The sequence below is a fragment of the Rhodopirellula bahusiensis genome (genome assembly GCF_002727185.1).
Classification (GTDB): domain Bacteria; phylum Planctomycetota; class Planctomycetia; order Pirellulales; family Pirellulaceae; genus Rhodopirellula; species Rhodopirellula bahusiensis.
Window position 1 is genome coordinate 115,344 of the sequence record NZ_NIZW01000019.1, and the last position, 49,646, is coordinate 164,989.

Genomic DNA, 49,646 nt, shown 5'->3' on the forward strand with positions numbered 1-49,646 from the left:
CAGTCGCGGGACATTGAAGTCAGGGGTTTCTGGATAGAAATTTGTAAAGTCGCAGGTTCGGTCGTTTGGATTGGTTAATCCTGGAAGATCCCATCCGAAACCTTCGAAACGCGGGTCTCTTGCAATTGTGCGAAGTTTGTAAATGTTTATGTCAAAAAATCTCCTCGCTCAATTTCTTCATTTCTCGCCACTAAATTCCCCGGAGAACCACGGAAGAACGCACTCATGGTCGAATCGACGAGCGAAGCTACTACTTCTACGAGCTCTAAGCGGACCTGCCAGACGTTTCAAGGTGGAAGGGACTCCAAGCCGTTGGAATGTCAATCAGCAACACTGAGCGCCGCAAGGGCGATGAGATCTCGGTTCGATACTACATCGTTAGTAAGATGCTGCCTAGTGAAGACTTCGCCAGCGCGGTTCGTGGGCATTGGGGAACTGAAAACAGTTGCCACTGGCAACTTATGTGATCTTCGGCGAAGGCCAATATCGAATCCGCAAGGGGCATGGCGATGAGAACTTCTACACGATGCGGCGAACCGCATTGGGTCTATTGAAACAAGAGAAAACAGCCAAGTGTGGAGCAAAGAACAAACGCCTCACTGCGGGTTCGGGCGACGGCTACATGGAAAGAGTCGTTCTCAGCACGTGATTCGCCGTGCAATCGCCCTGACAATGTAATGAAGTCACTGGAGATTATGTAGCCTTCGTGAATTTGCTGAGTATTTCATTAGCTTCATCGACTAATTCCGAATGTTTATCTCTCGCAATTTCTTTCAGATCTTCGGTCAAAAACGCGTACAGCTCTGGACGCTCAACGCTACCATGGCACAAATAGCTGATCAGTCGTGACAAGCAAGCTGATTTTGAGTTCTTACTCAATGAGTGTGAGAGAAACGACTCGATTGATTCAAGCCAAAACTCTAGTCGCTTTAGCATCTCTGGTGTCGCGAGGCCGTTTCTTCGTATCGGACTCAGTTCCGCGATGCCAAGAAGTCTCAGTGTTTGGCACATTACTATCATGGAGCTAATCAGATCGCGGTCAATGGCTGACGGTTGGGACAGGTTTCGGTATTCGGAGATTGCCGCCTGCATGAATTCTGCAAACGATTCTTCATTGCAGCCTTTGAACGGTCTGAGCGTTTCTGCGAGACTCGGTTGTACTCCATTCTCCAATAGAGTGATCCCGCTATGATGCTGCAGGACTGCAAGATTTGAACTCATTTGAATTAACTTCCCTCAATTCAGGTATTCTATGATTGCCCGAGGGTCGATTCCGCCGGTGATAAGTATTTCCTTTGCTCGAAGGACATTCTTAACGTCAATTCCGCGGCCGTGTCTCTTAACGTGCTGGAGCACGTTTGAGTGAGAGACGACTCCCGATCCCGTCTCAAGCAGTTTTTTGATGTCAATTTTTACCAGGCCTGCGCCACTTTTGTAAAAAGCAGCACCGCTTTCTTCAAGTGACGCTGAAATATACTTTGTCGGATAGCCTTGTATGTGATCAGTGATCGTTCCGCCAACTCCTTTCGGTAGGATCCGCTGGCCAGCTGCGTACCTCGCAAGGTCGTCTGCGTCTAGTGCTCGATAGCAATTGTTGTGCACCAGGATACCAGAGTTACCGACCTGGTAGACGTGCTCGCAATCGACTTCGATATTGTAAACATCGGTAGGCTGGTAATGGAAGGCTCGAGAAACAAGTTGCAAGGGGCCATCATTGCTATGGACTTGTTCGTCGATTTCGAGTTCACCGAGCGGTACCCATTCCAGCCGGTCCAGTGACCAGACAGGGTGGATGCTTGTGCCATTGAGGATGGTTCCGTCGCTGAAGGTGGCTTCGACGAGATTGGTTGCCCCGCGTGTGACGAAGCGTCCGGTGACCAGGTTGCCGTGGCCGTCAGAGAGTGGCGGGCAAGGTTCAATGGAACGGATGGTTGCCCAGCCGGCAACATTCAGTTCTTCAAGCTGCAGGTGAAGGCGCGCACCCGTCTGGAAGCCTTGCTCCTCGATCCACGTTAGCGGGCGAAGAAGCTCGACCTCGACCCTTGCTCCATCTTCACGCTCGATCTCGGCGGAAAGCAGCCGCCACGTTGATTCGTGTGCGTCGGGAATCCGATTCTCGGCACCGAAGGCTTCTGGGTTCTTGGTGTCGATCCGAGAGCCGAGTGGAACTTCTTCGATCGGGACGACAATCGCAGACTCAGCCTGAGGGGCCTCCCATTCAATTCCAAGGTCGTAACTGAACGACTCGCTGGCGTTGGTCGCATAGGCCATCTCGAGATTTGATTTTGCGACGGGCAACGCAGACAGATGGACCTTCGTACCGGCGACAAAGCAGCCGCCGAGCTTCAGGAAGTCCGGGCCGTTGAGTTTCTTTAAGGCCGCACCTCCGGCGGCTCCCAACGCGGGTGCGAAGTTGAGACCGATCATGGCAACGTTGCCAGCGATCTGCCAGCCGGTCATGTTGCCACCGTTGGTCGCTAGGTTGTTGGCTTGCTGGATGCCTTGGCCCACTGCCGCCACCGTGTCCACAAACGAGTAGACGCGGGCTGCCGCGAGGCCAACTTTTGCAATTGCACTGGCACAAGCCGGTGCCGAGGCGCCTCCTGACAAAACGCCGACGCCGATTTGGACAACCACGCCCGCAACGGCGCCCTCTACATATCCAACCGTGTAAGCGAACTCATGGCCTTCGATTGCCCCGAGGTTTGGAATGGAAAGGTCGTATCCATAAACGACCAGTCCTTCGAACGGGTTGATTACGTCGAGGAAGCCATCAATCTGGCCGTTCACGTAGCTTTGGTACGATTCGATCGCATCAATGATGACGGGTTCGTAGTAGTCCCAGGCCCCTCCGGGATCGCCTGTTGCCAAGTACAGCTCATTGATAAACGCAGTCCCAGTGTCCTGGATCCAGGTTGTCAGGTCATTGACGCTATTTACTAGCTGGGCACCGACGGAGAATTGCCATGAGGTGGCAAGCTGTGGCACGTAGTCTTCGGTAGACAGTTGTAATGTGACACTGAATGGTGTGCCGGTGTTGTCGTATCCAGAGTACGTGTTGCTTGCGTACCGATCGCCATTGGTGCCGCTGAAGGTCACTTGGCCCGATTTGTTATCGAGTGAGTATGAACCGTCAAGTTTGCCACCTGAGCTTTGCCAGTTGCCTCCGCTGGCCTTGCCTTCGGAGTATTCGTAAATGCCGGTGTTGCTCCAGCCGTAGGAGATATCGGTCGAATAGGACTGCTTGGTGTCTCCTGTGAATGACTTCATTGACACATGTGGATTGGTGTAGCCGTCAAAGGCACCTCCGTTCGGATCGCCACCGCCATACCCCTGATCAAAGTTCCATCCACTACCGGATCCTCCTCCGCCGTAGCCGCCATATCCACCGCTCGAGTTCGGGTCATAGACGCCGACCCCCGTGGTTTTGTGTTGGACGTCGATTTTGTGCGAGTATGAACCTTCATTGTGCCATGTGCCGCCTCCGTAACCGCCGGAACCACCGCCACCATAACCCCCATAGCCACCATAACCCCCGTAGCCACCATAACCGCTGCTCCCGGCCGTCGATCCTTTGTCGGCGTACTTGTCATCGCGATCGAAGTCGCGGAACACTTCTCTTTCGATCGCTACTTCGACCTTCGACGAACCGGCGGTCTGGGTTTCAATGCGGGTATCGAATGTGTGCGATACGTCGGTTTCAGAGTACTTGTGGTAGTCTCCATTGCTGGATCCATAGTAATAGTTGCTAAACTCCTGGATATCGTCTTTGCGGTCGTATTCGCCGGTGTGCTTGTTGTCGACATACACCTTATGAACGACAGTCGAGTTGTATTTTGTGACGGGCGTCGGGCCCGAGTTGTCGACGCTACGGAAATGGGTGACTGTGCGGACATCCTTGTTGTCATCGTGGTTCTTATCCGCGCCGTATTTGTCGCTGGTGTTGATGTCCGAGACGGTCTGCTTAGTGGTTGTTTCGTCGAACTTGGTGGTGGTTGATTTACTACCGGCATCGGTGACCCAGCCATCCGTCCGTTCCTTCACCGAATTGTTCGTTACGACGGTGGTCGAATCCACGACGCGGTTGTTTGCCGTGTAAGTAGTAACACGGTGCGTCGTGGTTTTGTCATCTTCCGTCCGGATCGTCCCTTTTTCCGAGAACTCAGTGTCGGTAGTGGCTTTGGTGTCGGTCTCACCGTTGGCTTTGTGTGTGACAGCGAGAACCACATCTGTGCCGTACTTCGTAATCGTACCGACGTCTGTCGAGTCGTTTTTGGTTACAGTCTGCGTGAACGTTCCGCCGCTGACATTGCCCGAGGTCGTTTCATAACCTGTGGTGGAGCGTTTTTCGGTTTCCGTTTGCTTGCCTTCGCTGTGGTAAGTCTGTGTCCCCACCTTCGCATTGTACGTGTGGACACCGGCCTTGATGTCGTGTTTGCGTGTCAGGTCAACACTGAAGTTGGATTTGCCTTTGTCGGATTTGATCTCACTGATCGCGTAAGCGAAGCCGCTGATCGTCCGATTGGTTTTGCTCTCTTGGTACTTGTCCCAGGTTCCCTTGCCACCACCGTTGGCGGTGGTGTAAAGGTGCCCCGATTTGTCACCTCCGTATCCACCTCCATAACCGCCTCCGTATCCACCTGACGATCCGTCAAGCGAGGTCGTTGTCCAGTCGCGGTCGAGTGTCGACGTGATCGAACCATCAGAGGTGGTGTTGTTGTGGCCCTCGGAGGTGATGATGGCATGGCCTTGAGTTTTGGCATCGCCGTTGGTGGTTGATATGGTTGAATCGTCCCAAGTGACGACTGAGGTTTCATTGCGTTTGTCGCGGACGACCACTTTGCTATATCCATCACTTCCCACGATCGAACGAGTCGAGTTGAAGCCGGACCAGGTTGTGGTTACATCGGATGTGTCGTCGACATCCGTGACTGACTTGATTGTGTGGCTGGTGGCGTTGTCGGTGGTCGTCTGCGTGTATTTTCCGTCAACCTTTGTGTGACCCAGAGAAGAGCCTTTGCTTTCTGATCGGCTGTCAAGTTTGTCAGTCAGCGTCGAGCCATCCGCGTAACGATTGAATTGTGAGTTGCTTATCGTCTCGAATTTTCCACCGCCGTCATCGTTGTTGATTGTGACGACTTTCCAGTCGTATTGGACGTTTTGACCGGTTGGTCCCGCTGGTGATCCGCCGTAGCCTCCGTAACCACCGTAGCCTCCATAGCCCGATGAGCCGCCACCATAGCCACCTCCGTATCCACCTGTGGTGGAGTCATCTCGTGTCAGCGTTGACTTCGAGTGATCGCCCCAAGTGAAATTGCCGCTTACTTTCAGTTTGTCCGTTCGGTCTTCCGTGGTTGTGCCATTGATTGTCGACACAAAATAGTTGGATGACGCAGTTCCGGTCCCGGTAGACTTCTCGTTTCCATCGGTCTTGGTGTGAGTGAGCATCCCTTTGGTGTCGCTGTACTTGTAGTCGAAGCTTTCGCCATTGTATTCAGACGAATTCTCTGCAAGCGTTACCGTGGATGTTTCGTCGTACTTATTGGTTGACACCGTGTTCGGCGTGATACCTGACACCAGGACAGATGAGGTAAATGTTGACGCGGTAAAAGTGCCCGACTGGTTGAGAATTGCCTCGGATTTGCCATCCTGCGTTTGATCGATATGGCTTTTGGTGTGCCCATAGTCTGCAACATCCATGGTCGTATTGCGTTTTGAGTTGTCGACGACCTTTCCGCCTTCGTTGTAGCTTTCAACCTCCTTCGAGTACGAAGTGTTGTCGCGATAGCCTTCGACGTGACTCGTCGACCACTGTTTGTATTTGACGTCGGTCAGGTCGCGGTTGGACTTCGATTTGTAGGTGACCGTCTCTTTGAATTGTGGCGTGCTAGATCCGTCTATTGTTGCGACGGTGTATCGGATCTTGGTTCCGTTCCCCGAGTCCTTTGTCTTGTCGCTGTATTTGCCTGATTCGTTGCGTTTTGACTTGGCGTATGTTTCAGTCGTGCTGTCAGCGAACAACTCGTAAGTGCTTTCGGTGTGGAAATCGTACTTTCCGTCACTGCTACGGACGCTCTTCGAATCCGCTTTGGAATTGTTCGTCCGAGTCCAACCGCCGGTCGTCGATGCTTCGCTAACTTCCTGATGACGTTTTGTTGTGACGGTTTCTTTCGATGTGCCTTCTCCATCACTCTCTGATGTCTCGTACGCGGTATGAACTCCGTTCAAGACTAAGTCATGGGTCGTTGCTTTGGATTTCGAAGAGTCTTTGCCTTCGAGGTGCTTCACTTCCGACGCAGTGGACCATGTGAGCCCGTGACTGGTGGGGGTTACCGTCTTCGACTTCATTGTGTTGTCGTAGACATAAGTCGAGTCGTTCTTGTCCTTTGACTTCGAATCTGATTGGCTCGTTGAACTTGTTGCTCCAGAAACGTTAGTTTGTTCCTGTTCGAGGCTGTATGTCCAAAGAGAACCAGTCGAGGCAGTAAGGGTGTGGTTTTTGCCTGACTGCGTCACAACCGTTCCCGAGAACGTTTGCGGAGTTCCCTTTGTCGCGTCGATGTCGTATCCGGGAGCTTGGCGAGCGTCGGTCGACTTGCTGGTGACAGTGATGTCAGAGTTAGATTTGGTCAGGCCGTCGTCGGTCGACTCAGACTTGGAAAATGAGTCGGTCGTCTTGTTAGCGTAAAGATTAGTCTCGGCAATCGAGAAGAGCTCATAGGTGCCGTCGAAATCGCTGTGTCCTTTCGACTCCGTTTTTTGCCACGTTTTCAAATTCGTTGTACCGCGATTGATGTCGGTGACTGTGCCTTCATCGTCCCTGGACCATTTACGGTCTCCCTTTTCCGAATTGTCGAAATAGGAGTGGGCGGTCTTGGTTGTCGTTGCTCCTACTGTCTTGCTGGTTTGAGAATCGGATGCATTGGTGATGAATTTCCCATCGCGATCATCGACAAAGTTTGACTTTGAATGCGTTTCGCGAGTGACTCCAGGGCTTAGGACTTCGGTCCCGTCAATCGTGCTGACCGTTTCTGACTGCGATAGATTCGTGCCAGAGTCTTTGGATGTTGAGTCGCTTGACTTTTCTATGACGGTTGCGGAGCCGATCGAGACAGTTGTTTTTTCTTGATCAAGTCCCGTAGACGTTCCGTTGCCTTTCCAACTGGTTAACGATTTGGAGTCAGATACTCGAACGAGGCCGGCGGTTCGTGTGTCCTGGGTATGAGAGGACTTATCAAGTGAGCCGCTAAGGGTATACGTCCCAGCTGTGTCAAGCACGACCGACTCGAAACCGCTTTTCCCAATTTGCGAATCGTCTTTCCAATCGTGTTTAGCGACGTTCTTCCAAACGTTCGTCTCGTCTCTTTTTGACTCGTTTTCAATGTCCGTAGTCGAGTAGAAGTTTGTTTGGATATCTTGGGTGTTTGATTTTCCGTCGGTGGTCGTGTGGCTAACAGTTGTGCCATCGGTTGTCTCATCGAAAACGTCCCAAGCTTTGGTGTGCCCGTCTGAATTCGACTTTGTTTCAACTGTCGTGGCTTTTGACTTCGAATTTGTGACTGAATTGAAGGTTGAGTGGCTCGTCGAGTTTGTGACGGTGCCGGAAGTGCGAGTGTCAACACGCGTAAAATCGGAGGTGGACGTGCTTGTGCTTTTGTCCTTGCCAAAGCGATCGAGTTTGCTGTAATCGTTCGATGTGAAGACTCCGCCGATGGTGGATTGGCTGCCGTTGGCTGATCCAATGTAGAAGGTTTGGCCGTTCGACGTGTCATTGCCGTCCTTCTCAATCGTTTCGGTCACGCCAGACGCAGGAGTTGAGACGCTCGTGCTCTTTCCGTGGGATTTCGTGTCGTACTTTGTGTTTCCGGAGCTCGTGTTGATATAGCTCTCGCCTTTGTCGACATCCCATGAGCCGTCGGTCTGTAGTGTGCCGGTGCTCCAGCCTTTCGTATTCCAGGAAGTGGTGCCGTTGTCGTACTGGTTTTCGCTTACAGTTGCGTACGACGTTTCAGTTGGGGTCGATGATGAGTGCGTTGCTTGGGATTTTGAGTAGCCAGTATGCATGCCGCCGCCGATGGAGCTGAAGCTCATAGAGCTTGCGCCGGTCGTGGTGAATGTTTGCGCGACGCGCGAGTGAGTTCCGCTGGTCAGCTGATCTTGATTGCTGACGCCGGATGAACTGCTCGTGTAGCTGCTTGTCATCGAGGAGACACTACCTGCCTCGCTCTTGTCGTCAATTTTGGTGTTGCTGATGGAGCTGGTGGTCCATGTTGAGTCCGATTCAAGGGTTGTGCCGAAGGTCGCCTTGAAATCGTCATGCTTGTCACCAAAGCGACGGTCGCCAACCGATGTTCGAACCAATGTGGTGGTGGTGAGCGAAGGAGAGCTTCCCGTTGTCTTTGATACAGCATCAAGCCCGACGATTGCCTTGTCTATTGTCTGCACCCATTCAGTGCGAGCCACAGTGATGTCGTCGGTGCGTTCGAAACGGTAGTCGGCCAAGCTTTCGCCATCGACTACAGAGTATTCGTCAATATGCCGTTCGCCATCCAACGAGAAATCTGTCTGAACAAACGCGGCGTCTGTGATGCTGTTGTCCAGGAATTTATTCTCGGTAACTCCACCAGTTGCCGTTGAGCGTGTGTAGATTTCGGAGTCGACGTCTGTGTCGTAGAGGTCGATGTCGAGGTCGTAGTAGAAGTCCTCGTCGAATGTCGTAGTTCCATCTACATCGATGCGGTCAATATCCGAATCGTATTCCCAGTTGAGGTAACTGTCGTCCGTCGTCTGGATTGTCTCCGTACCGCCCCAGATCGGCGTGGTCGTCGTTGTCCAGATTAGTGAGTCAACATAGCCGTCTAGGTCATAGTCGTAATCTTCATCCTTTGTGACGGCATCGAAAGCGTCAACTATGCGCGTACCATTAACGGAAAGTCGGAAGTTGTCTTCCTGTTCTTCGTCGCCGTTGCGGTGTTCTGTGCCGCTTCCAAAGCCGTTGGTGAAGGTGTCGCTGAACGCCCAGTCCAGCTCAGAAAATGCTTCTCGGGTTTCCAGTAAATGGTAAGTGGCGTTGTCGAGTGAGACATCGCCGTTTGCGGTAAATTGGTATCGATATTCACCCGAGATATCAGACTGGTTTGTGGTGCCATCCGCGTCCGTCCATGCAGCCGATCCATCATAGCTATATACGAACAGCTCGCTGTAGGTCCAAGTGTCTACCGTCGGGTAGTCAACATCTATGACCCAGGTCCAGTGGTCGTCGATTTGATAGGATTGGCCATTGGCGGAAATGGTGACAACTGAGTTGTCTGGGTCCGCTAAGTTCTGGTCCGTAGCGTTGAGGTGCGGCTGGAAACGACGGTTCGCACTGAATGACTCTCTGGCAAAGCCATCCAGTGCGACGATTGGTTCGTAACCACCTTCGAAAGTGGACTCTTGCGCTTGGTCCGTCGTTTCGATTGTTGGTCTCAAACTCCCGACTATCCCCATCGGGATACCTTCCGCATCCATCACCTTCCGCTCTTCAAGCCGTTCACCGACGACCCGAGCGGCTGGTCGCTTTTGCTTGACTTCGCGATAGGTCAAGCGGAAACCGAGTTTTGCCAGAACCAAACGCCACGACGATGGAGTTGATTTCATTATTGACCATTTCGAAGATTGGACAGGAAAGCCGGCGCAAAGCCCCGTAACTAGCTGGACGGGGAGCGTACCACCCTTAGATTTGAGCGGCAAATGTATTTTGCGGCAAAATCCAAAGTCTTTTTCGCGCTGTCGCTTTCTATTTGTCCAGCCTTGCCTAGTTTTCCAGGGTGCCTGTGCAGGCGTGCAGGCGAGGCGGCGGTTTGGCGGCAATGCGTCTCGCTCTTCTGGGTCACGTCTAAACGAAGATCGTCTGCCTCTAGCTTTCGATCAGCAGTGCCATTTTTGAAAATTTGCTCAGTGAGTCTCTTACGACCTCGTCTGCGATGGCGCGGCAGATATCTGCGTCGGTCACAGGTTCTCCGTTCTGGTGAGCGATCAGCAGTCCCTGGTCCATGAGTTCACAGACCTCGGTGACGAGGTGCTCGACGGTGATTGTGCCGTCAAGCTTTAGAAGCAATCGCTTTTCGATGTCCGACAGATTGACAGTCTCATGTCGCAAGTTTGTTACAAATCCTATTTGCCCAGCCATCGTCCGTGCTAAGTCTGTTGCTCGCGGCTGCTCAGGAGGGGTTGGCGAATACTGTGCAGGCTCGATTGATAGTTCTACGTGGCCTGTGGCATAGCAGCGCAATAGTGATTTGCCAAGCCGGTCGGCTTCTGAGCTGGAGCCGGTCGTATCGACAATTGAAGCCTGCTCGGCGATCAGTGATCTCGCAATCGCTACCAGTCGTCCAAACGAAATGTAGTTTGGCCAGATTGTTCCTAGGTGCGCCAGTGCCGCCTTGACGATAGGGTCAGTGGTTTTTGTGACTGATGCCCCCGACTCGAACGTTGCCGGGCTGTTGTCGCTCAGGCTGCGAATGGGCTCGGCAGGCTTTGTGTTCGAGCAAATGTGGAGCTCGCGAAGACGAGCTGGAGAAAGACCTCTGTCGATGGACACGCTATCCCTGCAGACAAGGGTTTGGCGAAACATGCGGTTGCGGACAAAGTCCATGTATTGTTCTTTTTCAACAATGTTTTCAGACAAATTGTTCAGCATGGATGCGACGCTCGGTGAAAAATTCTCGATTGCCATAACCGAGAAGTCCGCTTCGCCTAAGTACTGCAGCCCGGCCTTCTCTATTCGTTCGGCAAATTCTGAGAAGTAGATTGGCTCATTCACCTCCTCAAGATGCTCGTGGATCAGGTAGTAGTCCTCCTTGTCTTGCAGTTGCTCAAGTTCTGTGTTTAGGAGCATGCCATATGGGTTTCCATCGACCGGTACTGATTCCGCCAAGAAATTGAGAAGTGCTCTGGCTTTTCTGACTTGATCCTCCGGTTTGCCCGGCTTTCGAGTGTGATAGCTCATGATGTCGCGGATCATCCCCCGCATTCGCCAGCCAGGAAAAGTGTTGTAGCTGATATAGCCGATGCCTAGCGGAGTCAGTAGCTGTCCGCAGGTTTCTAAAAGTGCGGTCTGGGCGTCGTTTGGAATCCACGAAAATACACCGTGAGCGATGATGTAGTCGAAATCTTTCAGGTCTGAAGGGATCGATCTTACGTCGCAATGGACGAGTCTTGCATTTGATAGATTTGCTTCTTTGGCAATTTTTTGACCTGCACTAATTTGAGCGTTGGATAGGTCGATTCCAACGAACTCGCTGTTTCTGAAACGATCGGCCATTGGCAAGAGGTTTCCACCTGATGCACACCCGATTTCGAGGACTCTACAGCTTGCAATGGAAGGGGATTCAATGCCGTATAGCTTCGCGATAGTAGCCAGGCGTTCGGGATGGCTCTGGCGGAAAGGAAAGCTTTTGTATGGAACTCGGTCGTAGGGGGTTGCTGTTTCTGGTGCTGGGGCGTCGGTTTGTTCGAGAGGTTGCATTGTGTGGTTGCTTGGCTTGGGGGTAAAGGGCCAGGATGGGATACCAGGAAACATCAGGGCTCGCTTGTCGGCGAGTACAAACTAGTTCAGTTCACTTTTTCGATTCATTTCCAGTTCTCTAGAAGTATATCGTGGATGCGGCATGCGTTTTTGAGGTGGCGAGCAAGCCCGTTGCCGACTTTCGGGTTGCCGTTGTAGACAGTGTCGCCGACCGGTACTAGCGGCGATGAGAACTGATGCTCGATGTAATCACCTTCTGGTAGGAAATACGGTGAGTATACAAAGGGGGGCTCTATTCTGCTGTTGCCAAGCGAGTCTCGGTTGTTGATGAGCTCTAATAATTCGACGGTTCTTTCGTCCGTTGATCGTTCAGGGTGCAAGAGCCTGCGCACTTCGGAGAGCGTTGTTGGTGACGTTACGTTCTTTTTGAAGAATATGTGTTCAGGGGGTGTCAAGCAAATGAAAACGAGGGCCTCGTTAAAGGGAGCCTGGAGATTGCCGGGCCAAATGTAGAATTTTGCATCGTCGTTGTGGTGATGGCACCAACTAACTAATTCTTCGAAAATAGCAAATGGGATTCCGGTTATTTTGAGATTCGGGACAGCAATTGGTTGCCCTTGGACTAATGGTCGCAGATACCGGCCATGCCATATTGTTGCTATCTCAAGCTTGCTAGGTAAGTTGTGTGACGGAAGGCCGAACTTTCTAAAGCCTTGGTCGTAGTTGAGAGTGTTTTCAGCAATGAATGTTGGTCCAAGTTCGTTTGCAGATGAGTGGCTGATGCTCTGTTGTATTAGCCGGCCACCGGTCGCATCGAACGTGATGTCCCAGCTAGCTTGGCTTTCTCGCAGTATTTCGTCGCATTCACCGAAGAAGAATTCGACTCCAAGACACTTTGACGAAAGCAGCATTAGAGTTTCATAAATGTTCAGTGGCACGCCAATCATTCCATTTGTGCCAACTCGCGAAATTAGTGTCGAAACGGTTGGGTCGATTAAGCCATTGAGCGTCTCCATCGGGATGTAGGTTAGCCATTTTCTTCCGTAAGGTTCTTTTATGTGCGGCGAAGACGTTCGGTTTTCTATGACCAGTATGCGAGCACGGCTTCCGAAGCTGATCTTCAAGCTGTTCGCGAGCGTTAGACCAACGCAGCCACCTCCTATGATGCAGACGTTTAGGTCGGGCTCTAACTCGTCGGTTGGTTCGAGATCCTGGGGCGTCCGCGCACGCGTTGAATCAAACAGGACAGCTGCCTCGCTTCCTCTGGTAACGAATTGCATCGAATTGAAGAGGGTTGTGGGGCCTGTTGTCCCGATCAGCTCAGACAGTAGGTTGTATGGATTGCGCTGTTTGCATATTGCACTCCCGGGATGGTGATTGTTGGCCTTGTCGGCTTTTTTAGTAGGTGACCAAAGGTGGCTCGGCGTTGAGAATTTCGCTTCGAAAAGGCTGGAATATAGCCATCCGGGAATGGCGTCGCCTGCAGTTGGCCGTTCATTCCTGATTGCGGAAAGGCAGGCATCAATAAAGCCGTGTTTGTCCGATAGGGGCAAGTTCTGGACGCATCTTCGGGCTTTTTCTCTGCAGTCTATCTGGCTGGGGGCGACCTTCAGGATCTTAGAATACGACGATTTGGCGTTTGAAAATTGCTTCTGTCCTAGGAGGGCATCTGCTAGGCGTCTTGTGTGCTCAATTGAATATTGCATTTCGGTGTTTGTCATTCGGCTTGCATGAATCGTCAAGGCAAGATGCGTTCGCTATGGGAGTTGGTTTTTTAGGCAAATGGCGGTCTGCCCGCGGTAGAGAGGTGCCTTGGAAAGGGTGAGCGGAACGAAGCAAGCGAAGTCTCAGGGCTGAAAGGGCGAGTGAATCGCGATCATTGCAGCGAGTCAGGCGGCCTCGGCATTGGGACAGGTGATTACGTGTCGTTTGGGCCGCCCGTTGCTGAGTGGGGCGGTTCATTTGGGGAGCAGTTCGGCCAATTTGAGCTCATTTCATCAACGGGGCGGTTTCGGCGATGCAGTGTGATCCTGGTAGGCCTTCGTGCCTCAATCGTAGCGAGTTTTTTGGCTGGACACGCATCGGGTGCCTCGCAGAGTGGGAGCGTTTGGGTGCGGCTGGCAATCTCATTGGCCGCGGAGGCTAGAAATTTCCCGGGAAATTTCGTCGGAGGGGGTAGGCGCAGTGTGCGCTAGAGGGGTAGAGTATTGAGCAGCCTTTTCGGGTGGTGTCGCGCCTACCTGGGGATTCGGTGTTTTGTTTTGGGCTATTTTGATGATTTCGTCTTCTAGGTTCTTGCCTTGTCTACTTGGCTTCTTGCTTGGCTTTGGCGGAATGGATTTCTGCCTTTCGAATGAGGGTGACCAGCAAAAGGAGTTGGTTTCGCAAGCCGACGTCGAGAAAGCACTGGCGAGAAAGTCGGTCCCCGAGTTTTCTGGAGCCTTTGGGCGATTGAAAATTTGTATTGCTATGGCAGAGCACCTTCGGTTGAATGATGGCGAGCTGGTGCAGATGAAGAACCTTCTTTCCGGGCTGCACGTGACCAATGAAGATCTTGAGTTGGTTAATCTTCAAGGTGCAATGAATGCAAGTGAAAAAGAGGCCGAACTCCGGTTGCAAAGCCTGCGCAGCCTGATGCAGGTGCGATTCGAGGAGGCAGATGAGGAATTGGCTTCCTTGCTAGGAGAGCGGCGGCGCCGCGAGGTCGTAGGGGTTCAGGCGTACCTTCTTGGATGCGCCATCTTGACCGATCGTGTGCTTGTCGAAGCAATAGAGATTGAGCCCGAACAGCTTGTTGAAATTCGCAAATCTCGGTCCGCGCACCAGAACCGTTGGAAGGAGATCGATGACAGTGATTTTGTCTCGATGACACTTGAGTTGGAAACGTGGGAACGTGAAGTTAGAAAAGTGCTCGCTCCACTTCAACGCAACAGGTTTGACTCACTGGTTTCGATAGGTCGTACTTTGCTACACCCGAAAAACAAAGAAGATAAAGCGGTTTCTCACTGAACGTAGCTCTGTTACTTGAGTTCTGTTGTGGTGTTCACGACTGGCACCTGCCAGTTTTCTTTCTGGAAAGTTATTGAGGCTTTCGATGTCAAGAAGTGTTTTGTTGCTTGTGTTTGCTTTCAGCGTTGTTGCACCATCTCTCGTTTCGGCGGAGGACCCTGGTTCGGTGGAGGGGTTTCCTTCTGGCGTGGTCTACAACTATGATCCAAACGGCGATTCGTTCGTAAGTGTTGATGACCCAAACGCTGTAATCAACCATTTGAACATTGGCGGTCCTTATGACCCTCTGCTCGATGTTAATTTCGATTTTACGAATTCGGCTCTCGATGCACTGATTGTTATCAACGCGTTGGGTCGAAATCCTTGGCAGAACAATACGACGGACCCAGACGATAAGTACGACGTGGATAACTCTGGGTATGCGTCAGCGCTCGATGCACTCCGCATTATTAACGAATTGAATCGCCGTTCGTCGGAGCCAACGCCCCTGCTGTTTAAAGAGGTTGATGCTGATGCTCCTGACTATTACGATGTGGACGGAAACGAAATCTTAGAGTCGGCTGATGCGACAGCAGTAATTGCGCACTTAAACACTCTTTAGGTAGCTTTCGTTAGAAATTTGTTGCAATCAGAGATTGGTTGCGAGTGTACCGTTGAGCATCGCGCCGCTGTGTCGTTGTTCAGCGGTATTTGCTTGGCGGATTGCTGTTGGAGGCAACTTGATATCGCATGATGCGAAAAGCTGGTGGGTTCTGCGATTTGCTGGATCTACCTGATGCACGGGAACTATTTTTACGTTTCCCTCGTCGTAGTGCAGGTGTATAATCAAAGTGGCGGTGGTCAGGGACGCCCGTTGATGGTGCAGTAACTGTGGGTCATACGAGAGACACGCAAATGTTCAGTATCAGCTTGGTAACTCGGCCAAAAACCTCAGGGGTTTAAGATGACAAATGGTATGCGAGCTAGGCGGCTTTCGATAGAAGGTTTAGAGTCGAGGGAGTTGTTAGCTGCCTATGTAATTGAGAGTGGTGCGGACACATCGCTGGGGCAAGCGTTGGTAAGCGCAATCGAGCTTTCAAACTCAACTCAAGAAGCTGATACAATTACGCTCCCCCAGGGCTTTGTTGATATTCCAGAAGGAGCTCCTGCTATTAGTGGTGAGCTTTCGATTTTCGGCAGCGGGCCGGGGACGCAAATTGGCGGTTCAGCAGGTCATCGCATCTTCAGTGTCCTTTCAGGATCGAGTTTAAGTCTATCTCAAATGCATTTGATTGGTGGGGAAGTGCAACAGGGAGGCGCGTTGCTCAATGCGGGGGAGCTGCAGTTGCGAGACGTGTCGATCGTTGGTGGCTCTGCAGAGCGAGGTGGTGCGATCTTTAACAGTGGGCACCTAGTGATTAGTAACGCAGCGATCGCTAACTCGATTGCGGTTGAGGGTGGTGCAATCTACAACACTGGCTCAGTTCTGGGAGACCAGGTTGCGTTCGTTGGCAATCGTGCTTCGGGAGGGCAAGGTGGTGGTGCTGTCAATAATCAAGGGCTACTGGATCTAACAGATTCGGTCCTCGTCGAAAACGAAAGCATTTATTTTGGGGGTGCAATTTCGACAGCTGGGGTCGTCCGGCTTAGCTCAACTGCGGTTACCAGCAATGTCTCGGAGTTTGGTTCGGGAATCGCCATCTTAGGGGGGCAGTATTCAGGCCAAGTATCGACTGCTGGCGAGTCGATCATTGCAGGCAACAGTGCTGGTGAGCTTGGCGTCAATGACATCGCACAGTTCGATGTTGGCTCAGCCGGAGCCTTGTTGTCGCCGCTACTTTCTGCGGAAGGCAGTGTCGAGGCAGCTGATGCCGCAATCAATGAATTGTATCAAACCCTTGATTTGCCAAAGTTCAGCGAATTGACCGATTTAAGAGGGGCAAACTTTGAGGCACAGCGGGACCAAAACGGAGAATTCCAGGTTGTCTCTCGAGTTGGCAGTACGTCTGGTGTCGCTTTGGTGGAAGAACGATACTTGTTGATATCGTTGCCTGTTGAATCGGTGGGGACATTGCTACCGTCTATGTCAGCGCGTGCTCCTTCTTGGGACCGGATCGTAGCTAGCCAGGCCGGATCGAACGATTTGTCGTTTTCCTACGATGGTAATGCGATCGTTTTCGAACTTTCTGAGCTAGGGAGTTCCCCAAACACTAAGTATGAATGGGCGGATTTGGTCGTTCAGTCAGTGAATTCGTCTGCTGGCAGTAGTGTGCTGGTAAATAATTTTGACACAGTTGGCGTTCAGTCAACAACACTTCGCTATCTTCCATCTGCAGGTTTTTCTGGTAGCGATTTGTTGACTGTCACCGCTGTGGATGCGGAGGGCCTGGAGCGTACTGGCACGATCGATGTCGAGGTTTTTGACGACATCACCGGCAAGCTGCAAGTTGTCGCCAATGAATCGTCAGATGGGACATTAGATGTTCAGTTAGAGGTTCCTGGCAACGGGGTAAGTCAGCAGGTGCGGACCTTCTCTCTTGTCGTCTCTTACGACACTGAGGTTATGCGATTCAACGATGTAGCTGCCGTTTCTCCAGCATATCGTTCATTGTCGTCGGTTGAGCGTATTTACGATCGAGCGGGACAGGTTGTTGGTGTGGAGTTGTCCGGATTTACAACAAATGACCCCACCGAAATAATAGCAACGTTGCAACTCCAAAGAATTGCACAAGGCAACGCAATGATTGAGGTGCGGCCCGAGTTTGGCTGGAGTTTTGTTGAGGGCGTCACACCGCTCAGTCCGAAGGTCGTCGATGTTGAGTACGATCGTTTTCGGCCATACGATGTCAACCGAGACGGTGAGGTCACTGCTGTCGATGCGCTTCAGATTATCAATGCACTCAATTCACAGAATTCACCTTCTTTGTCGCTCGACGTGAGTGGTGACGCGGATGTCACTTCGCTCGATGCCTTGCAGGTTATAAATTACCTGAATGCCTTTGGGCCTAGCGGAGAGCCGCTGGTCAGAGCACAAGTTAGCCATACCACTGATCTCTTTTCCAAAGATGACGAAGATGAACGAGATCAGGATGGGCGAATCGGTAGTTTACTGTTCTAAAGAGCCGCTCAGGAATAACTTCCTGGTTCAGCGAAAGCGAATTGTCTTGTAGTTGTATTTAGAGAAAGCTTCGTTGGCCTTGATGAAGTGGCCGCAGATGAAGTGCTCGCTAGCTTGGAGCGTCTGGCTTGTGGTCGCGAGTTGCCGCAGTCCTTCTTCCGGTTCAATGCTTCCGGCCGTAACCACTTCGTAAAATGTCGCGTTCAGTCCAACGAACGCATGAAGCAAAGTCCCACGTCCGTCGGCGGGCGAAGACGTTTCACTCCGGGGTAGGCCTTGGTCGCGTCAGAGCGGCCGTCAACGCTGCCAACGATGATTGTCCTGAGATCCGGCGAATGCCCTTCTCTGCCTCGAGCAATGCTTGAGAAAGACAGCGGCTCGCTTGGTTGCTCTCATCTCGGAACCGCGTTGTGCGACCAAGCTTGCGACGTGTGTTCAAGAACGAGTTCTCGATTGCGTTGGTGCTCAACAGGGAACGGTGAAGCGTGTTGGGAACGTTTAGGCGATGTAGCGAGAGCAGGTTATCTCCGGCTCCGCGCAGGCTCCGATAGCCAGCCAGAGTGTCGCGTTGAGGACGAGCAAAATTTGATGCACGAAATGTGCACGTTTCCCGGTGAATTCCTGGCAACCGGACGGGATTCCTGGAATCCGAATTCGCCTGAAACCCAGTGAAAACGTTGGTTTTTGTGTCGAACGGCTCGACTGGGGGTGCAGGGAATTCGTGACCAACGCCTCCAGCCACGCAGTTGGAGCTATCCACGAAAGCAGCGTGGAGGTGCTAAGAATCTTCGTGTGGTGACAGATTCCATCAAAAATCGCCAAGTGTCCACCGCGGAAAACACTGGCTTTTTCGATGGCGTGATGCACTGAAAAGTGCACGGAATGGGTGTGAAACGGTGCCATTCCGTGCATTTCCTGGAACCGGAATCTGCGTGGAACCCCGTGAAAATGACGTTTTCAGGTCGCGTGACAGGCATTGACATCGTGGAGGTCACAGATTCGAGTTCTATATCGCCTACTCCCAAAAACCCCGCAAAGCGTAGTGGTTTGTGGGGTTTTTTCGTGTCTGCATCGTTTTCAGCGTCGTCGTCTGTTTGGTCTGAAAGAGGCTGTCTGGTCTGTCCTGGACTGATATCAGGTGCAACCAGTGGTGCAACTATTCGTGGTTCTTCCGTCGGATGGAACGGTTGAACAAGGCTCTGTTGGAGCAATCGTAGATCCAGCGGAGTGACAGCGTGGCCTTGCTGACGCGGCGGGTTGTGACAATGTCGCTGTCACAATCCTTTGAGACGTCTTGGCTGAATGCGGTGCTGACTGAGGGAGTGTCCGGTGGGAACCGGACCTACGGCTACGGGCGGACTGATGGTGGCGACTCGTCCGTTGCGAACCGATTGGGCGGCTCGACGGCCAACTGGACGCTAACGCGTGGCGGCGGATGTTGGTTGGCCTTGCTGACGCGGCGGGTTGTGAAGATCGTCGCCGTCACAGTCCCCTGTGACGTCCTGGCTGGTTGCTGTGCTGACTGAGGGAGTGTCTGGTGGGAATCGGAACCTACCGTCACGGTCCGTCTGCGGGGGCGTTCTTGGGCAAGACCAGGGTGATGTTGTGCCTTGCCTTTTCGTAGCGTTCGCCCGCTTCTTCGCCGGGCGTTGAGAACTCGACACTGCTTCGCAACGTCAGGTCCCCCATTGATGGTCGTTGCAATTCGATGCGACCCGATGCATCGGTCTTGATGTTCTTCCGATATCCATTTGCACCGCGAACGAAGACCATGCGGTCCGCGACTGGTTCACCTTGCCAAAGCAGAGTGAACTCGAACTGATCGCCCTCGTCATGCGGCACCAGATCCAGGTCCATTTGTTCGGCGCGACCGAGTTCGTGCATGGCGTCGTGGGAGGCGACGGACAGGGCCCGCGCATAGTAGTGCAAGAGCACCTTGGTTTGACCGTATGCGTAGACGCCGAACTTGCCGTACGCGTCCACGCTGTACTCCTCCGCGGACGGCAACTCCGTTCGCATCCAGCGGTCGTCACCTTGCTTGACTTCTTCCGCGAGAATCGAAGTTGGGTTGGGGGTTTCAATGGTCCGAATCCAAACATCGCTCTTACCCAAAAAGTGGTCCATGTACGAACCATCTCCTGGACGAGGTGCTTCCTCGAAGTAAATATTGGTACCGGCGCTGGAGGCTGGTTCTCGATCGACCGAGATCCAGAGGTAGTGGGCGTTGGCTGGCAAAGCGATGCAAAGACAAGCGACCGCTACCAAGCCACAAGAAAAGATTCGGTTCAAGAGTTTCTCCAAGGTGCAAATTCTGAGGTTGAGCAAGCTGACTGGCCCACTCATTCTACATGGCAGACCCATGCGTTTCGCGACGGATTGAAGTCGACAAACGTGACCGCTTTTGGGCGTCGCCTGCATGTGGTCGCCAATGTCGCAACCAAGTGGATGCGAATGGCTGAGGGCTCCACATCGTTGAAGATCGTTGAAGGAACGGAACCTCCGTCGTATCGTCGTCCGGACCAAATAAACGCTATACAGACCAACTGCCGAAACCATCAAAATACTTACGAGAACGACCTCTGAATTGTCAGGTATAGACGGGCACCGTCGAGCGTGACGATTCGGCTATAACCAAATATTCACCTCCCGTGGCCGGTTTGGTATTCGAGATTTAGTCAGAATGCTCGTCGATTTCCGTCGACTGCTTCACCGAGCCACACATCAATCAGGATGACGAGTTTTGCCTCAGCACTACGACATCATCGGTGACGTCCATGGTCATGCGGATGAACTGGTTCGATTGCTGTTGGAACTGGGGTATCAAAGACACGGCCAAGGGTTTCGGCACGCGGATCGGATGGTGCTTTTCGTTGGGGACCTGATCGATCGTGGACCCTCGATCTCGGACGTGATCCGGATCGCTCGTTCGATGGTTGATGCGGGGGATGCTCGTGTGGTGATGGGGAACCACGAGTTCAATGCGATCGCATTTCATACCGCCGTTCCAGGAACTGAGAACCAGTGGTATCGCGAGCACTCTGAGAAGAATCGCAAGCAGCACCAAGCCACTTTGGATCAATTGCCGACGCGAGAATTGGTTGATGCGGTCGCTTGGTTTCGAACTCTGCCGGTGGCGCTGGAACTTGACGGTTTGCGCGTGGTGCACGCGGCTTGGATCGAGGCTGGAATTGGCGTGATCAGTTCCTCTTTGGACAAGTTCGGTCAGTTCACACCTGCGTTTTTGACAGAGGCATTGAGAACGGGAAGTGGGTTGCACACTGCTGTGGAGGACGTGCTGAAGGGACCGGAATTGACGCTGCCAGCTGGGCACAAAATCGTGGACAAATCCGGACATGTGCGAAACACGGTTCGGATGAAGTGGTACGAGCCGCCTGCGGGGCGGACCTACCGTGGCTATCATTTCGGCTCGGACGACGTGCCTGACTTGGCAATCGACCCCTCCACTGTCGAAGGATTGGTCGGTTACCCCGTCGATGCTCCACCGGTGTTGGTGGGTCACTATTGGTTGACGGGCACGCCTGTTCCGTTGTCGGTCAACGTGGCTTGCACCGATTACAGCGTGGCCAAGAATGGCAAATTGGTGGCGTATCGCTGGGACGGCGAAACCGCCCTGTCAGCACAGAAGTTTCATTGGGTTGGAAAGGGATGACCGATGCTGGATTGGATCAAGGTGGCCGGTAAGCTGGCGTATGATCGTCCGACACGAGAGCGACTGCTGGGATACCGGCCGGTGGTGATTTGCTTGATTCAGTCGCTCGAACGGGATGCTTTTCTATTGGTCCAGCCAACCGCAGGTCGTGGAGCTTGGATGCCGCCGCAAGAAGGCATCGCCCAGAACACCTCGGTTGAAGAGGCGACGTCACAGTGCTTGGACGTTGAGCTTGGTGTCAGTCGAAAGCAGATGCATTTTCGACGTTCGGTTTGGTTGGGACGCAAAGCGATCCCCGAGCGACAAGGCAGTCGCGATGTCGAGTTCTCGATCCGGCCGATGCAAGGCAAGGCGTACTATGGATCGCTGAGCAAAGTCGCCGAAGACACGCCGATCACACGCAATCCTGCGGAAGTTGCTGGCCATCAGTGGATGACCATCGATCAAATTCGCGATCGGATGTCGGAGAATTCAGATCGCAAACAGGAGTTGTTGCGAGTGTTGTTCGTGAAGCTGGTGGGGACGGAGCTTTAGGGGACGCTTGTTGGCTGGGTCCGTTCTATGACAGCGAACTCTATGAACCGATTTGGGAGCGGACGCAAACCCTTGGCACTCGCCGAATTGAGCTTGCCTGTTCGGAGCTCGAAGGTCGCTATCAGATCGCATTGAAGTGAGTCGCGGGCGGCCTTGTTAACGTGGCTGGTTGGGAACAATGTTGCCGTCACAGTCCGCTGTGACGTCTCGGTTGGTTGGGGCATTGGACCATTTTCTAACCTTCCATCATTTGACCTTTGGGTCGAAACCGCGGTGGGGTGGTTAGAAAATGAGGTGTTTGGTTCCTGGCTAAGGGCGACGAGGACAGTTAGGTGAGAATGTCTCGGATGACGTGTCCGTGGACGTCGGTGAGGCGGAAGTAGCGGCCTTGGAAGCGGTAGGTGAGACGTTCGTGGTCGATGCCCAACAAATGCAACATCGTGGCGTGCAGGTCGTGCACATGAACGGGGTTCTCGGTGATGTTGTAGCAAACCTCGTCGGTCGCTCCGTACGACATCCCTGGTTTGACGCCGGCTCCCGCCATCCACAGCGAGAAGCAACGTGGATGGTGATCGCGACCGTAGGTCTCTGCGTTCAACGTGCCTTGGCAATATGAGGTGCGTCCGAACTCGCCTCCCCAAACGACGAGTGTGTCTTCCATGAGACCGCGTTGCTTCAAGTCGTTCACCAACGCCGTTGTCGCTTGATCGACGTCGCGACACTGGCCGGGCAATTGCTTCGGCAGCGTGAAGTGTTGATCCCATCCCATGTGGAAAAGCTGAATGAATCGCACGTCGCGTTCTGCCAAACGACGCGCCAGCAGGCAGTTATAGGCGTACGTTCCACGTTTCGTCACATCGGGACCGTAAGCATCCAGAACATGCTGGGGCTCGTCCGAAAAGTCGGTCAGGTCAGGCACCGAGGTTTGCATTCGGTACGCCAATTCGTATTGCTGAATTCGCGAATGGATCTCGGGATCACCGAACTCATCCAGCTTCTCTTGGTTGAGTTGCTGCAGGTCGTCGAGCATCCGTCGCCGGGCCTTGGCATCAAAGCCATCTGGGTTACTCAGGTACAGCACCGGATCCCCGACGCTCATCAGTTTGACGCCGGCATAGGTGGACGGCAGGAACCCGCTTCCCCACAGTCGATCGTAGAGCGGTTGGCAGTTGGGACGCCCCGTGCCACGCGACACCATCGAAATGAAGGTGGGCAGGTTCTCGTTGATCGTGCCCAGGCCATAGTGCAGCCACGATCCCACGCTGGGCCGGCCGGGCAATTGGTTCCCGCTTTGGAAAAAGGTCATCGCGGGGTCGTGGTTGATCGCCTCGGTGTGCATCGAGCGAATCAAACACATGTCATCGGCCAGCGTTGAAATCTTTGGAATCAGCTCGCTGCCGAGTTCCAAACCCGCTTCCCCGTGCTTGGCGAATTTGTACCGCGAACCGGCCATCGGAAACGACTTTTGCCCCGCGGTCATCCCCGTCACTCGCTGATTCATGTCAACGAAATCAGCCAGTTCCTTGCCCTCGTGTTGCTGCAAGGCCGGTTTGTAGTCGAACAACTCTTGCTGGGACGGAGCACCGCTTTGGAACAAGTAGATGACTCGTTTGGCCTTGGGCGGCGTGTGGTATTCCTTCATCACCCCGTTGGGCTGAGGGAAGTCCGGTTGCGGAACGTTGCTTGGCGCGGGCGCGTTGGTTTCCGCCGTCGCCGAGCGTCCCATCATGGACGCCAGTGCGGCCATGCCGACTCCCGATGCCGACCGGCCAAAGAAATGACGGCGAGTCAGCATCATGCGATGCTCGTCAGTGATGTCATTGGGTTTCATGGCACGTTCTCTATTCAACGGTGATGAATTCGTCGGTGTTCAAGATCAGGTGGGTCACGGCAGTCATCGCCGCCAACTCCGTCGCATCGAGTTGTTTGTCGGGTTTCGATTCCCCAACGGCCAGCAGTTTCTCGGCGGCTTCCGGATCAGCGCGGTAGTGATCTCGGAAGTAGGACAAGCTGCGTGACATCACTTTCAAGGTCGTTGATGAAGGCCGTTTGGCGATCGCCCAGAAAGCGAGTTGCGAGAGTCGTTCATCGTCGGTGGCATCGAGTTGCAAGGCACGTTGAGCCAGGTTGCGGGCGGCTTCCACAAACGTCGGATCGTTCATCAATACCAAAGCCTGAAGCGGCGTGTTGGTGCGTCGAACGCGGACGTTGCAAACCTCACGACCACTGGCGTCGAAGATCGTTTGACGCGGCGGATTGACGGCTCGTTTCCAGTACGTGTACATGCTTTTGCGATACAGGCTGTCGCCCTGATCGGGCTTGTATCGCGTGCCGGCATTGGCAGCCACACTTTCCCACAACCCGCTCGGTTGATAGGGCTTCACCGAAGGCCCGCCGACTTTATCGTTGGCAATTCCCGCCACTTGCAAGGCAAGGTCGCGGATCACGAACCCATCGGCGCGATAGCGAGGCCCGCGGCTGATCAGTCGATTTTCAGGGTCGGGGTCGTTGAGCCCGTGGCTCCGCTTGGACGATTGATTGAACGCCGCACTGGTCACGATCAAACGATGCATCGCTTGGACATCCCAGCCGGATTCGATGAACTCCACGGCCAACCAATCGAGCAATTCGCGATGGCTGGGCATCTCGCTTTGCAAGCCAAAGTCCTCGGCGGTTTTGACGATGCCGGCCCCGAAGTGACTTTGCCAAATCCGATTGACGGTGACTCGAGCGGTCAGCGGGTTTTCACGAGAGACCATCCAGCGTGCCAGTTCCAAACGATCCTCCGGTTGGCGTGCGTCCGAGGAAGGCAGCAGGGCCGAGGGAACACCTCGCGGCAACGGATCGTCTTTCACCGGTTGATCGTATTGGCCGCGATTCAAAAGGTAGGCCGGTTGCGGATCCGACTTGCGTTCTTTCATCACCATCACCGGAACACGGGGACCCGTCTTCTGCATCAACGCGTCATCGGCGGCGGAGAATTGTTGTTGGGCGGCCTTCAGTGGCGGGTCAATTTTGCGGTAGTGGGCCAGCAATTGTTTGCGATCAGCTTTCGTCCGATCTCCAGTGGGCTTCAGCAGGATGTCCTTCAGCTTTTGATTCAGTCCAGTCACCCGCTTGGGCAAATCCGTAGCCGACGTGGAGCGTTCGATTTGGAGTTTGCCGATGACGTGATTCGCGAACGAACTGTCGAATCGAAGCGTGAGCTTGGTGGGTTGCTCGGCGTCGGACTGGATCGGTTCTTGCAACAGGAACGTGATGTCAACGGGTTGCTCTTCGACGTTCGGTCCAAAGACAGCCCAACCCGATTTGGGATCCTCATCGATTGCGTTCGACGCGGGGTATTTGTCTTGTGCAAAGGAAGCTGAGACGGATTGCACCGTTTGGATTTGGTCGCCGACGTGAATCTTAAAATCGGTCAACACAAAGTTGCCGTTCACGCTGGGGGCCAACTTGCGAGGTGCACCGAAACGCTTGTCCGGCAAAGCGGTCACCTTGAACATGCTCGTGCCGGAAAGATCGCCTGGGATCACGAATTCATAGGCAACGTTGTTGGCGTTTTTTCCTTCGGTGGGTTGAAAGACAACCGTGTGTTCGGATTCCTTTTCCAGTTTCCCTTCACCGGTCAGTTGCATCTCATCGAGAGTGACTTTCTGCCATTTCATGTCGAGGGATGTTTGCAGCAGCTGTTGGGTTTCGGCAGCCCATTGGTCCATCCGTTGATGAATTTCCGACTCCGCGTCCTGGATCGCTTGTTCGGCCCGCTCCACCGCCGCGAGTTCTTGTGGGGGTGCTGTTGCCAGCGGCGAAGCGAATTTCATCGTGGGGTTAGCGATCACGCCTTTGCCGATTCCACGCTCGCCGATGTTATTGAAGTAACCGTAGAACTGGTAGAACTCGCGTTGCGAGACGGGATCGTATTTGTGGTCGTGACAACGCGTGCATCCAAGAGTCAAACCAAGCCAAACGGTTCCGGTTGTTTCCACGCGATCGATCACGTTCTCGACCAAGAACTCTTCTGCCAACGCACCGCCTTCGCTGTTTTGACGGTGGTTCCGATTGAACGCGGTGGCGAGTCGTTGCTCGTCCGTCGCGTTGGGGAGCATGTCACCCGCAAGCTGCTCGACCGTGAACTGGTCGAACGGCATGTTGTTGTGGAACGCTTGGATCACCCAGTCACGCCAGGGCCAATTGCTGCGCTCGGGGTCGTTTTGATAGCCGTCGGTGTCGGCATAACGAGCGGCGTCCATCCACAGCAATGCTTGACGTTCGGCATAGTCCCAAGTCGACATCAATTCATTGACTGCCTCTTCGAAGGCTTGTTCACTTGGGTCGGCCAGGTATCTGTCTTGCAGATCAGGGCTGGGTAGCTGCCCCGTCAAAGTCAGTGAAACGCGTCGGAGGCGGGTAGCGGGATCCGCGTCGGGTGAGGGTGTGAGTTCATTGGAGAGCAGCTTCTTTGCAATGAAGGCATCGATGGGGTTCATCGACCAGCGATCGATGACGTCCTTGGGCCATCCCGATTCGGTCACGGCTGCCGTGGGAACCTTCGGCCGGGTTGGTGGTTCGAACGCCCAGTGTCCTTCGTAGGGGGCACCTTGAGCGACCCATTGTTCGAGGACTTGTTTTTCTTCTTCGCTGAGCGACCGGTTGCTGTCCGGTGGCGGCATCATGTCTGACTCGTCCTCGCTGCGAATGCGGGCGATCAGTTCGCTGGCCTCCAGATCGCCGGGCACGACGCCGGCGTAGCCTCCCAGGTCAGCGACCAAGTTCTCTTGGCTATCGAGCCGGAACTCGGAATCTTGATTGTCCGCGTCGGGGCCGTGACAGTGAAAACAACGATCGGAAAGGATCGGTCTGACTTGACTGCTGAAGTCCACCGTCTCGATCTCATCGGCATTCGCCTGCAACGAGCCTGGCAGAACGTCGCAAGACGCCAGAGCAGCGACCGCAACGCCAGCCAGATAGAATGATCGAAAGGCATCGAAACGGAAATTCAGCATAAAAAACCTCGCAACGAGACGCGTGCACGTCAGAAAAACACCGATTGTGATCGGTGGTTGTCCTGCATACTCCCGCTGACGCAGGAACCTGCCTGCCTTTTCTTCGTTTTTTTCCGATTTCGACCGGCAAGTTCGTTCGACAGCGGGAGTTTGTCGGTGGCGTGACAGCATCAGGCGGCCCGCAGGTAGGCTCGATCGATCTCCAATCTTCCCCTCAGTTGAACCCAATCGATGATGGACGAAGGTCGCTTCTTATCACTGTTCCTCAAGCACGAGCGAGAACTCGCCAGCATCGCTCGCGCGTTTCTGCCGGATTGGAACGCGGTCGACGATGTGCTTCAGGAAGCCAGTTTGGTGATGTGGAGAAAGATTCATCAACTGGAATCGGACGACGAGTTTCTGCCTTGGTCCAAAGTCATCTTGCGTTTCGAGATTTTGAAAGCGAGGCGTCGGCATGCTCGCCAGAATTGGGTGCTCAGCGAAGAGTTGATCTCCAAATTGATGGATGAATCCGCCGAGGACGAAGCGGCGATGCGGCAGGCACAGCAATCCGCGATCCAGCATTGTCTGCGGTCGTTCAGCGAAGACCATCAAAAGCTGTTGCTGGCTCCTCACACCTCGCGAGGTGGCGTGTTGGCTTTGGCGGAAGCGGGCGGGCATTCCGCGAATAGTTTGTACAAGCGGATCGGACGTCTCCGCGTGAAGTTGCACGACTGTGTGGTGCAACGACTTTCCTCGGCCGATTTCGATCTCCCTCTCTGAACTCTCTTCTCATGAACGAACAACCGATCCATGACTTGATCGAGAAGTACTTTCTTGGCGAGTTGAACGAAAACGAGCAAGCCGAACTTCGGTTGGCATTGGAAGCAGAGCGAAGCTACCGAGACCGGTTTCGCCGCGCCGCGGCAATTGATGCGCAGTTGCGACACTACTGGAACGAAGACATCGGCGAGGATGAAAATTCGCGACCGTTCTTGCCAAGTGAAGCGAGATCTCGCCTGTCGAGCTCCATCGAATCTGAGACGATTGAACCACGGTCGCTTGTCACTGCATCTCCTCAAACTATCGATGCCCGATGGCGGACGATCGCTGCTGCGGCCAGTTTGCTTGCTGTGGTTGGCGTGTTGTCCTCTGGCGTTTGGAAAGCGTCGCCCGAGCCCACCGTGGCTCAATCGCAGCCGGAGTTGACAACGGCACCGCAGTCCGTTGACGACGAGCCAGTCACGCAGAACTCGTCCGAGGTGGCTTGGTTGGTGACGGGGTACAACCACCGGTTCAACGATGGTTTGTCGCCTCTGGACAACTCCTTTGAAAAGGGCGATTACGAACTCACCGACGGTTCCATCACGCTTCGTTTTGACAGTGGGGTCGATGTGTCGATCGAGGCACCGGCGCGGTTCACCGTGGTCGATTCACTGCGGATGAAGATGGACGCCGGGCGAGCCCGCGCGATCGTTCCCGAGACCGGCCATGGCTTTGTGATTCAGACACCGACGGCGGATGTCGAAGACCTGGGTACCGAGTTCGGTGTCTATGTCAGCGAAGAACAAGACGTGGAGTTGCACGTTTTTGCCGGCGAGGTCAACGTGCACACCGCCAACCTGCCTTCGCGGCGGATCCAGGAGGACACCGCTGTGCACTTGACCTCGGTGGGCACCAAGCATCTTTCGTCGACGGATGATGTCGCGTTCACAACTCGCAGCAAAATCGGATACCAGCGTTGGCTCGCCGACAGCACGGCGCGGCGTGAAGATCCTTCGACGCTGTTGTACTTTGATTTTGAGCCGGACGCGGACGCTCCCACGTTGCTTCGCGATCGGAGTCAATCCGGGTTGGACATTGATGGGCAAATCCAAGGTTGCATCTGGGCGACAGGCCGCTGGCCGAACAAAGGAGCCTTGTTGCTGGAACGTGCGGGTGATCGTGTGGAATTGGATGTCCCTGGGACCTTTGATGCACTGACGATCTCGGGATGGGTTCAGGTCAATCGTTTTGATCAAGCGTTGCAGGCGTTTTTCAACACGCGAGACTGGCAATCCGGTGAGCATCACTGGAACATCCAAAGGAACGGTGGGATGAGCGTTGGTGTGTCGCATGCCTACACGATTCACTCGGCGCAAAAGAAAGTTCCTCTGGGACGATGGACGCATTTGGTGGCATCGATTGACGCTCAAAAGCAAGAGGCCACGTACTACATCGATGGCGAACTCGCGCAGCAAAGGCAATGGGAAAACACGACGTCGCTTGCCTTTGGCCCGTGCACCATTGGTGCTTTCGGAACAACGGTCGCGGATCCGGTTGCTGTGAATTCAGATGAACAGGCAAGTGCGGGCGAGTCATCCCTTCATGTCGAATCGGTCCGCTACAACCGAGAACTGCGAGGCCGGATCGACGAACTGGCTATCTTCGCTGGAGCTTTCTCCGCCGAGCAAGTCAAAGAGCTTTATGAGGCCGGCAACGGGTTTGATTGACCTGGCTCGACCATCCGTGACGCGGTCGTTGCCAAAACGACTTGGGAAGCGAGTAGACTTTCGGTTTTGAATCGAAGTCCCACCTCGTATCCCCACTGGAAATGACCATGAATCGATCGCTCTCTGGTCGAAGCAATCTGTTCTCCGTTTTGGCTTGCCTTCCTTTGCTTTGGATGGCTGGAATCATCTCGGCCACTTCGGTCGCATCCGGCGATGGTCCTGATCTACCGGTCGTGGATTTGTCGCAGCAAACAGAACGCCAGGTCGTCATCGCTGCGGGAACGGAAGATGTCTATCAAGGCCACCCGACGACGTTGAGGTTGCCGAAGAGCGACACGATCTATTGTGTTTGGTGTGTCAATCACGGTGGCTCCGCCGGCCCGATGGCCAAGAGCGAGGATGGTGGACTGACGTGGTCGCGACTGGACGATCAGTTGCCGCCCAATTTTTCCAAGCATCAGAATTGTCCGAGCATCTATCGGATTGCGGATCCCGAGGGGAAGCCACGATTGTGGGTGTTCTCGGCGGCGCTCAATCAGCGTGGCGGTCCGGGAATGCCGAGCATCATGAGCGAAGATGATGGGAAGACTTGGACGGAGATGCCGCCACTTGGTTTTCCATGTGTGATGACGTTCAGTAGCGTGGTGACACTGAAAGATGGCCGAACGTTGGGGCTGTATCACAAAGGACCGGACGGCAAAGACCGAGCGCCGTTGACGGTGTTGCAAACCATCACGGCGGACGGCGGGTTCACTTGGTCTGAGCCGCGAGTTGTCGCGGAGGTGGAAGGGAAGAATCCCTGCGAGCCGTTTGTGTTTCGTTCGCCCGACGGCGAAGAGTTGTGCTGCCTTATGCGAGAGAACACGCACCGCGGTCGCAGTTTGATGATGTTCTCCCGCGACGAGGGGCAGACCTGGAGCACACCCGTTGATACGCCATGGGGATTGTCGGGCGATCGGCACATCGGCGTGGCGTTGCCGGACGGTCGCTGGGTGTTCGCGTTTCGCGATCAGGCTCCTGGCAGCCCGACGCTTGGGCACTTCGTGGCTTGGGTGGGAACCTATGAGGACATTCGCGAGAATCGGCCCGGGCAATATCGTATCAAGCTCTTGCACAGTCACGCGAAGAACGTTCGCGATTGTGGTTATCCTGGCGTCGAGTTGTTGCCCGATGGAACGATCGTGGCGACCACCTACATCAAGTATCGCCCCGGCCCAGAAAAACACTCGGTTGTGACCACTCGCTTTCGCATCGAAGAAACCGATGCGTTGCTTCGCGACGTCGAGTGATCGGGTCTTAACTTTTCGTTCGCCTCAACAATCAAAGTGGCTCTGCGTGGGATCCGCGGCTAACACGCCGTGCGGCTGATTGATTTGAGGGCTGGCTGACGTCACGGCAGGACTGGCTTGCGCCGCTTGGAACGGTAGGTGTTGAGTCGCAGATGAATTGGAGCCTTGCGGCAGTGATGCTGGTTTGGGGCGGAGTTGGAAGAGTGCGCGTTCCAATCCGCGGTCGCAATATCGATTGAGAGATCGATCTGTTCCCTATATGCGATCGAAGGTGCTTTCATGCACCTTGTGTTTTCGACATGGTATTGAGATCCATGGCAGGTAAAACAGGTTGATATATTTGCGAGCTATGTGCCCGATTCACACATGGGCATCGCTACCCGGCCATCATCTTGGCAGTTGTAGCGTGATACCTCTTTCAATCACAAAGAATAAGACATGCGAAAGATTGACCAAACCTGGCGTGGGACTGTTGGAGTCGCTGTGACCATGACACTACTTTTCACTGGATGCGGGGACTCACGTCCTGAGGGGATGCCGGATACCTACCCTGCGTCGATCACGATCACTCAGGCTGGCGCTCCACTCGCCGACGCCACCGTTGTGCTCTATCCAGAAGACTCGACTTTGACTCGATGGCCAGTTGGCGGAACCACCGACGAGCAGGGAACCGCGACCTTGATGACATCAACTCAATACGAGGGGGCACCTGCAGGGAAATTCAAAGTGATTGTTAGCAAGAGTGTCACTGAGGGCGATCCCTACCCGAAGCATCCTGGTCAAGGAGCGACTCGCGAAGAAATCAACGATTACGATCGCGCACTGAAAACGGGGAAGTTTGAAGTCTTCAAGGTTGTCGCAGAAGAATATCGAACCGCAGGAACAACACCATTGTCAGTGGAAGTGGCCAGTTCGGGCGACAATATGTTCAGCGAAGATCTGGGCGACGCAGTCAAAGAGATCGACGTTCAAGCAAGTGCGACGTCCAAAGGCGATGAATCTTACGTTCCAATGGACGGCACCGCAGAATAGAAGAGTTCTCTTCGCCGATGAATTCCAGCTCAATACCCCATGATCTGTTGGGGTATTGGGCAATGTCGTGCCTGCGATTCGCTTCCAGCGGGCCATTGAATTCGTCAGTCGCATGGCATTGGCATCGAGTCTCGACGTCGCAAAGCCGCGGCTAAGCAGAAAGGCAGGAGTGATCAGGTTTGATCACCCGCGTCGTTTGGGGGGCAGCCCCAGTTTCGGGCGGGAACCGTGGCCAACGCCAATCAGCTCACATACCTGAAGACACATGCGTATCTGCTTGATGCCAAGCGGCTCTTTGTTGCTTCGGACATCTTGGCTGAACCGCCAGTCCGCAGACGCTAAGACTGGCATGTGTTCCGACAGATATCTACCGGCTTCGATATGACTCAATACTCGCCGGGTAGCTCGGCACCTCGGTGAGTTCCGAGTGCACCCCAGACACCATAGGGGCTTTCGCCAGCGAGTGGCTGAGATTGTGTCAGGTCTCCACTGTCGATCGAATCGGAGATGAACCTTACCGACCCATCTAACAGCGCCCCGTGAACACCACCGGTGTGATAGCTGTTGGGTGTGAAGATTGCGGCCCAGTACCCTGTCGGACTGTCCCAGCAACTTGGGCCGTTGGGCGGAACAACAGTGTGAAAGCCGTTCCATGGCGTTCCTGTTTGGAAGAAGTTTCCACGCCAGGAGTCGCATGGGTCCAGGTAGAAGTTCCGGTTTTCCGGATCGACGACGCTGGTGACACATACGTCGGGATGAATCACAGGTTGGGCACCATCGGGGTCGAGCAGAGCACCGTTGTAGCCTGAACTCCCTTTCACCTCCAAGGAGTAGTTGCCGGAGCCAGCACTGGCCGATTCGCTGAATGCCAACGTGTTGCTTGTTCCGTCGAGAATGTCACGGAACTTGACCCAAGATTCCAGGTGGAAAGGACCTCGGTGACGTGCCTGAACGTATTTGTTGTTGATGTAGTTGGGGTGGTGCCAAGCAGCATCGAGCTTCAGCATGCCGTCGCCCATGTTGAACATATAGTTGATCCGAGCATTGTTTGCATAAGGCGCCGGTTGAGACGAATTCGGAGATGACGGGCAAAGCACACCCGGCAAAATGGATTCGTATTCTGGTCCATTGAACATCCGGCTGAACGAAGACGTCGACGCGGCGAGACGCTGCTGGATTGTTTCGTAGCGAGATTGCTGCTCGATGTATGGCAGCAAAGCAACTGTTATACCTGGATAGTAGCGAGCAACGTTCTGCCCTTCTGGTAGGACCCCAGTGGAGGGGAACGTGTTGAAGCTGGAGTGGTAGTTGTGCAGTGCCAAGCTCATTTGTTTCAAACGGTTGCTGCATTGCATTCGTCTGGCCGCTTCACGCGCTGACTGCACCGCGGGCAAGAGAAGCCCCACCAAGACACCAATGATTGCGATGACAACCAGCAGTTCCACCAGGGTGAATCCGCGGGAACGATTGACCTGTAATGACATCTTAATACTCTCACTTCTTCGGACATCGTGAATACTAGAACGCCTTGTGGGGGTCGGCATTCAACGAGTTCGCACTTTACCACGCATGCTAGAGGCCGCTGCGCTCGGTTTTTTTTCGCGTCCGTTGATGCTGCTTGAGGGGAATCAATTTGCCATAAGAGTGAATTTTGCTTCCGGATTTTTCGATGTTCGGTCCAAATATAGTTTTGCGACAAAGGTCGACAGGCAAAGTTTTTAGGCAAGTTAGTGTGAACGAATGGGGGAAACATAGTGGGCCGTTTGGGTGTTCGCACCGGTTGCGTGTGGGAACCGGGGCTAACAGGCTGTTGATTTAATGAGCCGTACCGCGTTAGCGGCGGTTAGTCAAACGCCAACCGGGGCTAACGCCGAATGGCTAATTGTTGTCATTCGGTATACGACTAAATTAACAGGCTGCTAATGCCATTCGGCTTACTCACCTGAAGACTCCTGCACGCCTACTTATGGTGTGGAGTGGCAGTGATAGCTTGTGGGTGTCGGCTGGGTTGCTGGGGAGGGGGTGTGGTGCCTGGCGGGGCATCGGCTCGCGTGGCGGTCGCGTTGCTTCTTCATCGAAGACAGGCGAGACGCGAGTTGGGAACCAGCATGGGTGTCTCTGGCGTGGAGCGAAGGCCGGCCGGACTTTGCCGGGCAGCGACGTGAGACACCGGTTCAAACAGTTGGTTTGCCTGTTTGGGTTTCCTCGGCTGACGCTTTCGGAAGTCGCTCAGGATTTGAATTCGGCGATCACACTGCTGAGAGATTGCTTGGCGTCGCCGAACAGCATTCTGGTGTTCTCGCCAAAGAACAGAGGGTTGTCGACGCCGGAGAACCCGGACGCCATCGATCGCTTCAGCACGAACACGGTTCTTGCGTGGTCGACATTGATGATCGGCATGCCGTAGATGGGGCTGTTCTCATCCTCACGTGCCGCTGGGTTCACGACGTCGTTGGCTCCGATCACGATCGCCACATCAATGTTCTCGATCCGTGGGTTGATCTCGTCCATTTCAATCAACTGATCGTAAGGCACATTCGCTTCGGCAAGCAGAACGTTCATGTGCCCGGGCATCCGTCCAGCCACGGGGTGAATGGCGTAACTGACGTCGGCTCCGTTGGCTTCGAGCAATTCCCCTAGTTCGCGAACGACGTGTTGGGCCTGCGCGACCGCCATGCCGTAGCCTGGAACCATCACGACTGAAGAAGCTGCTTCGAGAATCAGGTAGGCGTCGTCGGCGGTGATTGGTTTGACTTCGCCTTCGACTTTGGTGGCTTTGGTTGTTGCTGCGAATCCGGAGAACAGCACGTTGCTGAGCGATCGATTCATCGCTTTGCACATGATATTGGTCAGGATCAGACCCGCAGCGCCAACCAGCGATCCGGCAACGATCAGGATCGTGTTGTTGATTGCGAAACCAGCGGCACAGGCGGCGAGTCCCGAGTAGCTGTTCAGCAGTGAAATCACGACGGGCATGTCGGCTCCACCGATCGGAATGACCGCCATCACACCCAGCAAGATCGACAGTCCGATCACGACGAAGATCAGTGGGAATGTGTAGGCAGGGTTCACGACCATCGCTATCGAACATGCCAACAGGACGAGCAGCAGCAAAACATTGACGACACGTTGACCCGCGAAGGTCATTGCTCCACTGCTGATCGTTTCAGACAGCTTTGCCCATGCGACCAGCGATCCTGAAAATGTCACGCCACCAATCAAAACCGAGAGAAGGACCGTGATCAACGTGAAGGCCGAAGACTCCTGACCATACAGCGCGGCCCAACCGACCAGCAGACTCGCGATGCCGCCCGAACCATTGAACAACGCAACCATTTCGGGCATGCCCGTCATGGCGACACGTCGTGCCGCGATTGCTCCGACGACTGCGCCCAAAATTGCTGCGCCAGCCAGGTAGCGATAGTCCAGGATTTCCTTGGATGTGAGCGTGATCAGGACGGCCATCAGCATCCCGACCGACGACAGCAAATTGCCTCGCACGGCGGTTGCTGGGGAGCTCATGAGTTTGAGCCCAAAGACAAACAAGATGGCAGCGAGGATGTAAACCGAACCCAGAACTTCAATGCTCATGAGTCACCTCCCGATGGACTGTCTTTTTTCTTGAACATGCTCAGCATGCGATCGGTCACCATGTAGCCGCCGACGACATTGACAGTGGCGAAGAACACCGCCAGTGCTCCCAGCCAAGTCGACCAAGGGCCCAAGTCAGCTCCGGCGGCAATGATTGCTCCGACGACGGTGATGCCGGAGATCGCATTGGCACCCGACATCAAGGGCGTGTGCAAGGTCGCGGGAACTTTGGCGATCAGCTCAAAGCCCAAGAAAACGGACAGCATCAGAATGAAGGCGAGTAGCACGGCTTCCATGGGAACCCCTGGTTGAAGGATCAAGTGCGGTCTAGGAATGAAGCTTGGCGATGGTTTCGTTCACGATTTCGCCACCACGCGTGATGACGGCGGCCTGAACGATTTCGTCCTCGGGGGCAAACGCGAATTGCTTGGTTTCGGCGTCCCAGAATTCGTCGATCAAGGCGGTCAAGTTGTTCGAGTACATTTCGCTGGCATTGCGACTCACCTCGGACGGCAAGTTACCTTGGCCAATGATTTTGACGCCTTCGACATCGACGATCTCATTCAGTACCGAACCTTCGACGTTGCCGCCTGTTTCCACCGCCATGTCGACGACAACGCTGCCCGGTTGCATCGCTAGCAGCATGTCGCGTGTGACGATGCGAGGTGCTGGGCGTCCAAACAACTGAGCGGTTGTGATGACCACATCCGATGCCGCAATGACTTTCTTTTGGCCTTCCTTTTGAAGTTCAATTTGTTCGGGCGTGAGTGCTTTGGCGTACCCTTGTTCCGTTTGTCCCACTTCGCCCAAATCGATCTCTACGAACTTGGCACCGAGGGAACGAACTTGTTCGGCGACCACGGGACGAGTGTCGAAGGCGTCGACGCGAGCCCCCAGGCGTTTGGCGGTCGCGATCGCTTGCAGTCCGGCAACACCCGCACCGATCACGAACACCCGAGCGGGCCGAATGGTTCCCGAGGGCGTCATCATCATCGGGAAAATCTTCTTGCTGTGATAAGCGGCCTGGATCACCGTGACATAGCCCGCCAGGTTGGCTTGCGAGGACAAGGCGTCCATCTTTTGTGCACGAGTGGATCGCGGGATCATTTCCATCGAGACCGACGTCACGCCACACTTGGCCATTTCGCCTATCAGTTCTTTTTCGTTGAACGGGTCGAGAAAACTGATGTGGATGCCTTCGCGACGGAGCGACGAAACCTCTTCGATCTCGGGCCGTCGGACTCGCAGCACAATGTCCGAGCTTGATAGAACGGACGTCCGGTCGGTTTGGAGGACGGCGCCGGCTTCCGTGTAAGCGTCGTCGGTGAACCCTGATTGAATTCCCGCTCCGGTTTCGATCTCGACTGAAAAACCAGACTGAATCAGCTTCTTGACGCTTGCGGGGACGAGCGCCACTCTGGCTTCGCCGGGCCAACGTTCGCGGGGGACGCCAATCTGCATCACTTCGCTCCTGGAGTTTTGAATCAACCGGTGTTTAGAGCTCGTCAATTCACTCCGTCCCGACTCGCCTTTCCACCCCATGGTAACCATCCGAGACACACCCGTGCGGCGCGGCGAAGCCGGAAGCGAATTGGAAAGCAAGCATGATCAGTCGCGGGCAACACAGTCGATGTTGCGGTGGTTTGTTAACACGCCGCTGTTCTGCTTGGCTGTGAAGCAAAAATCATCAAACAGACGAAGTCGCATTGGGCACTGCAGGCGAGGTTTGGATGTGCTCTTGGCAAAATCCGAGCCCAATCCATCGGGATGCTTTGCGACGCAGGAATGGGGCGGCGATCGGCAACACCCACTTCAGATACCACGGCGGCGAAAATGGTTGGCCGTCGTTTTGGCTTCGCCCAAAAAGCTGATGGTGAGCGAGCCTTTGCAAGCGTTGCATCCTTTGCGTTGGAGGACTCCTGCGGTTTTGAACCGAAGCGAGTTCCGCCTCCGTCAATTTTCCGGCCAGCAATGGTTTCGACAACAAGTTGGCCGCGGCGACCGCGTCTTGGATCGCCAAATTGATGCCCACGCCGCCAACGGGAGACATCGCGTGAGCCGAGTCGCCGATGAATAACAAGCCTGGTTCGTACCACGTTCGCATGTGATTGATTTGAACCGAAAGCAATTTGACATCGTTCCAATCGCTCAGCGATCCAGTGACGTCCTTCAGGACTGGGCACACCGACGCAACAGTGCCGCGGAAGGCTTCGAGTCCCATGGCTCGGATCGAATCGAACCCGCCTTTGCGTATCACCATGGCGATTTGGTAGTGGTCACGTCGCGGGATGGTGATCAGCATGTTGCCGTTTTTCAGCCAACCAAGAGTGTGCCCGCGATCGCCTTCGGGACGAGCGAGTTGGAACCAAAGAGCATCGATGGGAATGCCAACTTCGTCGACGGCATGATCCGTGCATTGCCGAATCGTTGAGCCGCGACCATCGCAAGCAACCACGAGGTCGGCGTGGATGTCGTAGGTTTCTTCGTCTGATTCACAACGCAGACCACGCACTCGCCCGCCATCGCGAATCACGTCCACCGCCTTCGTGCTCATTCGTAGGTCAAAGCCCGGGTATTGGGCCGCCTTCTCGGCCATGAAGTTCAGCAAGTCCCACTGCGGGACGAAGCCCATGAAGGGACACTTCGTATCAAGATCCGAAAAGTCTGGGCCGTCAAAGGTTTGGCCGTTGATGTTGACTTTGAGCTTGTTTGCTCGGAAGTCCATCAGCGGAAGGAACTCGTCGAGCAGACCAAGTTCGTGCAAGTTCTGCATGGTCGAAGGGTGGATCGTGTCGCCGCGAAAATCACGAAGGAAGTCGGCATGTTTCTCAATCACGGTCACGGACACACCGGCGCGGGCGAGCAGGAAACCCAGAAACATTCCCGCGGGGCCGCCACCTGCGATCAAGCATGTTGTGCGTTCAGTCATTGTCTACCTGGAAATGATCGCACTCGCAAAGCAATGTGAATTGGGTCTATTCACCGTAATCCGCCGCAGCCGGTGCGGTCGTTTTTGTCGCGACCGGTTTGGATTTCACCCAAGCGGCAGCCTCTTGAAATGTTGTGACCCACACCGAATCGTCGTTCTGCAGGAATCGCAGGATCTCTTTGTGGTCGTCGGCGCTGATAGCCAAGTGGTCGCCACCCACGCCGTGGAACATGATCACGAGCCAGCCTTGTTTCTCTCGCGCGTTGGTCACTTGGTCGAGTTGATACGCCAGGTCGCGTTCGTGGCCCGCGACCGTTTTCACTTCAAATAGATCAGTGTCGCCTTGGCTGGGGATTTCGATTCCAAACTGGGTGCCTCGCGCGGCGAAGAACCGCTCTTTGACCAATGGAACATAGCTGTGTTTGTCTTCGCCGATCGATGTGTTCCCGCAAGGGTAGGCAAACGTGGCGAGCTCGCTTTGGACGCCATTACTGATCAAGTTCGCTAGGTTTTCATCGAGTTCTTTCGCCATGCGAGCGTCGTCGTAGTCTTCTGAAGCGTTGCCCGGTTTCACCCAATCGTTCTTCCGAGCGCAAGGGTGATTGATGGTGTGCCCCGCCAACTCGTGGCCCTCGTCGCGAATCTGGTCCAGGTCTTCCTGCGACCAACGATAGGTAACGCCTCCGGGGCAAAAGAAGGTTCCTTTCATTTTCGCCGCTTTCAATTGCGGCAAGGCATGAGCGATCTGACTTGGTATCCCGTCGTCATAGGTCAGCGTGACGCAATATGTCTTGCCGTCAGGCCAGTACCCTTCCTCCGCAACCGTTGTCGTTGAAGCGGCGATCGATGCGGCGAGGAACAAAAGACAGTTGAGTTTGGACTTGAAAAACATGAAGTGTTTGGAGCCCGTTCGGGTGAGTTGGCCAGAATCAAAGCCGCTTGGTGACGGCATCCGCAGCAAGCCTGCGACACACCGATCGTAATGCGGACTCGACCAAAAGTCGATCAATTCGCGTCGCACTGCTATCGGAGTGCATTGGTATCGATCGACCCGCAACGGCTAGAATGCTTTTCAGGCGAGCCTGCATGGCAAGCCCGTTTGCTTCGCACCCTGCCGGCAGATGAGTCAAACTTATAGCGTAAGAGTAACTGATGAATCGATACTTCCCTGCTCTGCTTGTGGTGCTTTTCGCCTGCGGTTTTGTCTCCGCTCCCTCCGCATTCGCATCTGAGCTGATGGACGCAATTCATGAACAAGACTCAGCTCAAGTCCGGACGCTGATCGCGGCTGGCGCAAATGTCAATGAAGTGGATGGTGATGGATATTTTCCGCTGTACTACTCGATCGTGTATGAGTCACCGGAGCTCACGCGAATGCTGTTGAAGGCGGGCGCGAAGGTCGATCAGAAGGAGCCCGAGTATGGGATGCCCATGATTGCTCACGCTTCTGCCATCGGGAACTTGAAGGTTGTTCAAGTGTTGCTTCAGTTCAAAGCCAATCCGAAAGCCAAGGACAAGTTCGGGGGAACGGCGATCGAAGAGGCTGCGTACAACGGATTCAAAGAGATTGCTGATTTGTTGATCCATCATGGTGCTCAAACAAAATATCCGGCGCACGTGGCAGCTGGACTCGGCAAGGAGAAGGAATTGCGTGGCCTGATCCCGAAGCTCAAAGACATCAACTTGGAATGTCCGGGTTGGCGAACGACGCCACTTCACTTCGCCGCATCGGGAAGCAGCATCGAAAACTGTCGATTGCTGCTCGATGCTGGTGCTGACCCGAACAAGAAGAACTTATTCGGAACAACTCCATTGCACATCGCCGCCGACAGCGAAAATGTGCCGTTGATCAAGTTGCTGCTGGCCAAAGGAGCCGATCCGGCTCAGCGCGATACGGAAGGATTGGTTCCAGGGCAGAATTCACAAGACGTCAACGTCCGACGATTGCTGGCAACGCCGGTGCGCGGTTTTTGAGTTGTCGCGTGAGGGGAGAGCGAGCAAAGAATCTCGCCCCGGATGGTTTCCGCAGATTGGTGTTGGGGGATCCCCAGCTTTCTGTAGGCTTCCGTCGAGTTGACGCTTTTGCATTTTGCACGACGAGACCAAAGCACTCTTGAAAGAGTGTCATTCAAACGAGTCTCGAGTGATGACCGTCATTCCTCGACGCGGAAGGAGCGGACCCAACCAGAGTTTGTTCCGAGGATGTCTCGGACAACTTTCTGCGTCTCTTCTACTTCGAATGGGGCATGTTCGAGTTCGTGCTCGAGAAATTCCAGTTTCTTGCGGATCAGATAGCCCTGCATTCGCTGGTAGGGACGGATCTGGCCGGTGCGGATGAATGTGCCGACTTCCATTCGACGGCTCCAGTCCTCTCAAACGGGCAGCCAATACAAAGCGTGTTCGGCGTGACCGCTGTTGGCTGCTGACAAACACTCGGCCCTCGCCATGCTAATTTCGTCCAAGCATTCTTCCGCGGATGGTAGTAGGCGAAACAGGCGACAACGCTCATCGCGACCAAGCCCGCCAGCATGGTCGCTCCGATGATGCCCGGAGGAACGACCAAATCCAGCCCCGATCGGGGTTTGGCGTCTTCTGAAGTCAGGGAGGAAGCAAACGAATGAGACTCGGCGGTACGAATTTGCCACGCTTCGTCGATTTTCATAGTTCGCAAAACGACCCCAATCAAGCCGAAGACGCCCAGCACCGCGAGAGAAGCAGCGATGCTGAAGTTGAGGTCCTTGACGGAGCATGATGATCGGACGATTCATCCTCGGATGTCGTGATGTCGCAGTGATGGTGGCAATAGCACGATTTGGCGGGCTGTGCTTGCTCGGAAGAAACCGAACTATCGCTTACCAATCCGCTCGATGAGCAGCTGCAGCAACCGACGTGAACCCATCCGGCGACACTGCTGAATAGCAATGATGCAAGCAAAAGGTAGGTCGTTGCGAGCCGGGATTGAAAAAAGATCGAGAAGCCATCGTTGAAAGAGAGACAGCAAAGAACGCCCGCGAATTGCGAGCGATGACTTTTGACCATCGCTGAATCCGATTCCGCTAGGATGAAGGACTTAGGGAGTTGATTTCCACCTTCCGTCGCCGGAACCACTTATCTCGGAAAGGTCGCTATGTACAAGCCCGATATGTCGCATCGAGGGGATGTCGATTCTGAACCGCCACGCGTCTCGTCAAAGATGCAAACGAGTTGGTTTGATGCGGTGACGTCGTTCTTGATGGCGGTCTTGCTGATGCTGACCAGTGTGGTGGGCGTCTTGTTCCTGCTGTGGATGCTGCTGCCGCAAGACGAAGTTGTCTTGACCGAGCCGGTGGCGGAGATCACACGTGTCTCGCTTGGTGGCGGTTCAATCGTCGCTGCCCCATTCGATACGCCGGCTGATCAGGAAGTGGTGGCATTGATGACGGAGGACTTAGAAACATCGGTGCAGTCATTGGTCGCGGCAGCCAAGCAAGTGGCGATGAACGAACCCGCCACCGAACCGGCGGGAGGCGATACGGCGGGTGCCAGTGACAAAATTGGATCTGGCGGGCCCGACGATACCAGTGGCGATATCGTTCCACGGTTTGAAAGGTGGCAGATTGATTGGAAGGCAAAAAACCTGCGAGAATATGCCAAGCAGCTCGACCACTTTCAAATCGAGTTGGGCGTCGTCGGCGGCGGTCGAGCTGGCGTTGATTTGGTGAACCAATTTTCGCTGAACCCCCAATCGCGATACTTGGCGGATTCCGAAGAAGAGAAGCGGTTGTATTTCGTCTGGACACATCGCAGTCCATTGCAACGTTTTGAAGAACGCTTGCTCGCACAAGCGGGCGTGTCCACTCACGATCGACATGTTCTGAAGTTGATCCCGGAGGATTTGGAAACGCATCTGGCAACTTTGGAGCATCGTCACGCGGTGAAGGCTGGCCACGAATCGGTCGGCGAGATTGCTCGCACCGTTTTCGAATGCGTTCCGGCAAAACGTTACTTTGAGTTTCGCGTCGTTTCGCAGCGGTATCGTTAGACAGCATTCCGCTGCCTTCGGAACATTGTTTGCACCATCGAGTTTCGTATCAAAGATCCAAACTCGTAAGCTGCATCAAGTGACTTGGATGTGAAGGGGAAATGCAATGTTGATTTCGACTGAGACGATGTTGGGGACCGAGCTGCTAGGAACTGACCGAAGTGTGGGTTCGGTTTGTGACCTGCTGTTTGATGACGAGACTTGGGTTGTCAGGCACTTGGTAGTTGATACGGGACATTGGCTTCCGGGCCGTCAGGTCTTGTTTCCTCCGATGAAGGTTCAGAATGCGGATTGGGCGGCGTCGAGTGCCTCCGTGCCGTTGACCAGTCAGCAGGTCAAAGACAGTCCTTCGGTGGAGTCCGATCGTCCTGTGTCGCGTCAAATGGAGATCGAGCTATATCAACACTTTGACGTGCCGTATTATTGGGGACCCGCGGGGGCGACATTGGCCGGCAGTGGATACACGCCGATGCCCTTGGCAGCAGGCTTGATGCCGATGGACCAAGTCGAGAACGATGACATCAAACGGAACCATCTTCGTAGCTTTGACGAAGTGTCGGGCTATTCCATCCAAGGCACGGACGATCACGTCGGTCACGTGGGAGGAATGGTGATCGATGACGTGAACTGGTCCATTCAACAGTTGATCGTTGATACTCGGAATTGGTGGCCTGGCAAAAAGGTGTTGCTCGGTCGAGACCAGATCCAAGAGATCTCTTGGTCGGAGGCGACCGTCACGGTGGGTTTGACCAAAGAGCAAATCAAGAGTTCGCCTCTCTATGACCCGGTGGCTTGAGCGAGGTGGCTTGCCATGCGGCGTCTGTTTGCCGCATTTGATTGTGCGAGTGTCGCAATCAACGAGCTGGTCGAGGTCAGCGAAGATGTCGTGCTTGCCTCGCACATGAACGAGTCATTTCTTTGGTAGCCTGAGGGGCCACGCGGGATTTCACGAGAAGCTTTTCGCATCGGAAAGCTTCGTGTCTAGAATGTGCGATCCCCCTCTCCCCTCTACACTCTGATTGATTGGCTGCAGATGAATTGGTTGCGATGGTTCGTTGTTTCCACGGTTGTTGCTCTTCCTTTTTTGATGGCTGTCGAAGCGACGCCTGTTCACGCGGATGATTCCGCAACACGTCCGAACATCATTTTGGTGATGGCGGATGACCTGGGCATCGGCGATGTCTCACCGACCAATCCTGATTGCAAAATCAAAACACCGCGATTGCAGCAGATGGCCGAGGAAGGTTTGACTTTCCTGGACGCTCACACGCCAAGTTCGGTTTGCACACCGACACGCTATGGTTTGTTGACCGGTCGCTACAACTGGCGGTCTCGGTTGGCCAAGGGTGTTTTGAGTGGGACGAGTGAGCACTTGATCCCCGCTGACCGTGCGACCTTGGGCCACTTGTTGCAAGATGCCGGGTATCACACGGCGATGATTGGCAAGTGGCACCTTGGTTGGGATTGGCACAAGAATGGGAAAGAGATTGACTTCACCAAGCCCGTGTTGAACGGCCCAGACAGCAATGGGTTTGATCAGTACTACGGTCACTGCGGATCGTTGGACATGCCACCGTATGTTTGGGTCGATACCGGAAGGCCAACCAGCGTGCCGACTCGAAAAGAAGGCGTGACGAAGAAACAGAATCCCTATGGTTGGTATCGCAACGGGCCGATTGGAGATGACTTTGAAATCGAGCAAGTGCTGCCGCACTTGTTCGACAAGTCGATTGCTTACGTGGAAGAACGTGTGAAAGAAGACAAACCGTTTTTCTTGTACTTGCCACTTCCTGCTCCTCACACGCCGATCGTTCCGGTGCCGCCATTTAAAGACGCCAGTGGGATGAACCCCTACGCGGACTTTGTGATGCAGATGGATCACCACATGGGGCAACTGCTCGATGCGGTTGCGAAAGCGGGCATCGATGAGAACACTCTGGTGATCTTCACTAGCGACAACGGTTGTTCGCCGGAAGCCAACTTTGGTGAGCTGGCAAAGCACGGTCACGATCCAAGTGGAAAATATCGCGGGCACAAAGCGGATATCTACGAAGGTGGTCACCGCGTTCCGTTCATCGTGCGGTGGCCGGGAAAGGTCGTCGAGGGGAAAACGACCAACGCGGTCGCCTGTTTGACCGACGTGTACACGACGCTGCAGTCAATCACCAATCAAACACGTGAAGCGACGGGTGGCGAAGATGGATTCGATTTGACCGGCGTCTTTGGTGGGGATGACGCGTCGGAACGCGAAGCTTTGGTCAGCCACAGCATTGGCGGTTTTTTCGCGATTCGTCGTGGCAAGTGGAAGCTGTGCTTGTCGCACGGCAGCGGCGGCTGGAGCAACCCTCGGGAACCGAAGGCAAAGCTGCAAGGACTTCCGCCGATGCAGTTATTTGACCTGGAGGCGGATCCCGCCGAGAAGAACAACGTCGCAAAGGAGAATCCAGAAGTTGTGGATTCGTTGCTGGTGTTGCTCAACGAGTACGTCGAAACCGGACGCAGCACCGAGGGGCCAAAGGTTGCCAATGATCGCGAGGTCACTTTCCTGCCCGAAGGCTTTTCGCTGCCGAGTCCTTGAGTGAGAGATTGAAAGTGGCTGAATCGTTGGCCGCCCGCCATGGGTGATGGCGGCTGCTGGACGCCAAGTGGCGGGGAATAGTCAATTTCTCCGTTCCGTGGGGTGACTCAAGGTTGCCCCGCGACAAAGCGGAGGGACCCAGCTAAAATCGATGCGGTATGAATTTTGGGGGGCGTGTCTTTGAACCGTCCCCCTTTTTTTGTCAAACGACATTGCGAATTGCCGCGAAAGCATCGATGAATCGAACCGATGACCCGATCACAGATCCACTGAGACTGAAGGCCTTGCGAAGTCTGTCGTTGGTGGACAGTCCTGCCGAAGAATCGTTCGATCGGATCACTCGGTTGGCGGCCCGATTGCTGAAATGCCCCGCCTCGGTGGTCACCCTGATCGAGGAAGATCGGCAGTTCTTCAAGAGCTGCGTTGGGTTACCGGAACCACTTGCGACGCTGCGAGGATCGCCGCTGAGCCACTCGTTCTGCAAGTTGACGGTGCGGGCGGGGAAGCGTTTCCTGATCCAAGACGCTCGCGTGGATCCTCGAGTCGTTTCGCATCCGGCGATCGAAGAGTACGGGATCGTTTCTTACGCCGGCTTTCCCATCCGAACACGATCGGGTGAAGTGCTCGGTACGCTTTGCGTTGTCGATGTTGTTCCGCGAGAGTGGACCGAAGACGAACTCGAAACGCTGCGTGAGCTTTCGGCGTCGGTCGAGTCAGAAATCGAATTGATCGCGGCGGCGGAGCGTGAACGTGATCATGCTCGCATGTTCCAAACGATGATCCAAGCATCGCCGCTGTCGGTCATTGTCATTGATACGGATGGTCGGGTGGAGCTTTGGAACGATGCTTCCGAAGCCATCTTCGGCTGGACCAGCGCTGAGGTGCTCGGTTATCCCCTGCCGATCATCTCCGAACACAAGCTCGACGAGTGCCAGCGGATTTGCGACGCGGTGGGCGACGGAAGTGTGTTCCGATGCGTGGACACTTATCGCGCCAAGGGTGAGGATGCCAATGGCGAAAAGCGAACCGTGCATGTCAACGTTTCCGCCGTTTCGTTGCATCGACACGACGGGTATTCGGATCGGATTTTGCTGATCATCGATGATGTCTCGCAGTCGCACGCGGGCACACTCGAACGCGAACGGCTGTTTCGCGAATTGAAGATTGAAAAGGCGTTGTTGAGCGAGATGGATGAACGCAAGGATCGTTTTCTTGCATTGCTGGCGCATGAACTACGCAATCCGTTGACGCCCATTGGCAACGCAGTCGACTTGCTGCGTTTCGCGGCGGAGGACCCCGGTCAGGTCCATGAGATCAGCACTGTTTTGGATAGCCAAGTCCGCCAGTTGGTGCGATTGATCGATGACTTGATGGATGTTTCGCGAATCACCCGTGGTCGGATTGGTTTGCAGCGTGAGACGGTTTCGATTCATGAAGTCGTTGCCAACTCCTGTCGAGCGGTGGACTCGTTGTGCAGCGAGATGGGACATGAACTGATTCGACGATCTGATCCCGAGGAATCGTTGTTTGTTTATGGCGACTATGTGCGACTGACGCAGGTGGTGACCAATCTGCTCAACAACGCGTGCAAGTACACGCCACGGAACGGCCGCATCGAAATCTCTTGCGGTCATTCCAAGGGCCAGGTGCAAATCACGGTCAAGGACAATGGCGTTGGTATCCCGCCGGAGCATCGGACGGGCATCTTTGAGATGTTCACGCAAGTGGAAGACACTTTGAAGGACAGTCGCGGAGGGCTCGGCATCGGTTTGACGTTGGTCAAGCAATTGATCGAACTGCACGATGGCAAGGTTCTATTGATGGACACCGATGGCGCGTCGACCGGGAGCGAATTTCAGATCCATTTGCCTCGGTTGGATTCCAAGCCGAAGGAGGAAAAGACTGTCGCTGAAGAAGAGGGGCCGAAGCGACGATACCGGGTGCTTGTCGTCGATGACGTTCCGGCGATCGCGAAGATGTTCACGATGCTGGTCGGTGCGATGGGGCACGAGGTGAACTCAGCTTCCAGTGCTCCCGAAGGCATCGAGCGGGCTCGAGAATTGCAGCCCGACATCGTCTTTTCCGACATCTGCATGCCGGGAATGGACGGCTACGAGTTGGCTCGAAGGTTCCGGAGTTTGTCGGAACTGGATTCCAGCATGCTGATTGCGATGACAGGTAACGGGCAGCCGGAAGACATTCGGATGGCGATGGAAGCGGGCTTTGACAGGCACATCACAAAACCCGCGTCGGTACAACGCCTTCGCGAAATTTTTCAAGAGCTGGAGTCGCGGCGCGGCGTGGAGTGATTGCCAAACATCTCTCCGCCACGGTTCATCGGAATGAACCATGGCGAGTGTTGTTCAGCAATAACGTCGCTGGTGGTGCAACCTCAAGTTGAGATCGATTCGTCAGCGATTGCTTCAGCAGCGTGTTCAGCATCATCTTCGTCTTGGATGTAGGTTTTCTCTTTGTAGAGATAGCCAACAGGGACGAACAGGATTGCGGTGACGAAGATGCAGGTGGTCCAAAACCAGAAGTAAGCGGCACCTTCGAGCAGTGTGCGTCCACCGATCGCGTAGTCGCGCGAAAGTTTGGTTTCGTCGCCGCCTCCACGTTCGCTGATCAACTTGCGTTTGACGACTTCGGCTTGGCCGGAATCGCCTTCCGATTCGATCGCGATCTTTTGGCGTTCGAGCCAGTTGAAAGTCAGGGCATCCGTGTCGGCGGTCTCCGAAGTGTTGGCTCGGTCAACCGTTCCCGTCAATGTCTCGTCCCACTGAGTGTCATTCACACCATCGGCACCCGCAGAGACGAGTTGGTACTGGTCTCGCGACAGTAATTTGTAGGTGATCGGATTGCCGAACGCATCGTTGGCGTCGGTAAGTAGCGATTGAGCTTCCTCAACGCTCGGGAAGGCTCTCGTGGAGTCGTCGCCAGTTTGATCCAGGAAGAACGCTTCGATCTTTTCTGCGACAGCATTGAAGCTTTCGAGAGAGGCGTTTTCGATCGAATCCAACTTGCCATCTTCGTTCAGCAAAAGAGTCGCATCGTCTTGCGTGCCCAGTTTGTTGTCAGGTCCCAGTAGGGCCAGCTTCGGAGCCGCTGGGTCATCGTTTTGAAGTTCGCCAACGAAACTGCCGTTGTCGAATGTTTGCTTTGCGTCGCTTTCCAAGTCGATGTCTGCCGCGAGTGATGCAGCGGCGGGGGTTTGGATGTAGCGGTTGACCGTGGCGGTGAACACGTTGCCCATTGAGACTGAGAACAGGAACACAGCCATCACGATGGACTTCATCGTTTTCGGGGCCTGGGTGTAGGCGAACTCCAGGCAAGTGATCGAGACCATCACTTCCGATGCGGTCAAAACCGCGTAAGCGAGAAACTGCCAGCCGATTGAAGGTTGGCTTCCGGCGTCCACTCGCTCTTGAACCAAAGCCACGATTGCGAATCCACCGATCATGACGAACAAACCGAGGCTGATCTTGCGGATGGGCGTCAGCGGGAACACTCGATCGATTGCGGGGTAGATCAAGAATTGGAACAGCGGGATCAAAGTCAGAACCAAGATCGGATTGATCGCCTGGATTTGTGATTCCAGCCATGTGTAGCCAAGCCATTCTCGATTCAAGTTTTTGGCTTGAAGGACCCACGAGGAACCTGTTTGATCAAACAAAGCCCAGAACACGGCTACGAACGAGAAGATGATCATCAGCTTGGGGATCGAAGAGAACTTTTCCCACGAGAGAAGTTCCTGCAAGAAGCGATAGCCGCCTGGCCGAATGTGAACGAACTTGTGGCGTCCCATCCAAAACAGGAATGTCGCGATTGCCATCAGCACACCGGGGATGCCGAAGGCCCAATGGGGACCGTAGTGTTCCAGGACCCAAGGTGTCAGCAACGTCGAGATGAACGAGCCGAAGTTGATGCTGAAGTAGAACCACTGGTACACCTTCGTCAGCATGTGGGAGTTCGATTTACCGAACTGATCCCCGACGTGAGCTGAGACGCAGGGTTTGATTCCTCCCGAGCCGATCGAGATCAGCAGCAAGCCGGCGAACAACCACATGCCCGCGGACAACGGTGGCGAGCCCATCAATGCGAGAGCACCGTGGCCGATGCAGTAGACGATCGAAAGGTAGAGGATCGTTCGATACTTCCCCAGGAAGATGTCCGACAGCAATGCACCGATCACGGGAAAGAAGTACGCCGCGGCGGTGAACGTGTGATAGTGCTCGGTCGCCTCAGCATTGCTCATGCCTTGTGCGGTGGACGAGCTGCTCATCCAGTGCAGGTAGTCGACCATGAAAACGGTCAGGATGGCCTTCATGCCGTAGAAACTGAATCGCTCGGCGGCTTCGTTGCCGATGATGTAGGGAATGCCGGGGGGCATTCCCGTGGTCGCTTGGGGGCGATCGTTGTAGGTGGAAGGTTCCGAATCGGATGTCGACATCAAGCAGGTTCCGTTGGATTGGCACGGACGGGCAAAAGGCCCAGTGGACGTCAGCGAGGAAGGGGTGATGGAGGAGCTGACAGAGGCCAAATTAAGCCGCTCGCCGTGGCCAAACCAGTCCCCGCGGCGATTAAATGGGCCGGGAAACCAACGTTTGAGACGAAGCGGGGATTTGGGGCTCGATTGCTCGCCAAGCGTTGCGACACGGTGGTCGGTGGCGCCCTCTGGATTCGGGCTCCCTCGATTGAGCCAGTGGGATGCCCCCATTTTCTGTACCAGGCGTTATGAAAGATTGGGTTGGGGAATTGGGATCAGTGATTCGCAGTGCTGCTGGAGTGAGGCCGTAGGCCGAACGGAAGCAGCACTGCGAACCGCGAACTCCGTTGGGGTCAGGTAGCCAAGCGAACTGTGCGGGCGGCGTGTGTTGAAGTCCTCCCGCCAAGCTCGTGCTTTCGTCCGTGCG

Annotated in this window: 31 protein-coding genes and 2 pseudogenes; 16 read left to right on the forward strand and 17 right to left on the reverse strand. The window is 54.5% G+C overall.

What is annotated here, in order from left to right; translation table 11 throughout:
- Positions 1–445 precede the first annotated feature (445 nt).
- On the forward strand, positions 446–649 hold the full coding sequence (locus CEE69_RS33315; protein WP_233215519.1) for a hypothetical protein: 204 nt from the start codon (positions 446–448) through the stop codon (positions 647–649).
- Positions 650–693: 44 nt separating this feature from the next.
- On the opposite strand, the gene CEE69_RS22350 is transcribed toward CEE69_RS33315, so the two are convergent.
- From CEE69_RS22350 to CEE69_RS22365, 4 genes are all read right to left on the reverse strand, one after another.
- A complete protein-coding gene (locus CEE69_RS22350; protein WP_099262836.1) occupies positions 694–1,221 on the reverse strand; it encodes a hypothetical protein in 528 nt (175 codons plus the stop codon).
- A gap of 15 nt (positions 1,222–1,236) precedes the next feature.
- The gene (locus CEE69_RS22355; protein ID WP_099262837.1) at positions 1,237–9,639 is read right to left on the reverse strand and encodes a hypothetical protein; all 8,403 of its coding nucleotides are present in this window, start codon (positions 9,637–9,639) and stop codon (positions 1,237–1,239) included.
- A gap of 259 nt (positions 9,640–9,898) precedes the next feature.
- Positions 9,899–11,509, reverse strand: coding sequence for a methyltransferase regulatory domain-containing protein (locus CEE69_RS22360; RefSeq protein WP_158231063.1), 1,611 nt, complete (start codon positions 11,507–11,509; stop codon positions 9,899–9,901).
- Between the two features lie 104 nt (positions 11,510–11,613).
- Complete coding sequence (locus CEE69_RS22365) at positions 11,614–13,230, reverse strand: hypothetical protein (protein WP_099262839.1); 1,617 nt, start codon at positions 13,228–13,230, stop codon at positions 11,614–11,616.
- Between the two features lie 553 nt (positions 13,231–13,783).
- Here CEE69_RS22365 and CEE69_RS22370 point away from each other — a divergent pair.
- The 3 genes from CEE69_RS22370 (at position 13,784) to CEE69_RS22380 (ending at position 17,615) form a co-directional block, all read left to right on the forward strand.
- On the forward strand, positions 13,784–14,518 hold the full coding sequence (locus tag CEE69_RS22370) for a hypothetical protein (RefSeq protein ID WP_099262840.1): 735 nt from the start codon (positions 13,784–13,786) through the stop codon (positions 14,516–14,518).
- Positions 14,519–14,603: 85 nt separating this feature from the next.
- Positions 14,604–15,119: a dockerin type I domain-containing protein gene (locus tag CEE69_RS22375; RefSeq protein WP_143549311.1), complete on the forward strand. Its 516-nt coding sequence runs from the start codon at positions 14,604–14,606 to the stop codon at positions 15,117–15,119.
- Between the two features lie 399 nt (positions 15,120–15,518).
- Positions 15,519–17,615, forward strand: coding sequence for a dockerin type I domain-containing protein (locus CEE69_RS22380; RefSeq protein WP_158231064.1), 2,097 nt, complete (start codon positions 15,519–15,521; stop codon positions 17,613–17,615).
- 259 nt (positions 17,616–17,874) lie between these two features.
- Here the strand turns inward: CEE69_RS22380 and CEE69_RS22390 are convergent.
- Positions 17,875–18,165 (reverse strand): annotated as a pseudogene (locus CEE69_RS22390) (IS256 family transposase); the annotation flags it as partial.
- 715 nt (positions 18,166–18,880) lie between these two features.
- Between CEE69_RS22390 and CEE69_RS22395 the strand changes: the two are divergent.
- Positions 18,881–19,141 carry a hypothetical protein gene (locus tag CEE69_RS22395; RefSeq protein WP_143549312.1) on the forward strand — a complete coding sequence of 87 codons (261 nt, stop codon included), beginning with the start codon at positions 18,881–18,883 and terminating at the stop codon, positions 19,139–19,141.
- Between the two features lie 31 nt (positions 19,142–19,172).
- Here CEE69_RS22395 and CEE69_RS22400 read toward each other — a convergent pair whose 3' ends face one another.
- Positions 19,173–19,904: a hypothetical protein gene (locus tag CEE69_RS22400; protein ID WP_233215520.1), complete on the reverse strand. Its 732-nt coding sequence runs from the start codon at positions 19,902–19,904 to the stop codon at positions 19,173–19,175.
- Between the two features lie 451 nt (positions 19,905–20,355).
- Between CEE69_RS22400 and CEE69_RS22410 the strand changes: the two genes are divergently transcribed.
- Both CEE69_RS22410 and CEE69_RS22415 read left to right on the forward strand, forming a co-directional pair.
- The gene (locus tag CEE69_RS22410) at positions 20,356–21,285 is read left to right on the forward strand and encodes a metallophosphoesterase (RefSeq protein WP_099262846.1); all 930 of its coding nucleotides are present in this window, start codon (positions 20,356–20,358) and stop codon (positions 21,283–21,285) included.
- A gap of 3 nt (positions 21,286–21,288) precedes the next feature.
- A complete protein-coding gene (locus CEE69_RS22415; RefSeq protein WP_099262847.1) occupies positions 21,289–21,819 on the forward strand; it encodes an NUDIX domain-containing protein in 531 nt (176 codons plus the stop codon).
- Between the two features lie 328 nt (positions 21,820–22,147).
- Here the strand turns inward: CEE69_RS22415 and CEE69_RS22425 are convergent, their stop codons facing one another.
- A complete protein-coding gene (locus tag CEE69_RS22425) occupies positions 22,148–23,650 on the reverse strand; it encodes a DUF1501 domain-containing protein (protein WP_099262849.1) in 1,503 nt (500 codons plus the stop codon).
- A 10-nt stretch (positions 23,651–23,660) separates the two neighbouring features.
- On the reverse strand, positions 23,661–26,822 hold the full coding sequence (locus CEE69_RS22430) for a PSD1 and planctomycete cytochrome C domain-containing protein (RefSeq protein WP_099262874.1): 3,162 nt from the start codon (positions 26,820–26,822) through the stop codon (positions 23,661–23,663).
- Positions 26,823–27,053: 231 nt separating this feature from the next.
- On the opposite strand from CEE69_RS22430, the gene CEE69_RS22435 reads away from it, so the two are divergent.
- The 4 genes from CEE69_RS22435 (at position 27,054) to CEE69_RS22455 (ending at position 31,614) form a co-directional block, all read left to right on the forward strand.
- Positions 27,054–27,584, forward strand: a complete 531-nt coding sequence (locus CEE69_RS22435; protein WP_099262850.1) for a sigma-70 family RNA polymerase sigma factor — start codon at positions 27,054–27,056, stop codon at positions 27,582–27,584.
- 11 nt (positions 27,585–27,595) lie between these two features.
- Entirely contained in the window at positions 27,596–29,293 is a 1,698-nt protein-coding gene (locus tag CEE69_RS22440; protein WP_099262851.1) for a LamG-like jellyroll fold domain-containing protein, read from the forward strand.
- A 107-nt stretch (positions 29,294–29,400) separates the two neighbouring features.
- The gene (locus CEE69_RS22445) at positions 29,401–30,582 is read left to right on the forward strand and encodes a sialidase family protein (RefSeq protein WP_233215521.1); all 1,182 of its coding nucleotides are present in this window, start codon (positions 29,401–29,403) and stop codon (positions 30,580–30,582) included.
- A gap of 438 nt (positions 30,583–31,020) precedes the next feature.
- Entirely contained in the window at positions 31,021–31,614 is a 594-nt protein-coding gene (locus CEE69_RS22455; RefSeq protein WP_099262854.1) for a hypothetical protein, read from the forward strand.
- Positions 31,615–32,000: 386 nt separating this feature from the next.
- Here the strand turns inward: CEE69_RS22455 and CEE69_RS22460 are convergent, their stop codons facing one another.
- The 6 genes from CEE69_RS22460 to CEE69_RS22490 all read right to left on the reverse strand — a co-directional run bounded on the left by CEE69_RS22460 (position 32,001) and on the right by CEE69_RS22490 (position 39,026).
- Positions 32,001–33,098 carry a DUF1559 domain-containing protein gene (locus tag CEE69_RS22460; RefSeq protein ID WP_158231065.1) on the reverse strand — a complete coding sequence of 366 codons (1,098 nt, stop codon included), beginning with the start codon at positions 33,096–33,098 and terminating at the stop codon, positions 32,001–32,003.
- Between the two features lie 745 nt (positions 33,099–33,843).
- Positions 33,844–35,205 carry an NAD(P)(+) transhydrogenase (Re/Si-specific) subunit beta gene (locus tag CEE69_RS22470; RefSeq protein WP_099262857.1) on the reverse strand — a complete coding sequence of 454 codons (1,362 nt, stop codon included), beginning with the start codon at positions 35,203–35,205 and terminating at the stop codon, positions 33,844–33,846.
- Positions 35,202–35,501, reverse strand: coding sequence for an NAD(P) transhydrogenase subunit alpha (locus tag CEE69_RS22475; RefSeq protein WP_047813211.1), 300 nt, complete (start codon positions 35,499–35,501; stop codon positions 35,202–35,204). The genes CEE69_RS22470 and CEE69_RS22475 overlap by 4 nt, the downstream gene beginning before the upstream one ends.
- Before the next feature lie 31 nt (positions 35,502–35,532).
- Positions 35,533–36,669 (reverse strand): Re/Si-specific NAD(P)(+) transhydrogenase subunit alpha, encoded by a 1,137-nt coding sequence (locus tag CEE69_RS22480; protein ID WP_099262875.1) that lies wholly within the window; start codon positions 36,667–36,669, stop codon positions 35,533–35,535.
- Positions 36,670–36,892: 223 nt separating this feature from the next.
- Positions 36,893–38,134 (reverse strand): FAD-dependent oxidoreductase, encoded by a 1,242-nt coding sequence (locus tag CEE69_RS22485; protein WP_099262858.1) that lies wholly within the window; start codon positions 38,132–38,134, stop codon positions 36,893–36,895.
- Positions 38,135–38,180: 46 nt separating this feature from the next.
- Positions 38,181–39,026, reverse strand: a complete 846-nt coding sequence (locus tag CEE69_RS22490; RefSeq protein WP_099262876.1) for a polysaccharide deacetylase family protein — start codon at positions 39,024–39,026, stop codon at positions 38,181–38,183.
- Between the two features lie 260 nt (positions 39,027–39,286).
- Here CEE69_RS22490 and CEE69_RS22495 point away from each other — a divergent pair, with 260 nt between their 5' ends.
- On the forward strand, positions 39,287–40,108 hold the full coding sequence (locus CEE69_RS22495; protein WP_099262859.1) for an ankyrin repeat domain-containing protein: 822 nt from the start codon (positions 39,287–39,289) through the stop codon (positions 40,106–40,108).
- A gap of 179 nt (positions 40,109–40,287) precedes the next feature.
- Here the strand turns inward: CEE69_RS22495 and CEE69_RS33565 are convergent.
- A pseudogene (locus tag CEE69_RS33565) lies at positions 40,288–40,877 on the reverse strand (permease); the annotation flags it as partial.
- Positions 40,878–41,261: 384 nt separating this feature from the next.
- On the opposite strand from CEE69_RS33565, the gene CEE69_RS22505 reads away from it, so the two are divergent.
- The 4 genes from CEE69_RS22505 to CEE69_RS22520 all read left to right on the forward strand — a co-directional run bounded on the left by CEE69_RS22505 (position 41,262) and on the right by CEE69_RS22520 (position 47,042).
- On the forward strand, positions 41,262–42,155 hold the full coding sequence (locus CEE69_RS22505) for a hypothetical protein (protein ID WP_099262860.1): 894 nt from the start codon (positions 41,262–41,264) through the stop codon (positions 42,153–42,155).
- A gap of 106 nt (positions 42,156–42,261) precedes the next feature.
- Positions 42,262–42,951, forward strand: coding sequence for a PRC-barrel domain-containing protein (locus CEE69_RS22510; protein WP_099262861.1), 690 nt, complete (start codon positions 42,262–42,264; stop codon positions 42,949–42,951).
- Between the two features lie 237 nt (positions 42,952–43,188).
- Positions 43,189–44,733: a sulfatase family protein gene (locus tag CEE69_RS22515; RefSeq protein WP_099262862.1), complete on the forward strand. Its 1,545-nt coding sequence runs from the start codon at positions 43,189–43,191 to the stop codon at positions 44,731–44,733.
- Positions 44,734–44,969: 236 nt separating this feature from the next.
- Complete coding sequence (locus CEE69_RS22520; protein ID WP_390179995.1) at positions 44,970–47,042, forward strand: hybrid sensor histidine kinase/response regulator; 2,073 nt, start codon at positions 44,970–44,972, stop codon at positions 47,040–47,042.
- Between the two features lie 83 nt (positions 47,043–47,125).
- Here CEE69_RS22520 and CEE69_RS22525 read toward each other — a convergent pair whose 3' ends face one another.
- Both CEE69_RS22525 and CEE69_RS22530 read right to left on the reverse strand, forming a co-directional pair.
- On the reverse strand, positions 47,126–49,183 hold the full coding sequence (locus CEE69_RS22525; protein ID WP_099262864.1) for a POT family MFS transporter: 2,058 nt from the start codon (positions 49,181–49,183) through the stop codon (positions 47,126–47,128).
- A 282-nt stretch (positions 49,184–49,465) separates the two neighbouring features.
- Positions 49,466–49,646: integrase core domain-containing protein (locus CEE69_RS22530; RefSeq protein WP_143549313.1), on the reverse strand; the 181-nt coding region annotated here is incomplete at its 5' end.

Bases quoted from the DNA above. Each gene is read 5' to 3' on its own strand.
- CEE69_RS22350 (WP_099262836.1), bottom strand. From the start codon at position 1,221: ATGAGTTCAAATCTTGCAGTCCTGCAGCATCATAGCGGGATCACTCTA.
- CEE69_RS22445 (WP_233215521.1), top strand. From the start codon at position 29,401: ATGAATCGATCGCTCTCTGGTCGAAGCAATCTGTTCTCCGTTTTGGCT.
- CEE69_RS22520 (WP_390179995.1), top strand. From the start codon at position 44,970: ATGAATCGAACCGATGACCCGATCACAGATCCACTGAGACTGAAGGCC.
- CEE69_RS22505 (WP_099262860.1), top strand. From the start codon at position 41,262: ATGTACAAGCCCGATATGTCGCATCGAGGGGATGTCGATTCTGAACCG.
- CEE69_RS22365 (WP_099262839.1), bottom strand. From the start codon at position 13,230: ATGACAAACACCGAAATGCAATATTCAATTGAGCACACAAGACGCCTA.
- CEE69_RS22460 (WP_158231065.1), bottom strand. From the start codon at position 33,098: ATGTCATTACAGGTCAATCGTTCCCGCGGATTCACCCTGGTGGAACTG.
- CEE69_RS22415 (WP_099262847.1), top strand. From the start codon at position 21,289: ATGCTGGATTGGATCAAGGTGGCCGGTAAGCTGGCGTATGATCGTCCG.
- CEE69_RS22455 (WP_099262854.1), top strand. From the start codon at position 31,021: ATGCGAAAGATTGACCAAACCTGGCGTGGGACTGTTGGAGTCGCTGTG.
- CEE69_RS22375 (WP_143549311.1), top strand. From the start codon at position 14,604: ATGTCAAGAAGTGTTTTGTTGCTTGTGTTTGCTTTCAGCGTTGTTGCA.
- CEE69_RS22425 (WP_099262849.1), bottom strand. From the start codon at position 23,650: ATGAAACCCAATGACATCACTGACGAGCATCGCATGATGCTGACTCGC.
- CEE69_RS22440 (WP_099262851.1), top strand. From the start codon at position 27,596: ATGAACGAACAACCGATCCATGACTTGATCGAGAAGTACTTTCTTGGC.
- CEE69_RS22370 (WP_099262840.1), top strand. From the start codon at position 13,784: ATGATTTCGTCTTCTAGGTTCTTGCCTTGTCTACTTGGCTTCTTGCTT.
- CEE69_RS22525 (WP_099262864.1), bottom strand. From the start codon at position 49,183: ATGTCGACATCCGATTCGGAACCTTCCACCTACAACGATCGCCCCCAA.
- CEE69_RS22435 (WP_099262850.1), top strand. From the start codon at position 27,054: ATGATGGACGAAGGTCGCTTCTTATCACTGTTCCTCAAGCACGAGCGA.
- CEE69_RS22475 (WP_047813211.1), bottom strand. From the start codon at position 35,501: ATGGAAGCCGTGCTACTCGCCTTCATTCTGATGCTGTCCGTTTTCTTG.
- CEE69_RS22485 (WP_099262858.1), bottom strand. From the start codon at position 38,134: ATGACTGAACGCACAACATGCTTGATCGCAGGTGGCGGCCCCGCGGGA.
- CEE69_RS22490 (WP_099262876.1), bottom strand. From the start codon at position 39,026: ATGTTTTTCAAGTCCAAACTCAACTGTCTTTTGTTCCTCGCCGCATCG.
- CEE69_RS22360 (WP_158231063.1), bottom strand. From the start codon at position 11,509: ATGCAACCTCTCGAACAAACCGACGCCCCAGCACCAGAAACAGCAACC.
- CEE69_RS22510 (WP_099262861.1), top strand. From the start codon at position 42,262: ATGTTGATTTCGACTGAGACGATGTTGGGGACCGAGCTGCTAGGAACT.
- CEE69_RS22430 (WP_099262874.1), bottom strand. From the start codon at position 26,822: ATGCTGAATTTCCGTTTCGATGCCTTTCGATCATTCTATCTGGCTGGC.
- CEE69_RS22355 (WP_099262837.1), bottom strand. From the start codon at position 9,639: ATGAAATCAACTCCATCGTCGTGGCGTTTGGTTCTGGCAAAACTCGGT.
- CEE69_RS22515 (WP_099262862.1), top strand. From the start codon at position 43,189: ATGAATTGGTTGCGATGGTTCGTTGTTTCCACGGTTGTTGCTCTTCCT.
- CEE69_RS22395 (WP_143549312.1), top strand. From the start codon at position 18,881: ATGTCGCTGTCACAATCCTTTGAGACGTCTTGGCTGAATGCGGTGCTG.
- CEE69_RS22495 (WP_099262859.1), top strand. From the start codon at position 39,287: ATGAATCGATACTTCCCTGCTCTGCTTGTGGTGCTTTTCGCCTGCGGT.
- CEE69_RS22470 (WP_099262857.1), bottom strand. From the start codon at position 35,205: ATGAGCATTGAAGTTCTGGGTTCGGTTTACATCCTCGCTGCCATCTTG.